General features: G+C 61.5%; 51 protein-coding genes, 1 tRNA gene and 3 pseudogenes (2 of these 55 only partly in view). 42 read left to right on the forward strand and 13 right to left on the reverse strand.

Translation table 11 applies throughout. The features are described 5' to 3' along the window. Both RX329_RS04120 and RX329_RS04125 read left to right on the forward strand, forming a co-directional pair. On the forward strand, positions 1-7 hold the 3' portion of the coding sequence (locus RX329_RS04120; protein WP_018453164.1) for an MFS transporter. The gene continues 1,301 nt to the left of window position 1, outside the view; the window shows 7 of its 1,308 coding nt (coding positions 1,302-1,308); the start codon falls outside the window, past its left edge; the stop codon is at positions 5-7. 77 nt (positions 8-84) lie between these two features. After that, on the forward strand, positions 85-882 hold the full coding sequence (locus RX329_RS04125) for a substrate-binding domain-containing protein (protein WP_018453165.1): 798 nt from the start codon (positions 85-87) through the stop codon (positions 880-882). Between the two features lie 120 nt (positions 883-1,002). Here RX329_RS04125 and RX329_RS04130 read toward each other — a convergent pair whose 3' ends face one another. After that, positions 1,003-1,182: a hypothetical protein gene (locus RX329_RS04130; RefSeq protein WP_143273402.1), complete on the reverse strand. Its 180-nt coding sequence runs from the start codon at positions 1,180-1,182 to the stop codon at positions 1,003-1,005. A gap of 36 nt (positions 1,183-1,218) precedes the next feature. On the opposite strand from RX329_RS04130, the gene RX329_RS04135 reads away from it, so the two are divergent. The 14 genes and pseudogenes from RX329_RS04135 (at position 1,219) to RX329_RS04200 (ending at position 17,722) form a co-directional block, all read left to right on the forward strand. Beyond that, positions 1,219-2,538, forward strand: a complete 1,320-nt coding sequence (locus RX329_RS04135) for an MFS transporter (protein ID WP_026232474.1) — start codon at positions 1,219-1,221, stop codon at positions 2,536-2,538. Positions 2,539-2,600: 62 nt separating this feature from the next. Beyond that, positions 2,601-3,638, forward strand: a complete 1,038-nt coding sequence (locus RX329_RS04140; protein WP_018453168.1) for an isocitrate/isopropylmalate dehydrogenase family protein — start codon at positions 2,601-2,603, stop codon at positions 3,636-3,638. Positions 3,639-3,642: 4 nt separating this feature from the next. Further along, positions 3,643-4,965, forward strand: a complete 1,323-nt coding sequence (locus RX329_RS04145) for an MFS family transporter (protein WP_018453169.1) — start codon at positions 3,643-3,645, stop codon at positions 4,963-4,965. A gap of 75 nt (positions 4,966-5,040) precedes the next feature. After that, a complete protein-coding gene (locus RX329_RS04150; RefSeq protein WP_018453170.1) occupies positions 5,041-6,699 on the forward strand; it encodes an acetolactate synthase large subunit in 1,659 nt (552 codons plus the stop codon). 73 nt (positions 6,700-6,772) lie between these two features. After that, positions 6,773-7,141: a phasin family protein gene (locus RX329_RS04155; protein ID WP_143273907.1), complete on the forward strand. Its 369-nt coding sequence runs from the start codon at positions 6,773-6,775 to the stop codon at positions 7,139-7,141. Positions 7,142-7,181: 40 nt separating this feature from the next. Then, positions 7,182-9,236 carry an acetate--CoA ligase gene (acs, locus tag RX329_RS04160; protein ID WP_240543312.1) on the forward strand — a complete coding sequence of 685 codons (2,055 nt, stop codon included), beginning with the start codon at positions 7,182-7,184 and terminating at the stop codon, positions 9,234-9,236. Continuing rightward, positions 9,233-9,760 (forward strand): inorganic diphosphatase, encoded by a 528-nt coding sequence (ppa, locus tag RX329_RS04165; RefSeq protein WP_018453173.1) that lies wholly within the window; start codon positions 9,233-9,235, stop codon positions 9,758-9,760. Before acs ends, ppa begins: the two co-directional genes overlap by 4 nt. Before the next feature lie 21 nt (positions 9,761-9,781). Next, positions 9,782-10,396 (forward strand): adenylate kinase, encoded by a 615-nt coding sequence (locus RX329_RS04170; protein ID WP_085361182.1) that lies wholly within the window; start codon positions 9,782-9,784, stop codon positions 10,394-10,396. Further along, positions 10,393-11,565, forward strand: a complete 1,173-nt coding sequence (locus RX329_RS04175; RefSeq protein ID WP_018453175.1) for an iron-containing alcohol dehydrogenase — start codon at positions 10,393-10,395, stop codon at positions 11,563-11,565. The genes RX329_RS04170 and RX329_RS04175 overlap by 4 nt, the downstream gene beginning before the upstream one ends. A 21-nt stretch (positions 11,566-11,586) precedes the next feature. Continuing rightward, complete coding sequence (locus RX329_RS04180) at positions 11,587-12,261, forward strand: poly(R)-hydroxyalkanoic acid synthase subunit PhaE (RefSeq protein WP_039798611.1); 675 nt, start codon at positions 11,587-11,589, stop codon at positions 12,259-12,261. Beyond that, positions 12,258-13,379, forward strand: coding sequence for a class III poly(R)-hydroxyalkanoic acid synthase subunit PhaC (gene phaC, locus RX329_RS04185; protein ID WP_018453177.1), 1,122 nt, complete (start codon positions 12,258-12,260; stop codon positions 13,377-13,379). Before RX329_RS04180 ends, phaC begins: the two co-directional genes overlap by 4 nt. Then, the gene (locus tag RX329_RS04190) at positions 13,379-15,301 is read left to right on the forward strand and encodes an acyl CoA:acetate/3-ketoacid CoA transferase (protein ID WP_085361112.1); all 1,923 of its coding nucleotides are present in this window, start codon (positions 13,379-13,381) and stop codon (positions 15,299-15,301) included. The genes phaC and RX329_RS04190 overlap by 1 nt, the downstream gene beginning before the upstream one ends. A gap of 4 nt (positions 15,302-15,305) precedes the next feature. After that, a complete protein-coding gene (locus tag RX329_RS04195; RefSeq protein WP_085361111.1) occupies positions 15,306-16,232 on the forward strand; it encodes an alpha/beta fold hydrolase in 927 nt (308 codons plus the stop codon). A gap of 62 nt (positions 16,233-16,294) precedes the next feature. Then, positions 16,295-17,722: pseudogene (locus tag RX329_RS04200) on the forward strand (NAD-dependent succinate-semialdehyde dehydrogenase). Between the two features lie 240 nt (positions 17,723-17,962). Here RX329_RS04200 and RX329_RS04205 read toward each other — a convergent pair. Continuing rightward, positions 17,963-18,841, reverse strand: coding sequence for a GNAT family N-acetyltransferase (locus RX329_RS04205; protein WP_085361110.1), 879 nt, complete (start codon positions 18,839-18,841; stop codon positions 17,963-17,965). A 278-nt stretch (positions 18,842-19,119) separates the two neighbouring features. Here RX329_RS04205 and RX329_RS04210 point away from each other — a divergent pair, with 278 nt between their 5' ends. From RX329_RS04210 to RX329_RS04220, 3 genes are all read left to right on the forward strand, one after another. Further along, a complete protein-coding gene (locus RX329_RS04210; RefSeq protein ID WP_085361109.1) occupies positions 19,120-20,043 on the forward strand; it encodes a 2-hydroxyacid dehydrogenase in 924 nt (307 codons plus the stop codon). Between the two features lie 14 nt (positions 20,044-20,057). Beyond that, complete coding sequence (locus RX329_RS04215; protein WP_085361108.1) at positions 20,058-20,414, forward strand: cupin domain-containing protein; 357 nt, start codon at positions 20,058-20,060, stop codon at positions 20,412-20,414. Positions 20,415-20,656: 242 nt separating this feature from the next. Continuing rightward, positions 20,657-22,114 carry an NAD-dependent succinate-semialdehyde dehydrogenase gene (locus RX329_RS04220; RefSeq protein WP_085361107.1) on the forward strand — a complete coding sequence of 486 codons (1,458 nt, stop codon included), beginning with the start codon at positions 20,657-20,659 and terminating at the stop codon, positions 22,112-22,114. A gap of 238 nt (positions 22,115-22,352) precedes the next feature. On the opposite strand, the gene RX329_RS04225 is transcribed toward RX329_RS04220, so the two are convergent. Continuing rightward, the gene (locus tag RX329_RS04225; RefSeq protein ID WP_085361106.1) at positions 22,353-23,042 is read right to left on the reverse strand and encodes a haloacid dehalogenase type II; all 690 of its coding nucleotides are present in this window, start codon (positions 23,040-23,042) and stop codon (positions 22,353-22,355) included. A 316-nt stretch (positions 23,043-23,358) separates the two neighbouring features. On the opposite strand from RX329_RS04225, the gene RX329_RS04230 reads away from it, so the two are divergent. After that, the gene (locus RX329_RS04230; protein ID WP_026232478.1) at positions 23,359-24,735 is read left to right on the forward strand and encodes an aspartate aminotransferase family protein; all 1,377 of its coding nucleotides are present in this window, start codon (positions 23,359-23,361) and stop codon (positions 24,733-24,735) included. A 93-nt stretch (positions 24,736-24,828) separates the two neighbouring features. Here RX329_RS04230 and RX329_RS04235 read toward each other — a convergent pair whose 3' ends face one another. Together RX329_RS04235 and RX329_RS04240 are read right to left on the reverse strand one after the other, a co-directional pair. Next, positions 24,829-25,305, reverse strand: a complete 477-nt coding sequence (locus RX329_RS04235; protein ID WP_018453188.1) for an Lrp/AsnC family transcriptional regulator — start codon at positions 25,303-25,305, stop codon at positions 24,829-24,831. 115 nt (positions 25,306-25,420) lie between these two features. Further along, positions 25,421-26,746 carry an NAD(P)/FAD-dependent oxidoreductase gene (locus RX329_RS04240; protein WP_085361181.1) on the reverse strand — a complete coding sequence of 442 codons (1,326 nt, stop codon included), beginning with the start codon at positions 26,744-26,746 and terminating at the stop codon, positions 25,421-25,423. Positions 26,747-27,132: 386 nt separating this feature from the next. On the opposite strand from RX329_RS04240, the gene RX329_RS04245 reads away from it, so the two are divergent. The 10 genes from RX329_RS04245 to RX329_RS04290 all read left to right on the forward strand — a co-directional run bounded on the left by RX329_RS04245 (position 27,133) and on the right by RX329_RS04290 (position 39,689). Continuing rightward, on the forward strand, positions 27,133-27,321 hold the full coding sequence (locus RX329_RS04245; protein ID WP_018453189.1) for a hypothetical protein: 189 nt from the start codon (positions 27,133-27,135) through the stop codon (positions 27,319-27,321). A gap of 103 nt (positions 27,322-27,424) precedes the next feature. Then, on the forward strand, positions 27,425-29,128 hold the full coding sequence (locus tag RX329_RS04250) for an ABC transporter ATP-binding protein (RefSeq protein WP_085361105.1): 1,704 nt from the start codon (positions 27,425-27,427) through the stop codon (positions 29,126-29,128). Then, positions 29,125-30,789, forward strand: coding sequence for a peptide ABC transporter substrate-binding protein (locus tag RX329_RS04255; RefSeq protein WP_085361104.1), 1,665 nt, complete (start codon positions 29,125-29,127; stop codon positions 30,787-30,789). The genes RX329_RS04250 and RX329_RS04255 overlap by 4 nt, the downstream gene beginning before the upstream one ends. A 72-nt stretch (positions 30,790-30,861) precedes the next feature. Further along, positions 30,862-31,812 carry an ABC transporter permease gene (locus tag RX329_RS04260; RefSeq protein ID WP_018453192.1) on the forward strand — a complete coding sequence of 317 codons (951 nt, stop codon included), beginning with the start codon at positions 30,862-30,864 and terminating at the stop codon, positions 31,810-31,812. Between the two features lie 37 nt (positions 31,813-31,849). Beyond that, positions 31,850-32,728: an ABC transporter permease gene (locus tag RX329_RS04265; protein WP_026232479.1), complete on the forward strand. Its 879-nt coding sequence runs from the start codon at positions 31,850-31,852 to the stop codon at positions 32,726-32,728. Between the two features lie 153 nt (positions 32,729-32,881). Further along, the gene (locus tag RX329_RS04270) at positions 32,882-34,192 is read left to right on the forward strand and encodes an NAD(P)/FAD-dependent oxidoreductase (protein WP_085350773.1); all 1,311 of its coding nucleotides are present in this window, start codon (positions 32,882-32,884) and stop codon (positions 34,190-34,192) included. Between the two features lie 87 nt (positions 34,193-34,279). Beyond that, positions 34,280-35,707 (forward strand): threonine synthase, encoded by a 1,428-nt coding sequence (gene thrC / locus RX329_RS04275; RefSeq protein ID WP_085350828.1) that lies wholly within the window; start codon positions 34,280-34,282, stop codon positions 35,705-35,707. A gap of 450 nt (positions 35,708-36,157) precedes the next feature. After that, a complete protein-coding gene (locus tag RX329_RS04280; RefSeq protein WP_018453197.1) occupies positions 36,158-36,943 on the forward strand; it encodes a GNAT family N-acetyltransferase in 786 nt (261 codons plus the stop codon). Positions 36,944-36,954: 11 nt separating this feature from the next. Next, on the forward strand, positions 36,955-38,148 hold the full coding sequence (locus RX329_RS04285; protein ID WP_198293338.1) for an alanine racemase: 1,194 nt from the start codon (positions 36,955-36,957) through the stop codon (positions 38,146-38,148). Between the two features lie 83 nt (positions 38,149-38,231). Continuing rightward, entirely contained in the window at positions 38,232-39,689 is a 1,458-nt protein-coding gene (locus tag RX329_RS04290; RefSeq protein ID WP_085361103.1) for an aldehyde dehydrogenase family protein, read from the forward strand. Positions 39,690-39,835: 146 nt separating this feature from the next. Here the strand turns inward: RX329_RS04290 and RX329_RS04295 are convergent, their stop codons facing one another. Next, positions 39,836-40,708, reverse strand: a complete 873-nt coding sequence (locus RX329_RS04295; RefSeq protein ID WP_026232483.1) for a LysR family transcriptional regulator — start codon at positions 40,706-40,708, stop codon at positions 39,836-39,838. A 74-nt stretch (positions 40,709-40,782) separates the two neighbouring features. Between RX329_RS04295 and RX329_RS04300 the strand changes: the two genes are divergently transcribed. The 5 genes and pseudogenes from RX329_RS04300 (at position 40,783) to RX329_RS04320 (ending at position 45,866) form a co-directional block, all read left to right on the forward strand. Continuing rightward, a complete protein-coding gene (locus RX329_RS04300) occupies positions 40,783-41,850 on the forward strand; it encodes a four-carbon acid sugar kinase family protein (protein WP_085350770.1) in 1,068 nt (355 codons plus the stop codon). Continuing rightward, complete coding sequence (pdxA, locus tag RX329_RS04305; RefSeq protein WP_026232485.1) at positions 41,847-42,851, forward strand: 4-hydroxythreonine-4-phosphate dehydrogenase PdxA; 1,005 nt, start codon at positions 41,847-41,849, stop codon at positions 42,849-42,851. Before RX329_RS04300 ends, pdxA begins: the two co-directional genes overlap by 4 nt. Then, the gene (locus tag RX329_RS04310) at positions 42,851-43,885 is read left to right on the forward strand and encodes a cupin domain-containing protein (RefSeq protein WP_085350769.1); all 1,035 of its coding nucleotides are present in this window, start codon (positions 42,851-42,853) and stop codon (positions 43,883-43,885) included. Before pdxA ends, RX329_RS04310 begins: the two co-directional genes overlap by 1 nt. Continuing rightward, positions 43,854-44,198, forward strand: a pseudogene (locus RX329_RS04315) (cupin domain-containing protein); the annotation flags it as partial. The gene RX329_RS04310 and the pseudogene RX329_RS04315, both read left to right, overlap by 32 nt. A gap of 345 nt (positions 44,199-44,543) precedes the next feature. Further along, complete coding sequence (locus tag RX329_RS04320; protein ID WP_085350768.1) at positions 44,544-45,866, forward strand: NAD(P)/FAD-dependent oxidoreductase; 1,323 nt, start codon at positions 44,544-44,546, stop codon at positions 45,864-45,866. A gap of 101 nt (positions 45,867-45,967) precedes the next feature. On the opposite strand, the gene RX329_RS04325 is transcribed toward RX329_RS04320, so the two are convergent. Continuing rightward, positions 45,968-46,052, reverse strand: a tRNA-Leu gene (locus RX329_RS04325). Positions 46,053-46,206: 154 nt separating this feature from the next. On the opposite strand from RX329_RS04325, the gene RX329_RS04330 reads away from it, so the two are divergent. Beyond that, complete coding sequence (locus tag RX329_RS04330; RefSeq protein WP_018453208.1) at positions 46,207-46,746, forward strand: disulfide bond formation protein B; 540 nt, start codon at positions 46,207-46,209, stop codon at positions 46,744-46,746. Between the two features lie 3 nt (positions 46,747-46,749). On the opposite strand, the gene RX329_RS04335 is transcribed toward RX329_RS04330, so the two are convergent. Together RX329_RS04335 and RX329_RS04340 are read right to left on the reverse strand one after the other, a co-directional pair. Continuing rightward, on the reverse strand, positions 46,750-47,835 hold the full coding sequence (locus tag RX329_RS04335; protein ID WP_085361102.1) for an AbrB family transcriptional regulator: 1,086 nt from the start codon (positions 47,833-47,835) through the stop codon (positions 46,750-46,752). Between the two features lie 97 nt (positions 47,836-47,932). After that, complete coding sequence (locus RX329_RS04340) at positions 47,933-48,217, reverse strand: PsiF family protein (protein WP_018453210.1); 285 nt, start codon at positions 48,215-48,217, stop codon at positions 47,933-47,935. A gap of 202 nt (positions 48,218-48,419) precedes the next feature. On the opposite strand from RX329_RS04340, the gene RX329_RS04345 reads away from it, so the two are divergent. Continuing rightward, the gene (locus tag RX329_RS04345) at positions 48,420-48,908 is read left to right on the forward strand and encodes a hypothetical protein (RefSeq protein WP_317245513.1); all 489 of its coding nucleotides are present in this window, start codon (positions 48,420-48,422) and stop codon (positions 48,906-48,908) included. A 47-nt stretch (positions 48,909-48,955) separates the two neighbouring features. Here the strand turns inward: RX329_RS04345 and RX329_RS04350 are convergent, their stop codons facing one another. After that, positions 48,956-49,504 (reverse strand): TetR/AcrR family transcriptional regulator, encoded by a 549-nt coding sequence (locus RX329_RS04350; protein WP_085361100.1) that lies wholly within the window; start codon positions 49,502-49,504, stop codon positions 48,956-48,958. Positions 49,505-49,613: 109 nt separating this feature from the next. On the opposite strand from RX329_RS04350, the gene RX329_RS04355 reads away from it, so the two are divergent. The 3 genes from RX329_RS04355 to RX329_RS04365 all read left to right on the forward strand — a co-directional run bounded on the left by RX329_RS04355 (position 49,614) and on the right by RX329_RS04365 (position 51,280). Then, positions 49,614-50,042 (forward strand): acyl-CoA thioesterase, encoded by a 429-nt coding sequence (locus RX329_RS04355; RefSeq protein WP_018453213.1) that lies wholly within the window; start codon positions 49,614-49,616, stop codon positions 50,040-50,042. Between the two features lie 3 nt (positions 50,043-50,045). Next, complete coding sequence (locus RX329_RS04360; RefSeq protein ID WP_085361099.1) at positions 50,046-50,522, forward strand: PaaI family thioesterase; 477 nt, start codon at positions 50,046-50,048, stop codon at positions 50,520-50,522. Positions 50,523-50,620: 98 nt separating this feature from the next. After that, positions 50,621-51,280 carry a DsbA family protein gene (locus RX329_RS04365; protein ID WP_085385482.1) on the forward strand — a complete coding sequence of 220 codons (660 nt, stop codon included), beginning with the start codon at positions 50,621-50,623 and terminating at the stop codon, positions 51,278-51,280. Between the two features lie 77 nt (positions 51,281-51,357). Here RX329_RS04365 and RX329_RS04370 read toward each other — a convergent pair whose 3' ends face one another. From RX329_RS04370 to RX329_RS04380, 3 genes and pseudogenes are all read right to left on the reverse strand, one after another. Next, a complete protein-coding gene (locus RX329_RS04370; protein WP_085361097.1) occupies positions 51,358-51,564 on the reverse strand; it encodes a hypothetical protein in 207 nt (68 codons plus the stop codon). A gap of 82 nt (positions 51,565-51,646) precedes the next feature. After that, positions 51,647-52,719, reverse strand: a pseudogene (locus tag RX329_RS04375) (phospholipase). 28 nt (positions 52,720-52,747) lie between these two features. After that, complete coding sequence (locus RX329_RS04380; RefSeq protein WP_085361095.1) at positions 52,748-53,719, reverse strand: S1C family serine protease; 972 nt, start codon at positions 53,717-53,719, stop codon at positions 52,748-52,750. Between the two features lie 283 nt (positions 53,720-54,002). Between RX329_RS04380 and RX329_RS04385 the strand changes: the two genes are divergently transcribed. After that, positions 54,003-55,421, forward strand: a complete 1,419-nt coding sequence (locus tag RX329_RS04385) for a M20 family metallopeptidase (RefSeq protein WP_085361094.1) — start codon at positions 54,003-54,005, stop codon at positions 55,419-55,421. Between the two features lie 261 nt (positions 55,422-55,682). After that, a protein-coding gene (locus tag RX329_RS04390; RefSeq protein ID WP_085350827.1) for a peptide ABC transporter substrate-binding protein crosses the window boundary here: on the forward strand, positions 55,683-56,993 show its 5' portion. It continues 480 nt past the right edge of the window; the window shows 1,311 of its 1,791 coding nt (coding positions 1-1,311); it begins with the start codon at positions 55,683-55,685; the stop codon falls past the right edge of the window.

Genomic DNA, 56,993 nt, shown 5'->3' on the forward strand with positions numbered 1-56,993 from the left:
GACGTGACCACCAAAGTGCTCGATGACGTCGACCGTCATCGAGCAAGCACAGTCCTCGAATAATTGCATCGAAGGAAATTGCCGATGAGCGTGACGATCGTCGTGCGCAGGCGAGTTGCGCTAAGCTTGCTGATTGTCTTGGCGGCCGCGGCTGGAATCGCCAAGGCGTCCGAAGTCAGGGTCATGATCTCGGGAGGCTTGGCGACGCCTTATAAGGAGCTCGTACCGCAATTTGAACGCGCGACGGGAAATACGGTCGTCACGGCCTATGGCCCCTCGATGGGAACGACGGAGAACGCCATCCCCGTGCGACTGGCACGCGGCGAGGCGGCGGACGTGCTCATCATGGTCGGCGACGCGCTTGGCGAGATGATCGAGCAGGGCAGGGCGGTCAGAACCAGCCGCGTCGACCTGGTACGCTCGCCGATCGGGATCGCGGTACGCGCCGGAACGCCAAAGCCTGATATCGGTACTCCTGACGCATTGAAGCAGGCACTGTTGAACGCGAAGTCAGTTGCATACTCCGACAGCGCCAGCGGCGTCTATGTGGGCACCGAGCTGTTCAAGCGTCTCGGGATCGCCGCCGAGATGAAGGACAAGGCCAAAATGATTCCGGCGGAGCCGGTCGCGAGTGTTGTTGCACGCGGTGACGCCGAACTCGGCTTTCAACAGATCAGTGAACTTCTGCCGATCGCTGGAGCCGACCTTGTCGGGCCGCTCCCGCCAGACGTCCAGAAAATCACGATCTTTTCTGCAGGCATAACCTCCGGTGCCAGTCAGCCGGAAGCCGGACGGGCTCTGATTGCCTTCCTCGCTTCCGCTGCTGCTGCTCCGGCCCTGAAAAAAGCGGGTCTCGATCCCTTTGCAGCATCGGAGAAATAGACCGCTTCAGATCTGCGCGAGGCGGACGATTCCAGCGAAGGGGGACTTGATAATGAAGCAGTATCTCAACAGCTTCGGCGCACGCCAGACACTTGTCGTCGGTGCAAAGAGCTACGCCTACTATTCGCTTGCCGCAGCGGAAAAGAATGGCCTTCCCAGCATCTCCAGAAGCTCGCGATCGAGATCCGCGAGTCCGATGGTGCGAATAAGGCCATCATACCCTTGACCTGCCGCATCGATACGCTCGACGAGCTCGAATATTTCCGCAACGGCGGAATTTTTCAATACGTCCTGCGCCAACTCGCTGCCTGACCGTCAACCCGAAACGAGGACGCCATGCCAACGAATTCCGCGCCGCTACCGAGGATCGAAGCGGAAACCATGCGCCGCATTACATGGCGCCTGCTTCCGTTTTTCATGGTGTGCTATTTCATTTCATACGTTGACCGCGTCAATGCCGGGTTTGCGGCCCTGCAAATGAACAAGGATCTGGGCCTGACGCAGGCTGCCTTCGGGGCGGGCGGGGCGCTGTTCTATATCGCCTACATTCTTTTCGAGGTCCCCAGTAATCTGGCGATGCAGAAAGTTGGCGCGCGGATCTGGATCGCGCGCATTATGATCACATGGGGGATAGTCGGTATTCTCTCCGCTTTTGCGGTAGGGCCGATTACTTTTTATCTGAGCCGCTTCTTGTTGGGTGCAGCGGAGGCCGGGTTCTTTCCTGGTGTGATCCTGTATCTGACCTTCTGGTTTCCGGCGGCCTATCGCGCACGGATCGTTGCGGTTTTCATGGTGGCGATACCGCTATCGAGCTTTTTGGGATCGCCAATATCCGGCGCTTTGCTGGCGATGGATGGCGTGCTCGGCCTTCGTGGTTGGCAATGGCTTTTCATCGTTGAAGCCATTCCGGCCGTCCTGCTCGGCCTGGTCTCGTTCTTCGGGCTTCCGAACAAACCCGCTGATGCAAAATGGCTCGAGCCGGAGGCGCGCAATTGGCTCGACGCGCGCCTGCAGTCGGAACGATCGATGGCGAAGCAGGTCGGCCACATGTCGCTGTGGCAAATTCTGACCAACAAATATGTGCTCATCCTCGGTTTGATCTATGCGGGAAGCTCGGCCACGAGCAACGCGTTGTCGCTGTGGCAGCCTCAGATCGTGAAATCGTTCGGGATGTCCAACATGGAGACCGGCTTCCTGAATGCCATCCCATTTGGCATCGCCTCCGTTGCGATGATCTTTTGGGGAAGATATTCGGACAGGTCGAACGCCCATGCCCAAAACACCGCAATACCACTTGCGTTATGCGCAACGGCGCTGCTTGCGACCATGCTCACGAGCTCATTACCCGTGACGCTTGCTATTCTGAGCGTGGTCTTGATCGGTAATTATTCGATCAAGGGACCATTCTGGGCCCTGGCGACTGGGACACTCTCTCCGGCAACTGCTGCGGCCGGAATTGCCGGCATCAATACCCTGTCGCACATCGGCACTTCTGGCGCGGTGTGGCTGCTCGGCGTCATTAAGGAGGCGACGGGTAGCTTCCCCATGGCCTTGATACCGCTGGCTTTGCTTCAAATCGCCGGGATCATCGCGGTGCTTTGGATCAGCAAGCAGGAAACGCTACCCGCCACCTCCGCCGCAAGCCCCGTACATTGAGTGCAAGGCAGCATGTCTGACATTCACAAAACCCCGCGGCTCTCATCTTCGAGGACACAGTAATGCCTGCTCAATCCAAAACGAAGCGGCCCGCTACGCTCATTCCAGGCGATGGTATCGGCCCCGAGATCGTGAAATCGGCCGTCGACATTCTCGAAGCGCTCGGCTCTCCATTCGAATGGGACATCCAGCAGGGTGGCCTGGCCGCGATCGAGGAAAGCCGTGATCCGCTGCCGCAGGCGACGCTGGACAGCATCCGACGTACGCGGCTCGCCCTGAAGGGCCCGCTAACGACGCCGGTGGGGGGAGGATTCCGCTCGATCAATGTTCGTCTGCGCGAAGAATTCGGCCTTTACGCCAATTTGCGGCCGGTTCGAAGCATGGTTCCCGGAGGACGATTCGACGAAATCGATATCGTGCTGGTGCGCGAGAACCTCGGCGGGCTCTATGTCGCTTTCGAACACTATATTCCAATTGGGGAAGATCCGCACGCGGTCGCCATTTCGACCGGGGTCAATACGCGTGAAGGATCGCGCAAGATCATCGAATTCGCATTCGACTACGCGCTCAAGAACGGTCGCAAGAAGGTGACCGTCGTGCACAAGGCCAACGTGCTGAAGGCGCTGACCGGCATCTTTCTCGAGGTCGGTCACGAGGTTGCAAAGAAGTACGAGGGCAGGGTCAAGATGGACGATCGCATCGTCGATGCCACGGCGATGCAGCTCGTCATGAATCCCTGGCAGTTCGACGTCATCGTCACTACCAATTTGTTCGGTGACATCCTGTCGGATCAGCTCGCCGGTCTGGTCGGCGGCCTCGGCATGGCGCCCGGCGCCAACATCGGTCCGGATGCGGCGATCTTCGAGGCCGTGCACGGCTCGGCACCGGATATTGCCGGCAAGGGAATCGCCAATCCGCTCGCTTTATTGCTGGCGGTCGGGCTGATGCTGGAGCACATTGATCAGCCTGATCTCGCAAACCGTCTTAGAACGGCAATTGATCAGGTCTTGCGCGAGGACGGCGTTCGCACGCCCGATCTGGGCGGCAAAGCGTCCACTGGCGACTTCACTCAAAGCATCATCCGTCGATTGGGAGGGTAAGCAAATGACCGCTGTTGCTGCATCGCACCCGGCAATCCCCGCTGACAGCACGGCGCAAAAGCTGTCGCGTATCAAGGCGATTGTGGCTGCGTCGTCCGGAAATCTGGTCGAGTGGTACGACTTCTATGCTTACGCATTTACCTCGATCTATTTCGCGGCGGCGTTCTTCCCGTCTGGCGACCAGACCAGCCAGTTGCTGGCGACGGCCGGCATTTTCGCCGTAGGGTTCTTCATGCGGCCGCTCGGTGGCTGGCTGTTCGGCTGGATCGCCGATGCGCATGGCCGCAAGAATTCGATGGTGCTGTCGGTGCTGCTGATGTGCGCGGGATCGCTGATGATCGGAATGCTCCCCACGTACCAAACAATCGGCGCCGCGGCGCCGGCGCTCCTACTGTTTGCGCGCATGGCACAAGGCCTGTCGGTCGGCGGGGAATATGGAACGGCGGCAACTTATATGAGCGAGATTGCCGGCAAGGGCAACCGCGGGTTCTATTCGTCATTCCAGTATGTCACGCTCATCGGCGGGCAACTTCTCGCACTCCTCGTTGTCGTGGTTCTGCAGCAAACCTTGTCGCTCGACGAGCTGAAGGAATGGGGATGGCGGGTGCCTTTCCTGTTCGGCGCCGTCGCGGCCGTTGTGGCGTTGTATCTCCGCCGCTCGTTGCAGGAGACGGCCTCGGCGGAGACCATGCACCGCAAGGAGGCAGGTTCTCTCTCCGGCCTCTGGCATCATAAGCGCGCGCTGCTGATCGTTCTCGCATTCACGATCGGCGGATCGCTATTTTTCTATACGTTTACGACCTACATGCAGAAATTCCTGGTCAACAGCGTGAAGCTGGATGCCAAGACGGTCAGCTCGATCATGACCGCTGCCCTGATCGCCTTCATGCTGCTGCAACCGGTGTTCGGGGCGCTATCGGACAGGATCGGCCGGCGCAACAACATGATCCTGTTCAGCGCATGCGCTACCCTCGCTGCGGTGCCGCTATTGATGGCATTGTCCAGCACCACCAACGTCTACGCCGTTTTTGGCCTGATCATGATCGGTCTTGTGATTGCGTGCTTCTATACCTCGATCAGTGGCGTCGTGAAGGCCGAACTGTTTCCGCCCGAGGTGCGCGCCCTAGGCGTCGGACTTCCCTACGCGATTGCCAATGCGATGTTCGGCGGAACGGCGGAATATGTTGCATTGTCGCTGAAATCGTCCGGATACGAAACCCTGTTCTTCTGGTACGTCGCGGCGATGGCGCTGGTCGCCCTGGTCGCGTCGCTCTGGATGCCGGATACGCGGACGCGAGGCTATCTCGACGGCGATGGCCGGATCTGAACTGAAACACGACGGCCCCGTCATGCCTGCGACGGCGTCCGGAGAGCATTGAATTCGAATGGGAGAGACGCGCTGATGGCCAAGGGATCAGATTTGTTGGTTGCCGCACTCGAGAACGAGGGCGTCGACCGAATTTTCGGCGTTCCCGGCGAGGAGAACCTCGATGTCGTGGAAAGCTTGCGCAACTCGTCGATCAAGCTGATCCTGACACGCCACGAGCAGGGCGCGGCCTTCATGGCCGCGACTTATGGACGGCTGACCGGCAAGCCCGGCGTGTGCATCACCACGCTTGGCCCTGGCGCATTGAACCTGACGACTGGCGCCGCCTACGCGCTGCTCGGCGCCATGCCCATGATCATGCTCACGGGCCAGAAGGGCATCATGAGCAGCCGACAGGCCAAATTCCAGATCGTCGATGTGGTTAGCGCTTTCAAACCGTTGACCAAGCTGTCGCTCCAGATCGTCAGCACAAGCGGCATTCCGACAATCGTTCGCGATGCCTTCCGGATCGCCATGGAAGAGCGTCCGGGTCCGGTTCTTCTGGAACTGCCCGAGGACATCGCGGGCGAGGAATCCGAAGACGTCGCGATGGTGGCGCCGCATCCGATCGAGATCCCGGTCGCCCATCGTGCCTCGCTGGATCGCGCTGCCGACATGATCCTCAAGGCCAAGCGGCCCTTGATCATGCTCGGCGCCGCCGCGTCCCGGCCGCGCAGCACGGCCGGCATCGGCGGCTTCGTCCGCCGCACGAAAATTCCGTTCTTCACCACACAAATGGGCAAGGGAACGGTACCCGGCGGCAGCAACCTCTACATGGGGACGGCTGCACTCAGCGAGCGCGATTACGTTCATGAAGCGGTCGACCGAGCCGATCTGATTATTGCCATAGGTCACGACACCATCGAAAAGCCGCCCTTCATCATGGGCCCCAAAGGTCCTCAAGTCATCCACGTCAGCTACACGCCGGCCAACGTGGAGCGGGTCTACTTTCCGCAGTGCGAAGTGGTCGGCGATGTTGGACCGAGCCTGGAGTTGCTGGCCGATCGTCTCGAGGGGCGGCTGCATCATGCCGGCGCGCTGTTAAGCCTTCGCGAAAGTATCCTGGCCCGGATCGGCGATCGCGCGACCGAGGACCGTTGGCCCCCGACGCCGCAACGCATCGTGCACGATGTGCGAAAGGTCATCCCTGAAGACGGCGTCGTCGCGCTGGATAACGGGATGTACAAGATCTGGTTCGCCCGCAACTACCGCACCTATGTGGCGAACACGCTGCTGCTGGACAATGCCCTCGCGACAATGGGCGCCGGGCTGCCATCCGCCATGATGGCGGCGATGCTGCATCCGGAACGCCGCGTGCTCGCGGTCTGCGGCGACGGCGGCTTCATGATGAATTCGCAGGAGATGGAAACCGCGGTTCGCCTTAAATTGAATCTCGTCGTGCTGATCCTGGAAGATTCGGCCTATGGCATGATCCGCTGGAAACAGGCGGTCGATAGTTTCCCGGACTTTGGCCTCACGTTCGGGAATCCGGATTTCGTCAAATACGCCGAGAGCTACGGCGCGAAAGGCTCGCGGGTCGAAAGCACGGATTCGTTGATTCCGACGCTCGAAAACGCTTTCAAAGGTGGCGGTGTGCACCTCGTCGTCGTGCCGATCGACTACAGCGAAAATACCCGCGTGCTCGTGGATGAACTTCGCGAGAAGCTGAAGCAGGTTATTGAGCCGACCGTGTGAGCCGTCGGCGAGGGCCGATTGATGAGCTGAGCTGAAATTGGCGTGGTCGCAAGCGCCGGCAATGGAGAGTGCAATGAGTGAGCAGATCAACGAGCAGGCTGAGAAGATGCGGGAAATGGCGCAGACCACGCTGGACAAGGCGAAAGAGGCTGTGTCGAAATACATAACCGAATCCCAGAAGTTGAGAGAGAAGGCCGATTCCAGCGTTCGCTCAACCTATTCGGCGGCGAAGGAGATGAACGAAAGAGCCGTCGCGTTCGCCGAGGAAAATGTGGCTTCGGGCTTCGAGCTTGCGCAACGGCTGTTGCATGCCAAGGACCCGCAGGAAATGGGTGCAGTTTATCAGAGCCATCTCAAGGAGCAGATGGAAAAAATGAACGCGCAGTTTCGCGAGCTTGCAAGTGCAATGAACCAGCCGTCGACTGTTGACCTGAATAAGTAGCGCCGGTCGCCTCAGAGCGAAATCAATCGCTGATCACAGGATGTTGCCTGCACGCGTTCCGAGCGCGGACGATGCATCATCCGATCAAGACAATCGCATCGCAGTGCGTCGGGGAGGCTCCAAGGTGGGCACGGAAAAGTCAGATACGCTGATCCATGACGTGCCGGCCGGCTGGGCACGGCGGGCTCATGCTGACGCTGCGAAATACAGCAGCATGTATGCTTCGTCGGTGTCGACGCCGGATGCTTTCTGGGCGGAGCATGGCAAGCGGATCGACTGGATCAAGCCGTTCACGAAGGTGAAGAATACCTCCTTTGCGCCCGGCAAGGTCTCGATCAAGTGGTTCGAGGACGGCACCACGAATGTGGCGATGAACTGCATCGACCGGCATCTTGCCCGGCGTGCCGGTCAGGTCGCGATCATCTGGGAGGGCGACGATCCCGCCGAATCCAGGCACATCACCTACGCGGAGTTGCACGATCAGGTCTGTCGTTTCGCGAATGTCCTGAAAAGTCACGGTGTGAAGAAAGGCGACACCGTCACGATCTACCTGCCCATGATTCCGGAAGCCGCCTATGCCATGCTCGCCTGCGCGCGAATCGGGGCGGTCCATTCCATCGTGTTCGGCGGGTTCTCGCCGGATGCCCTGGCCGGACGTATCGAGGGCTGCCAGTCCAAAGTCCTGGTCACCGCCGATGAGGGGCTGCGCGGCGGGCGCAAGGTACCGCTGAAGGTCAATGCCGACGATGCGCTGAAGAAGGTGGCCGGCATCGTGAAGACGATGATCGTGGTCAAGCGCACCGGCGGTGGCATCGACTGGGTCGACGGCCGCGACGTCTGGTACGCGGACGAGGTGGCAAAGGCCTCGGCCGACTGCGCGCCGGTCGAAATGAACGCGGAGGATCCGCTATTCCTTCTTTACACGTCGGGTTCAACCGGTGCTCCAAAGGGCGTCGTTCACAGCACGGGTGGCTATCTCGTTTTTGCGTCGATGACGCACCAGTATGTGTTCGACTATCACGACGGCGACATCTACTGGTGCACCGCCGATGTCGGCTGGGTCACCGGCCACAGCTACATCGTCTATGGGCCGCTGGCCAACGGCGCGACCACGCTGATGTTCGAGGGGATCCCGAACTATCCCTCAACATCGCGCTTTTGGCAGGTCGTCGACAAACACAAGGTCAACATCTTCTACACCGCGCCGACCGCCATCCGTTCGTTGATGGGTGCGGGGGAAGAGCCGGTCAAACAGACCAGCCGTGCGTCGCTGCGCTTGCTCGGCTCGGTGGGCGAGCCGATCAATCCGGAAGCGTGGGATTGGTATCACCGCGTGGTCGGCGATGGACGTTGTCCGATCGTCGATACCTGGTGGCAGACCGAGACAGGCGGCATCTTGATCTCGCCGCTTCCCGGCGCGACGGCTTTGAAGCCCGGTTCGGCAACCCTGCCGTTTTTCGGAGTGATGCCGGAAGTGGTGGACGCAAGTGGTGCCGTGCTGACCGGCGCATGCGAAGGCAATCTCGTCATTGCCGATTCCTGGCCAGGCCAGATGCGCACGGTCTACGGCGACCACGAGCGCTTCATGCAGACCTACTTCGCGACCTATCCGGGCAAGTATTTCACCGGCGATGGCTGCCGGCGCGACGCCGACGGCTACTACTGGATCACCGGCCGCGTCGACGACGTCATCAACGTATCCGGTCATCGCATGGGGACAGCCGAAGTCGAAAGCGCGCTCGTCGCACATCAGAAGGTTTCCGAAGCCGCTGTTGTCGGTTTTCCGCACGACATCAAGGGGCAGGGCATCTACGCCTACGTCACCTTGATGTCGGATGCGGAGCCCTCCGGAGAGTTGCGCAAGGAACTAGTGGCCTGGGTCCGCAAGGAGATCGGACCGATCGCCGCACCCGATGTCATTCAGTTTGCGCCGGGCCTGCCCAAGACCCGCTCTGGAAAGATCATGCGTCGTATTCTGCGCAAAATCGCCGAGGACGAAGTCGGCGCGCTCGGGGACACCTCAACCCTGGCGGATCCGGCGGTGGTCGATGATCTCATCAAAAACCGCCATAGCCAAAAGGCGGCGCGGAAATGAATATCGACGCGATTTCGATCGGCGACAATCCCCCGGAGGACGTCAATGTCATCATCGAGGTTCCGATCGGCGGTGAACCGATCAAATACGAAATGAACAAGGCGGCGGGCGCGCTGTTCGTCGACCGCTTCCTGTATACGCCGATGCGCTATCCCGGAAATTACGGCTTCGTTCCGCACACGCTTTCGGACGATGGGGATCCGATCGACGTGCTCGTGGCCAATTCGCGGCCGATCGCTCCTGGCGCCATAATCAATGTGCGGCCGATCGGCGTGCTCAAGATGGATGACGAGGGCGGCGGCGACGAGAAGATCATCGCCGTGCCGATGCCGAAACTGACGATGCGCTACGCACACGTCAACGGGATCGCCGACATGCCGCAGATCGCGATCGAGCAGATCCAGCACTTCTTTGAACACTACAAGGATCTGGAGCCGGGGAAGTGGGTGAAGGTGATCGGATGGGGCGACAGTGCCGAAGCGCGCCGGCTGATCGTCGAGGCCATCGCGCGGGCAAAGAGCTGAAACCGAGATATGGGCAATGATATGAGACTGGTTCTGTTGGGGCCGCCAGGCGCAGGTAAGGGCACGCAGGCGACGAGGATCGTCACTCGATTTGCGATCCCGCAATTGTCGACCGGCGACATGCTGCGCCAGGCGGTTGCGGAAGGCACGGCTGCGGGATTGCGCGTCAAGCACATCATGGATCGGGGTGAACTTGTGCCCGACGACGTCGTGGTATCGGTGATCGCTAATCGTATCGACCATTCCGATGCGGTAAGCGGCTTTATCCTTGACGGCTTCCCGCGCACGGTCGCGCAGGCCGAAGCGCTCGATCAGGAACTCGCCACCCGGGGCATCAAGCTCGATGCGGTGCTTGAGCTCGAGGTCGACGAAGATGCGCTGCTCGACCGCATCAAAGGGCGCGCCGACGATGCGGCAAGCCGAGGCGAGCCGGTGCGCCGCGACGATAATCCCGAGGTCTTCAAGACCCGGCTCAGCGTTTATCGCGAGCAAACCGCGCCGGTCACGGAATACTACCGGTCGCAGGGACTGCTCAACGTCGTCGACGGTTTGCAGCCGATTGACGCCGTGACCGAACAGCTCGCCGCGGCGCTTGCGGCAGTAACGTCCGATCAGATCAGGAGTGATGTCAGATGAAAGCGTTTACCTTCCAGGCACCCCCCAACATCCTGTTCGAGGCAGGCGCATCGAAAAAGCTGGCGGAGTTGGTCGCTGGATACGGGGCAAAACGTGTTCTGCTGGTCACGGATAAGGGCGTACGCAATGCAGGCCTGACCAGAAACGCCGAGGCTGGCCTGGTTGCCGGCGGCTGCGAACTGACGATATTCGAAGATGTGGAGGCGGATCCGCCGTCGCATATCATCGAGCGGGCGGTCGCACTGTGTCGTGACAAGGACATCGAGCTGGTTGCCTCAATCGGCGGCGGCAGCGCGCTCGATACCGCGAAGTTGGTGGCCTATCTGGCCAAAACGCCTGATCGCCTCGAAGATATCTACGGCGTCGGCCTTGCCAAGGGCGAACGCCTTCCGCTGCTGCTGGTGCCGACAACGGCCGGAACGGGCTCGGAGGTGACCCCGATTGCGATCGTCACCACGCCGACGACCGAGAAAAAGGGCGTCGTTGCGCCCCGCCTGCTCCCGGACTGGGCGATCCTCGATCCGGAGCTGACGCTCGGCCTGCCGCCGCATGTCACCGCGGCGACCGGCATCGACGCCATGGTCCATGCGATCGAAGCCTATACCAGCAAGCACCGGAAGAATCCGATGTCGGACCAGTTGGCACGGCAGGCTCTCGCCCTGCTGTCGGCGAATGTCCGGACGGTCTGTGCGGACGGATCTAATCTCGAAGCGCGGTCGCAAATGCTGCTGGGTTCGATGCTGGCCGGCATGGCGTTCGCCAATTCCCCGGTCGCCGCCGTGCACGCGCTGGCCTATCCGATCGGCGCGCTGTTCCACGTGCCGCATGGCCTGTCGAATGCCTTGGTGCTGACCCAGGTGCTGCGGTTCAATTTGCCGGAGGCGGAAGGCCTCTACGCCGAACTGGCGCCGATCGTCGATCCCAAATCGGAAGGAATGAGCGTCAGCCAGCGGGCACGGCTGTTCGTCGATGCGATCGCGGCGATCTGCCGGGATTGCAACGTGCCGGCCTCGCTGGCCGATGTCGGCATTGCGAGGGGTGACCTGAAGAAGCTCGCCGAGGATGCGATGAAGCAGACGCGGCTTCTCGTGAACAATCCGCGGGAATTGAGCTTCGACGATGCGCTGGCGATCTACACCGAGGCGTTCGGCAACCGCGCGGCGGCCTGAGCGGCACAAAGAGTGAGCAGCATGAGCGAGAACGACAAATCGGCTTCCGCTGATTCCGATCCCGGCCTCGAATGGGCGAAGCTGTGGCAGACGATGGCCGAATCCTCGAACCGCATGGTCGAGGCGTGGTCGGGGTCGATGGCACCGTTCATGCTGGCGCGTCTGTCGGAAAAGCCGGGTGGTTTTGGCGACGGCAACGAACTGTCGGCAGCGATCGAGCGGATGGCGCAGGGGCCGCGGCTGGCCGACGTCTGGGACATCGACCGGAAAATGGCGTTGGCCTTTGGGGCCTGGATCGAGATGCGCCAGCGGCTTGCGAGCTACAATGCGGTTGCTGCCGCTCCATGGCCTGAAGCGTCGAAGCGGTTTTACGAGACGATGTCCGCCACCGGTAGCGATGGCTCCCCGCATCCGGAGTGGCGCGAGGCGTTCGCCAAATGGAGCGAAATCTCCAACGAGGAACTGATCCGGAATCAGCGCACCGACGGCTTCTTGCAAGCTCAGAAGGAACTGCTGCAGGCGGGATTGAAGTTACGGAGCCGGCAGGATGATGTCGCTGAGGCCGCGTCAGCCATGTTGGGGCTGCCGACCCGCAAGGATTTCGACGACGTGACGCAGCAATTGACCGAACTCCGCCGAGAAGTCCGTACGCTCGCCCGCCAGATCCGCGACCAGAAGAGCGAAGCCGCACGATGAGCGATCAGGAGAACCAAACCTCGCGCTTCGCCCGGGACATGGCGGCCAACGCCGAGAAGATGTTCAAGGCGACACAGTTGATCGCCAATACGCGGGATGAAGACGTCGCCATCGGCACGACACCGAAGCATCTCATGATGCGCCGCGACAAGGTCGAGCTGTTCCATTATGAGCCGATGGCGGAAGCGACGGCGAAGACGCCCGTCCTTTTGGCCTACGGCCTGATCGGGCGGTATACCATGGCTGATTTACAGCCTGACCGCTCGCTGGTGCGCAGCCTTCTCTCAAAAGGGCTCGATCTCTGGCTGATCGACTGGGGCCAGCCGGGCCGAACCGAGCGATGGCTGAAAATTGATGATTACGTCGATGACTACATCGATGCCGCAGTCGACCGCATCGCGCAGGAAACCGGCCATGACAAGATCACGCTGCTCGGCATCTGCGAAGGCGGCGTCTTTACGACGTGCTACACCGCTCTGCATCCGGAAAAGGTCAAAAATCTCGTCATCACCATTACCCCAATCGACTTCCATGCCGATGTCAAGGACAAGGCCGCGCACCACGGCTTCCTCAACCTTTGGACCCGCAGCCTCGATCCTGATGACATCGACAAGCTGGTCGATACTTACGGCGTGCTGCCGGGCGAGTTCATGAGCTCGGTGTTCTCGATGATGACGCCGATGCGCTCACTGACGAAATACAATGTCGATCTCATCGACGTCGTCGATGACGAGGCCAAGTTCATGAATTTCCTCCGCATGGAAAAGTGGCTCGCGGACCGTCCGCATCATCCTGGCGGAGCGGCGAAGCAGTGGCTGAAGGATCTCTACCAGGAGAACCGCCTGGTCGATGGCAGCTTTGAACTGTCCGGCCGTCGGGTCGATCTGAAGTCTATCACGGCTCCCGTGCTGAATGTTTTTGCGTTGGATGACCATATCATTCCGCCGGACTGCTCGCGCGCGCTCGGAGCGAAGATAGGCAGCACGGATTACACCGAAATTCCGCTGCCCGGCGGCCATGTCGGCCTGTTCGTCTCCAGCAAATCGCAGGGCAAGCTGAGCCAGAGCATTGCCGACTGGCTGGTCGCCCGCGACGCCAATCCCGGAAGTGAAGCCTGATGCGCAACAAGATCGTCGACGCCGCCGAGGCGGTTGCCATCATCCGTTCCGGTGACACCGTCGCCTCGTCCGGCTTCGTCGGCGTGGGAACGCCCGATGAAATCATCAAGGCGCTGGAGCGGCGTTTCGTGCAGACCGGAGAGCCGCGGGACCTTTCGCTGGTGTTCGCGGCGGCGCCGGGAGACGGCGCCGATCGCGGCCTCAACCGCCTGGCGCATCCCGGCCTGATCAAACGCCTGGTCGGCGGACATTTCGGCCTGGTTCCGAAGCTCGCCCGGATGGCGGTCGACAATCACGTCGAGGCCTATAACTTGCCGCTCGGATGCGTATCGCATCTGTTTCGTGAAATTGCGGGGCGCAAGGCCGGGCTTCTCTCCAAGGTCGGGCTCGGCACCTTCGTCGATCCGGCCAATGGTGGCGGAAAGCTGAATGCGCGCACCACCGAAGAGCTGGTGCGGATGATCGAAATCGACGGCGAACAATGGCTGTTCTACAAGGCATTTCCCATCAACGTTGCGATCATCAGAGGTACCACCGCCGACCACAACGGCAACATCTCGATGGAAAAAGAGGCGTTGACCCTCGACAATCTGGCGCTGGCAACGGCCGCCAAGAACTGCAAGGGATTCGTCATCGCGCAGGTGGAGCGCATCGCCGCCTCCGGCTCGCTCAATCCGCGTCACGTCAAAATTCCGAGCGTCTTGATCGACTGCGTCGTCGTTGCGCAGCCCGAAAACCATGTCCAGACCTATGCCACGGGTTACAACGGAGCATTTTCGGGCGAATTGCGCGCGCCGGCCGATCGCAATGTTCCGATGGCGCTGGATAACCGCAAGATCATTGCGCGCCGCTGCGCCCTGGAATTGCCGATGGGCGGCGTGGTCAATCTCGGCATCGGCATGCCGGAGGGAGTCGCCTCGGTTGCCGCCGAAGAAAAGCTGTTCGACTTTGTGACGCTGACTGCCGAGCCCGGCATCATCGGCGGTATTCCGCAAGGCGGTCTCGATTTCGGTGCTTCGATCAATGCAGAATCGATCATCGACCAGAACCAGATGTTCGATTTCTACGACGGCGGCGGGCTCGATCTGGCCTGTCTCGGCATGGCTCAGGTCAATGGCCGCGGCGACGTCAACGTCAGCCTGTTCAATGGCCGTCTGGCCGGCGCCGGCGGCTTCATCAACATATCCCAGAATGCGCGCCGGCTGATCTTCGCAGGCACCTTCACCACCGGTGGGCTCAAGACGTCGGTCGTGGATGGTCAGCTCAAGATCCTCAGCGAAGGCAAGTCCTCGAAATTCATCGACAAGGTGGATCAGATCACGTTTTCGGGCCAGCTTGCCGCAACCAACAGGCAGCCCGTTCTCTATGTGACGGAGCGATGCGTGTTCCGCCTCACTCCCGAGGGTCTCGAACTGATCGAGATCGCGCCGGGTATCGATATGGAGCGCGACATTCTCGCGCTCATGGGCTTTCGGCCCATCATCCGCGCGCCGAAATCCATGGATGTTTCGCTGTTCAGCGAGGCCCTGATGCAGCTCGACGACCGGCTGCTCAATCGGCCGCTGGCGGAGCGGCTGTCGTACGATGCCGATCGCAACACGCTTTTTCTCGGACTTGACGGCTATCGGGTCCATAGAGATGCCGACGTCGAGGTAATCCGGGCGTCGATCCTCGAACTCTTCCATCGTGTCGGACGCCGGTTTTCCGCAGTCGTCAACTACGATTCGTCTTACATCGCTCCCGACATGACGGAGAAATGGTTTTCAATGGCCGCCGAGGTCGAGCGGACCTGCTACGATCATGCCTCGCGCTACACCACCAGCGCATTCATGCGCCTGAAGCTCGGCGACGCGCTGGCCCGCCGCGACGTCGCGCCGCATATCTTCGAAACCTCGGCCGACGCCCACCGGTTTGTCGAATAGACCGATGGGGCTGAAATCCACCGAGTTGCGCCCCACGGACTGGCCTGAAGGACGGCAGAGGGCGCCCGACCGCACCGGATCGGTGCGCGGGCTGACCCGGCGCAGCTTCCATCGTATCGCATTCACGGATTGGGGCCCAGCACCCGCGGTGCGGCCGGTGCTCTGCGTCCATGGGTTGACCAGAAACGGCCGCGACTTCGATCACCTCGCCGCAGTTCTCGCAATGGCAGGGCGGCAGGTCGTCTGCCCGGACTTGCCGGGCCGCGGACAAAGCGAACGGCTGCACGACAGCAGCGACTATGCCTTGCCGCAATATTGCAGCGACATGACCGTGTTGATGGCAGCTCTTGGTGCAACGGAGATCGATTGGGTTGGAACGTCGCTGGGCGGCTTGATCGGGATGGTGCTGGCTGCCCTTCCGGGCAGTCCGATCCGTCGCATCGTCATCAACGACATCGGACCCTATCTGCCCTGGACCGGATTGCTTCGTCTCGGTGCCAATCTCAACGAGGCGCCCAAATCGTTTGAGACGATCGAACAGGCCGAAGGCTACTACCGGCGGGTTCTGGCGCCTTTCGGGCGATTGGAGGATGTGCACTGGCGGCATCTGACAACGCATAGCGTGGCCTGGAGCGTGGAGGGGCGCTGCTTCAAGCCGCTGTGCGATGCGAACATCGCTCAGGCCTTTCGAAACCCTTGGCACTACAGCGTCGATCTCTGGAAATACTGGGATGCGATCGATGTCCCCATTCTGGTCATACGCGGGCAGCAATCGGATTTGCTTTCCGAAGGCGTCCTCAAGGACATGATGCGGCGCAATCGCAATGTCCGCGTTCACACCGTCGCGGACTGCGGGCATGCGCCGGCCCTGATCGCTGACGAACAGATCGAGGTCGTGACGCAGTTTCTGAGCGGCCACGACTCCACTTAGCGCTGAATGCTTCATGCCGAACTGCATCATAACGTGTTAATTCCAACCTGGCTGTCTTCATCATGGCTTCGAAACTCACGCTCAAAGATCCGACCCTGTTGCGCGATGCCTGTCCGGTGGCAGGTGCGTGGGTAGCCGCCGATAACGGCGCCACCATCACGGTCGATAATCCCTCGACCGGCGCCGTGGTCGGACATGGTCCCCAACATGGGGATGGCCGAGACCCGGCGGGCGATTGAATTCGCCAACGCTGCGCTACCGGCGTGGCGAGCCCGTACCGCGAAAGAGCGCGCCGTGATCCTGCGACGCTGGTTCGATCTGATGATGGCGAACCAGGACGATCTCGGTGCGATCATGACGGCGGAGCAGGGCAAGCCGCTCGCTGAAGCCAAGGGCGAGATCGCCTATGCCGCAAGCTTCGTCGAGTGGTTCGGCGAGGAAGCAAAACGCGTCTATGGCGATACGATCCCGGGGTTCACGGCCGACCGACGCATCATCGTGCTAAAGCAGCCGATCGGCGTTTGTGCCGCAATCACCCCGTGGAATTTTCCGGCGGCGATGATCACGCGCAAGGCGGGCCCGGCCCTGGCGGCGGGTTGCACCATGGTCGTCAAGCCGGCAAGCCAGACACCACTGTCCGCGCTGGCGCTTGCGCTGCTGGCGGAGCGGGCAGGCGTCCCTCAAGGTGTGCTGTCCGTCATCACAGGTTCGGCGTCGGCGATCGGCGGCGAAATGACCTCCAATCCGATCGTACGCAAGGTGACATTCGCGGGTTCGACCGAAATCGGCAAGAAGCTGATGGCGCAGAGCGCGTCGACGGTGATGCGGACATCGATGCCGCGGTCAAGGGCGCGATGGCTTCGAAATACCGCAATGCCGGCCAGACCTGTGTTTGCGTCAATCGCTTCCTTGCGCAGGACAAGATCTACGATTTGTTTGTCTCGCGTCTGGCTGAGGCGGTTAGTGCGTTCAAGATCGGTGACGGGTTCGAGCCCGGCGTCGCGATTGGTCCGCTGATCGACATCGCCGCCGTGGAGAAAGTCGAAGAGCATGTTTCCGATGCGGTTTCCAAGGGAGCGCGCGTCGCCATCGGTGGGAAGCGCCATGCGCTTGGCCGCACGTTCTTTGAACCGACGGTATTGGCGGACGCCACGCCGGACATGTTGATCTTCCGGGAGGAAGCTTTTGGCCCGGTCGCGCCCGTATTCCGCTTCAAGACTGAAGAGGAAGCGATCCGCCTTGCGAACGATACCGAGTTCGGACTTGCGGCCTATTTCTACGGCCGCGATATCGGACGGGTCTGGCGCGTTGCCGAAGCGCTCGAGTACGGCATCGTCGGTATCAACGAAGGCCTGATCTCGACCGAGGTTGCACCGTTCGGCGGCGTCAAGGAGAGCGGCAACGGCCGTGAGGGTTCGAAATACGGCATCGAGGACTATCTGGAAATCAAATACCTCTGCATGGGTAGCATCCAGAGTTCTGCCACTTGAGCGGCTGCCGGCATCGCGGAACAACGCATGGGCGGAAACCGTTTCGGGCCGTAGCTTGAATGGGGAGGGAGCGGCCACGTAGGGAATAGTCGCAACATTCAGCGGTTTAGTTTTGTTGCTCGGAATATCGAAATTCGCCGCGAAAATTTTTCCGACACTCCGGAATCGAAGTTGCCGAATAAGTGGTCGTTATCATTTATATTCGTGGGACAGGCGCCACTAACAATTCGCTTCACAGGCTCAGCTCAACGCGTGAGCGGCCAATCCGTAGACCCACGGCTCGTTTTCCTTTCGGTTGAGGAATCGCCGCCCCTTGGACATGGTTGTGACCGTCTCGCTGATCGCGAGGCGGCTCTGCTGAAGATAGTCAGCAAACAGGCCCGTCTGCTCCCGGGTATCGACGCGGGCGAAACGGCCGGTGAGATCCTTAAGATGCACGGCCGTGAGATGGATCGCGTCATAATCATTGCTGGCGACAATGGGACCGATCACGTGACCACGCCCGAATTCGCGCTTCATGGAGTAGCCGACGGTCTTGCCGTCGCGGCGCAGTACACAGATTGACGCACCTTCCGAAAGCAGAGCAAGCAGCTCCCGGCGGCTCGTGCCGAACGCGCGCTCATCCAGCGCCGCAATCTCATTGAGAGTTTCGGCTGACGCCGACCTCAATTCGCCATCCAGAACTGATGTCGGTGGAAGGGGTGATACGATCTCTCCCTGCCACTGATACACGACCGCTTCCTTGGTGAAGCCCAGCGACAGATAAAGATGATAGGCAGCATCGGTCGAGTTCAGGGCAAGATTCCGATCCTCGCACCGTTCGAACACCTGTTCCATCAGCCATCGGCCGGTACCTTGTGCTTGGGTGCGCGGCGATGTGAGTACCAGGCCGATGGTGGCGAATTCGCGTCCGTGGGGGAACCACATCGCACTTCCGAAAACGCGCCCGATGCCGTCAACAGCGACGATGCCCTGACCGGCGCGGCGCAGGAAATCCCAGTCCTTTGGCCGATGCGGCCAGCCGACGGCAATCGAGAGCGCGTGGAGCAGCTTCACATCAACGTCTCGAATGTCGCGCGCGACCAATTCGAAGGACTTCAGGCGTACGGATCGTCCCATCTCAGTTCATTCCTTCGCGGAATGCCAACGTCTATGGCTTGTCGTGCTTTATGAACCTGCTGCCCAGTTGCGACAGCAGACGTGTTTGCCGCAGCATTGCACGGAAAGCCAGCAGGTTTCACCTGTTTTGGTGCAAGTGTTCGAAATGTTCGGCATATAGCGCACCGATATTCGGCAGAGAAAGCTTCTGCTTGCCGCTAGGCTGTAGATGTCCGGCGAGCTCGCTGCGCGCCAACAAGTCATCGAGCATCTCGCCGCGTGACACGAAGGGTCCCTAGATGGGGTTTCTTTTCAATTCCGATGCCGCTCGGGGCGCAATTTTCCGCCAGATATTTGCGCGCGAGCTCCCCGATCTGGAATTCTACCAGGGTAGGAAAAGCATCGACCCGGAAAAGGTGCGGTATCTGCTGACCTGGAACGTGCCGGACGACGTCTCGCGTTATCGCAATTTGGAGGTGCTCTTTTCGATCGGTGCCGGAGTCGACCAGTTCGTGCCCGAGATCATACCCGATCATGTGATGCTGGTGCGTATGGTCGAGGATGGCATCATACGCATGATGCAGGAATACGTCGTGCTTGGCGTGCTGGCGCTCCATCGCGAGATGCTCGCATATCGGGAGCAGCAGAGAAGGGGCGAGTGGCAAGATATTGTCACTCCACAGGCGACCGAACGCCGCGTGGGTTTCCTGGGCGTTGGGATGCTGGCGCAAGCGGCAATCGATCGCCTCAAGCCCTTTGGATTTTCCCTTGCCGCATGGAGCCGCAGCAAAAAGGTAGTCGAGGGCGTCACCTGCTTTCATGGCGACGATCGGCTGGGCAGTTTCCTGAGAGGAACGGATATTCTCGTCTGTCTTCTGCCCCTGACGGAGCAAACCCGCGGCCTCCTGAACGCAAAACTCTTCTCGCTTTTGCCGATGGGAGCGCGACTGCTGCATGTCGGCCGCGGCCCGCAGCTCGATCAGGCCGCACTCATCGAGGCGCTCGACAGCGGCCGCCTCGCGGCAGCTATGCTCGATGTCACTGACCCCGAGCCGCTGCCGGAAGGCCATGCGCTCTGGGCACATCCGAAGGTCATGATAACGCCGCACATCGCATCCGTGACGCAACCGCATACGGCGGCACAATCCGTCGTAGAAAACATCAGGCGCCACCGCGCGGGAAAAAATCCGATCGGGCTTGTTGATCGAACACTCGGCTATTAACCAGGGATAATGCCATGTCACTTCTGATTACTATCGATACCGATCCGGACTTCGCACCAAAGAACACCTTGCCTGCTCCGGAACGACTCATTTCGGGCAATCCATCCTTCAAGACCTGGGCGCAGGACGCCTCCAAAGCCGAGAAGGTGCTGACCGGCGTCTGGGAAGCAACGCCCGGCGAGACCCATTCCATCAAAGGCACCACTTACGAGTTCTGCCACATCATCTCGGGTCTCATCGAAATTGAGGAAAAGGGTGGTGAGACCAGGACTTACCGCGGCGGCGACAGCTTCGTGATGAAACCGGGCTTTGTCGGCGTCTGGCGCACGATCGAGACCGTGCGAAAGATCTACGTCAGCGCTTATGACTGAGCGCAATGCTCAGAGCGGTCGAAATCTGGCTTGGCAGAACAATCGACTTTCAAAGTCGCGCCTGACCGGCTTCAGCGCCGTCAGGCAATTCTCGATGAAAAAATGCGGTGTGCGGCCTTTATTGCTCAAATGAGCCGGCTTTGCTCGCCAGTCGCAAATCCAAGAGCGTTCTCGTCGTGCAGACCTGCTCGGTTGGCAAGCAGGAATGGCGGAGTTGGGCCCGAAGGCAAAGGAACATGTAGATGATTGCATTGAAGGACAAGGATCTGTTTCGCCAGCAAGGGCTGATCGGCGGCAATTGGCGAGATGCGAGCGCGAAAGCCACTGTCAATGTCATTGATCCTGCCAGCCAGAACGTCCTTGGTACCATCCCCGATATGGGGCGTAACGAGACTGCGGCTGCAATCAACGCTGCGGCTGATGCGTTCAAAGCTTGGAAGAAGACTACTCATGCAAAACGCGCGGCACTTTTGGAGCGTTGGTATGAGCTGATGCGGCAGCATGAGCAGGATCTGGCGCTCTTGTTGACTCTGGAACAGGGCAAGCCGCTTGCTGAATCGCTCGGAGAAATCCGCTATGGGGCATCCTTCGTAAAATGGTTTGCGGAAGAGACACGCCGGATCAACGGATCGACCATCCCTTCACCCACTGCCGATCGCCGCATTCTGGTGCTGAAAGAGCCGGTAGGCCTCTGCGGGATCATCACCCCCTGGAACTTTCCTAACGCCATGATCACGCGCAAGGTGGCACCTGCGCTTGCTGCGGGCTGCACCGTGGTCATTAAGCCATCTGAATTTACGCCGTTTTCGGCGCTCGCGATCGGCGTTCTTGCGCAGCGGGCAGGGATCCCGGCGGGCGTGATTAATATCGTGACGGGCATGCCCGCGGAAATCGGCCAGGAACTGATGGACAATGAAACTGTCCGCAAGATCTCGTTTACCGGGTCGACTCGCGTCGGCGCATTGCTGATGAAAGGCGCCGCCGCCAACATCAAGAAGCTCAGCCTCGAGCTCGGCGGCAACGCGCCGTTCATCGTCTTTGATGATGCCGATGTTGACCGGGCCGTCGAGGGCGCGATTGCGTCGAAGTTTCGTAATGGCGGACAGACCTGCGTTTGCTGCAATCGCATTCTGGTGCAATCCGGCGTTTACGGTGCCTTTGCGAAAAGGCTCGCCAGCCGGGTCGCAAAAATGAAGGTCGGTGCCGGCACCGAAGAAGGTGTCGAAATCGGACCAATGATCAATGGCGCGGCGATAGAAAAGATCAAGCGGCACGTCACAGACGCCCTGGACAAAGGCGCGAAGATCATCTCGCAGAGCGAACGTATGCCGGAAGGTCGGCAGTATGCGCGCCCCGTCGTGCTCGGTGAGGCAACGACTGACATGCTCTTGGCCTCAGAAGAGACGTTCGGACCAGTCGCGCCGCTTTTCCGCTTCGAGACGGAGGACGAAGCGATCGCGATCGCGAACGGCACGCCCTTCGGCCTTGCCGCCTACTTCTACACTGAAAACCTCAAGCGCTCGTGGCGCGTTGCCGAGGCGCTGGAATTCGGCATGGTGGGCCTGAACACCGGCCTGATCTCGACCGAGGTCGCGCCGTTCGGCGGTGTAAAGCAGTCCGGGCTGGGGCGCGAAGGATCCCAGCTCGGGATAGATGAATATCTTGAGATCAAAACGCTTCATGTCGGCGGATTGGAATAAGGGGGCGATTCCTGGTTTCAGGAGAGGAATCGAAGGGTTCTCCGATTTTGCGGCGGACCGCATCCGCGCGACAACACCATGATGCCTCGACAGCGAAGTAACACAATTCTGTCGGATGAGTAGTTCGAACACAGAAAAAGGGAGCGGTTGAACCGCCCCCTTTATTCATCACGCAACAGTCTCTACTGAAATTTTCGAAGGTCTACGTGCCGCGAAAGAGCCCGAAAAGGATACGCCTTCACGCACTTCTTCGAAGGGGCTCCAAGCCGACTGCGGCGGCGAGCCCGCCGATGTCAGCGACCTCACTGTATTCATAGAAGGGATTCGCGGGCTCATGACCGCGGTTCACCCACACCTTGCTCTTGATGCCCAGGTCGTAGGCTGTCATCAGGTCGTAGCGGAAGGAGGATGAGACGTGGGTGATATCTTCCGGACCGCAGCCAAGCTTGTCCAGCATGTATTCAAAGCCTTTCATGTGCGGCTTGTAGGCGCCGGTTTCCTCGGCCGTGATGACCGTGTGGAAGGGCGCGCCGAGCTTCTCGACGTTCGACATGATGAGGTTCTTCATGGAATTCGACAGGATGACCAGCGGAATCTCCCTGGCAACTTTGGCCAGACCCGCCGGGACGTCGGGGTGTGGACCCCATGTGTGGATCTCTTCATTGATGCGCTGGGCATCCTCCGGCCGAAATACGACACCGTTGCGCTTGCACGCGCGCTCTACCGAATTATGCACGACCTCGAAGTATGGCTTCCACGCGCCAAGAACTTCGTCCAGGCGATAGGCGGCGAAATCCTTGATGAAACTTGCCATCGTCGTGGCAGAAAGCTGGGAGGCGTAGACTCGCCTTGCCGCACCGGCCATGTCGAAATTCGTCAGCGTGCCGTAGCAATCGAAAGTGATATATTTCGGTCGGAACTCGGTCATGTCGTGGTATCCTCCAATCCTCTCGGCACCGCGTGCCAGTACGACAAGCATCATAATGAGCATCGCGTAAGATAAAGCGCCGCTTTCGCTGGAGCCGGAAGCAGATTGTGTCGTATCGGCTCGAAGCCTTGGCAGAGAGTTGCGCCAAGCAACCTTTCGAGTTGAACAGCACCGCCACGCGGCGGACGCCGCCGCGGTATAAGATGCGGCGTCGATCAAAAACGAAAGTCAAAACTCCTTTGGCTCAGGCGCAGCTTGGGAGGAACTGCTGTCGTCGATATCCTACTTTGCGTTTCGGGTTGATATGGAGGCCGAAATGTTGAGCAATTCGCTGATCGAGCTGGACCGCGCACATCTGGTTCACCCGGTCTCATCCTATCGCGGTCACGAGGCCTTGGGTGTGCGGGTGTTAAGATCAGCGAAGGGCGCGACCCTGACCGATGCATCGGGACATCAATTGCTCGACGGGTTTGCTGGTCTGTGGTGTGTCAACGTCGGGTACGGACAAGAGAGCATCGTTGAAGCTGCCACGAAGCAGTTGCGCGAGCTGCCTTACGCGACGGGCTATTTCGGGTTGGGCTCCGATCCGGCCATCCGGCTGGCCGCCAGGTTGGCCGAATTGGCGCCTGGCGATCTGAACCATGTTTACTTCACGCTAGGTGGCTCCGATGCCGTCGACAGCACAATCCGATTTATTCGGTACTATTATCATGCCAAGGGTACGCCGCAGAAGGATCAGTTCATTTCCGTCGAGCATGGCTACCACGGATCGTCGACGGCAGGGTCCGGCTTGACCGCGATCCCCGCCTTTCATGCGGGCTTTGGGGTACCTTATAGCTGGCAGCACAAAATTCCGTCGCACTATACCTATCGTAATCCTGTCGGTTCCCATCCTCAGGCTATCATTGCTGCGTCGGTCGCGGCCCTGCGAGCCAAGATCGCCGAACTTGGCGCAGATCGCATTGCGGCTTTTTACGTCGAGCCAATTCAGGGATCAGGGGGTGTCCTCGTGCCACCGCCATCTTGGTTGAAAGCCATGCACGCCGTTTGCAAGGAGAACGATATTTTGTTCGTAGTCGATGAGGTCATCACTGGCTTTGGTCGTGTCGGCCCATTTTTCGCCTGCGAAGAAGACGACGTCGTGCCGGATTTCATGACCACCGCAAAGGGTCTGACGTCGGGCTATGTGCCGATGGGAGCCGTTTTCATGTCCGACCGCGTCTACAACACGATTGCGGACGGAGCCGGCAAGACGGCCGTCGGCCACGGCTACACCTATTCCGCGCATCCCGTCAGTGCAGCGGTCGGGCTCGCGTGCCTGGATCTTTACGAAAATGGCTTGTTGGCAAACGGCCGAAAGGCGGGGCACCGCCTGATGGAAGGCCTTCGCGCGCTTGCCGATCATCCACTTGTCGGCGATGTCCGTGGTCGCGGCATGCTGGCCGCAATCGAGCTCGTCACGGACAAGGAGCGCAAGACGCCCCTGCCGGCGGAAGCTGACGCCGCGCGCCGCATATTCGACCGCGCATGGGACAACGGTCTCGTCATCCGCGCCTTTGCCCAAGGCGTGCTGGGTCTTGCGCCCCCGCTCTGCTGCACGGATGCGGACATCGACGGCATCATCGAACGAACTCGCATGACGCTCGACCAAACCCTCGAAGACAGGGACGTCCGCGCGGCGATGAAAGGATAATCACTGCGCCTGTCATTCCGAGGCCAGAAAAAGCCTGAGCCGTAGCGCCGGCCCGGCGATCTGCCCATGCTCCCCGGGGTGGAGGATTGTTCTTCAGCTATTGAATATGCTTTCGAGAGGCAGATGGGATTTCACGATCGGGGACTTCAGCACGACAAAACTGAAGTATTTGTCGATTCCGATATCCATCTCGACGAGACGTTCCATCAGCGCTTGATATTCGCTGATTCCCGCTGTGATAAACTTCACCAGGTAGTCATATCCGCCCGAAACCAGATGACATTCGACGACCGAATCTATCTTTTCGATGGTCGTGAGAAAGCGCGCGAAATCGATCTGGCGATGATTTTTGAGCGTGATCTCGGCGAACACAGTCAGAGTTTGTCCGAGCTTGGAGACGTCGATCTGGGCGGAATAGCCGGTGATGAAGCCCTCCGTCTGGAGCCTCTTGACGCGCATCAGGCACGGGCTCGGGGAAAGGTTTATCAGCTCTGCGAGCTCGACGTTGGAAGTCCGCCCGTTCTTCTGCAGTTCGCATAAAATCCTGATGTCGATCTTATCGAGCTTCATAGGCAATGCCATGAGATGGGAGCCATAGCGGCGTCAAGGCTTTGAGGCTTCAGCGTCATACGCACTGTCATAGCACCAACCAGCATCCTTTCCCACCGGGCGGAGAGATTGCTTTTCAGAACTCGGCGACCTTGCCCCAGGCACCCGTTTTCAGCCGCTCCGGCCTGTATGGACGCGGGTCGACGATCGGTGCAGTACCAGTAATGATGTCCGCGATCAGGTGCCCTGCGCCGGGACCAATCCCGAAACCGTGTCCGCTGAACCCGGCCGCAAGGATAAAGCCCGGAATCGCCCCCACCTCACCGATGGCGGGAACGCCATCCGGTGTGCTGTCAATATAGCCGGCCCAGACATTGGAGATTGCGACGCGACGGAGTTCAGGCAGCAATTCGCAAGCTCTTTTATGTGTCAGCCGAATCTGCCGCATGTCGGGACGGGGATTAAGTGTCCGGTTCAGCTCCATCGGGGTCGTCTCATCGAGCGCCCACTTCGCCAAGGATTCATGACCTTGGCGCATGCCCTCGAATGCTCCAGGGGCGAGACTGCGCCAGCGGCGAGCAAACATCGGCACGAATTCGCGGGCGAACCTGAATTGCTGCGGCGTTGGATCGACTCGCGCGCGCCCGCTTATCGCCAGCGTGTACCCGCCGCTGCTACGCCGCGTGAGCGACACGACTGCAGTGTGCAGGGCGTCGGGCAGACCCGCCGCGCCAGGAGCCACGGCGAGAATGGACTGGCGCATGGACGCCTGTGGGAAGCGAATGCCGAGCTGGTTGCAGAACGAAGAGGCCCAGGCCCCTCCTGCCATGACCACCGTGTTGGTCCGGATTGTGCCCATTTCGGTCACTACGCCGTTCACCCGGCCGGCACGGAGCTCTATGCCGCGAGCGGCGCAGTGCTGGTGCACCGTGCCGCCAGCCGTCATCATCGCACGCGCGACCACGGGCACAGCCTTCGAAGGGTCTGCCGTTCCGTCGGTTGGAGAGGAGACGCCGCCTTTCCATTTGCGGCCCGTCGCTTTGCCTCTCTCGCTCGCTTCGTTCGTGCTCAACATGTGTGTCGTAACGCCGACCGTCTTTGCAAAATCGCGCCATTTCGCCCAGCCGGTCAGCTCATTCTCGTCATTCGACAGATAGAGAAGCCCGCAGCGGCGGAAGCCCGTGTCTTCCCCGGTCTCCTGTGCTACTCTCTCCCAAAGATCGAGACTCTTGGTGGCGATCGGTAGCTCGCGTGCGTCGCGATTCTGTTGACGGCACCATCCCCAATTGCGACTGGACTGCTCGGCGGCGACACGCCCCTTCTCTAGCAAGGCGACCTTAACGCCGCGGCGGGCGAGATAGTAAGCCGTGAACACGCCCACCACGCCGCCGCCAATGACGACGACGTCAGCCTCTTGAGGCAGAGACGGGCTTGATTCAATATGGATGAGCGGCGCACTCATGAAGCGAGGACTCCCGGCGTTTGACCTATCGTAGCTGAGCATTCGCGGCAGGTGCTCTGCGGGAATTTGTGATTAGACGGAATATTCTGCGGTTTGCCGACTACTGTTCAAGCTATTATTGCGAGAACACGTTGCTCGCGCCCACCTCATTCGCCAAAGCACCAGGGCATCAGGCGTTGAGCGCGTGCAGCCGTGCCGTGCACAAGGCAGGCCGCCTGAGAGTTCTCTCGTCGCGGCGCAGACTGAAATGCCAGATGGCACTTCGTTTTCAGAACTTCCTGCTGCCCATACGGCGCGTTTCGGCGACTCTGGGGTGATTGAAGCAGTCAAACTCGCGAATGCCGGGTCAATGTCGATCAGTGGCAGAAGTTCTAAAGGGACGCTGGATGAGCCTTGTCCAGGAACAGACCTCCACAAGAGCAATCAAGCTGGATGGGACTGTTAGCTCCACGAACTTCGATTCAGTGATCGAGTTGGCCGCTCGTCCGATGTTTTGGCTTGAGCGACAGCTTTTTCCTGTCGAGCACCAAGCTTTGAATCATGTCGCACTCTCCGAACAGGGAATGGCAAAATGAGCGGCGAATTTTCGACCTGTCCGATCGTCGCGGCGGCAACAATGGCCGAAGAGCCAATCCGCAGCAGAATGACCCAACGCCGTTGAAAGGGGAGACTGTTCAAATGGCCTCTGCCTCTCAGGCTGTAGCTTCGGAAGATGTGGCACTCTCGGTGCGCGACCTGACCGTGAGCCTGCCGGCCGGGATGGAGCGGGCTCACGCCGTCGAGAACGTCTCCTTTGATCTGAAGCGCGGTCAGATACTGTGCATCATTGGAGAGTCCGGATCGGGCAAGTCGGTCACAGCCAATGCGATCATGGGGCTTCTGCCCAAGGCGATACGTGTTACCTCGGGTTCGATCGACCTGAATGGGACCGACATCGTAGCCATTTCGCCCGATAAGCTCCGCAACCTTCGCGGCCGCGTCGTCTCGATGATCTTTCAAGATCCGCTCTCAGCGCTCAATCCGCTGATGACCGTGGGCGCGCAGATCGAGGAAGTGATGGCAGCGCACGACGTTGGGACCGCGAAATCCCGTCGCAGCCGCGCCATAGACTTGTTGGTTGAGGTCGGCCTTCCCGATCCGCAACTCATGTATCACCAGTATCCATTCCGGCTTTCGGGCGGGCAACGGCAGCGGGTGATGATCGCCATGGCTCTGGCTCTTGAGCCCGCGATCCTGATTGCGGACGAGCCGACGACCGCCCTCGACGTGACGACGCAGGCGCAGATCCTCAAACTGATCCGCGACATTCAGCGCCGCAAGGGAATGAGCGTGATGTTCATCACCCATGACTTTGGAGTCGTGGCGGAGATTGCCGATTCCGTTGTGGTGATGGAGAAGGGTCATTGCGTGGAGCAAGGCAGTGCCGAGCAGGTGCTCAAGTCGCCCAGTCACCTCTATACGCGCCGCCTGATCGCGGCCGTGCCGCACCTGACCGGCAAGGACCGCAATCCCTTGGAAGCCGCCGACAGGGCGTCAATCCTGAAGGTCGAGTGTCTGGTCAAGACCTATCGTAGCGGCAGTGCGCTTTTCCGTACGCAGCGCATCGTGCCTGCGGTCAATGGTGTCTCGTTCGATCTCACGCAGGGCCGCACGCTAGGCGTTGTCGGAGAAAGCGGTTCGGGCAAATCGTCGCTCGGGCGGCTGCTGATCAAGCTCATGGAGAGCGACGGTGGCTCGATTTTCTTCGAAGGCCGCGACGTCGCCCGGCTTACCGAGGCCGAGTTTAGGCCGCTAAGGCCAAAAATCCAGATGATCTTCCAGGATCCTTTTGCGTCGCTCAACCCGCGCTCGACGGTCGGGCAAATTCTCACAGTCGGGCCGGTCGCGCATGGCGTGCCGCACAGAGAGGCTGGTGAGCGGGCGCGGGAGCTTCTGTCCCATGTCGGCCTGGATTCAGGCGCCTTCGACCGCTATCCGCACGAATTTTCCGGCGGTCAGCGCCAGCGCGTCGGCATCGCCCGTGCGCTGATGTTCAAACCACAACTGCTGATCGCCGACGAAGCCGTCTCCGCGCTTGATGTCTCGATCCAGGCCCAAATCCTGAAGCTGCTGGATCAGATTCAGCGGGAGACCGGCGTCTCGATGATCTTCATCACGCATGATTTGCGCGTTGCCAGCCAGATTTGCGATGAGATCGCCGTCATGCATCGAGGACAGATCATCGAACGCGGACCGCCGTCGCAGATCTTCCTGGACCCGAAATCCGCCTACACGCGCGAGCTCGTCGCTGCCATCCCCGGCGAGCAGCCAAGGGGCGCTCGCGCGCTCGCGGGAGTCAATGAATACCGGCGGGACACAGCCAAGAACGAGGAGAGGTCATGACGGAAGCCTATTTTGACTCGAGCTATTCACGGCGCAATGCACTTCGATTGATGGTGGCCGGGGCTGCCGGCCTCGCTGCACCAGGCCTGTTGGGTACGCCCGCCTTCGCTCAGAAGGCCCCCGCCAAACCGAGCGGTCGCATCGTCGTCGGACTTGGACAAGAGCCGACCGTCTTCAATCCGCTGATGGCGCACATTGAAGTCGATGATGGTGTGCATTTCTCGGTTTTCGACGCGCTCTTCCGGATCGACCCAAAGGGTGAGATTGAGCCCAACCTTGCCGTCGAAGTACCGAACCAGAAGAACGGCGGCATTTCGGAGGACGGCCTCAAATGGCGCATCCGTCTGCGTGACGGTGTGCGCTGGCACGACGGCAAACCCTTCACGGCCGAGGATGTGAAATTCACCCTCGAACTGATCACCAATCCCGCCTTCCGGAGTTGGCGCACAGCTGGCCATGCCCTCGTGCGCGACATCACGGTGATCTCGCCCACGGAGATCTCGTGGCGAATGGAACAGGTTTTTGCGCCTTATCTTTCGTTCCTGACCGAAACCTTCATCGTGCCCAAGCACATCCTCGAGAAGGAGGCCAATCCAAACAACGCCGCCTTCAACCAGGCGCCGGTCGGCACCGGCGCATTCAAATGGGGTAAGCGGGTTGCAGGCGATCATCTCGAACTCGTGGCTAACCCCGAATATTTCGGAGAAGGCCCACACATCGAGAAGCTGATCTTCAAATACATTCCCGATCTCACCGTCCTCTACACTCAGTTCAAGAGCGGTGATGTGGACCTGATGGGGCAGCCGTACATCACAGCTGATCATTACGAGGAAGCCAAGGCGCTGGCGAACCGAGTGGTGACACTGGTCCCAAAGGCTTCATTCGAGTCCTTTTACCTGAATTTGGAGCGTCCACAGTTCAAGGAACTTGCAGTCCGTGAGGCGCTCTACGCAGCCATCGACAAGGAATCGATCATCCAGGGGCTCTATTACGGCGTGCCGACTCCGACGGAGACCTTCATGCCGAGGCAGTCCACCTACTATAACCCCAATCTTCCGGCACACGCATACAATCTGGACCGCGCGCGCCAGATCCTCGACCAAGCCGGCTGGGCGCCCGGGCGGGATGGCGTTCGTGCCAAAAGCGGCGTCCGTCTGTCCTTTGCCAGCTCGACCACGTCAGGCGATCCGCTTCGCGAGCAGGTGCAGCAGTTCTTGCAGCAGACATTTGCTCAGTTGGGCGTCGAGATGAAGATATCGAACTTGCCCGCCGCGGTGATGTGGGGCGAGTTCTGGCAGCAATCGCAATTCGATTCCGTGATCGTCGGCAGCACGTATCTGATCGGCGCCGACCCGGACGTGACCAATCGCTTGCACTCGCGTGCGATTGCAGCGAAGGGCGGGCGTGGTTCGAATAATGCGCAGTATTCAAATCCAGAGGTCGATGCCTTGCTCGACCAAGGCGCTCGCAGCTTCGATCCGGACGCGCGGCGCTCGATCTACCGTCGCGTACAAGAGCTCGTTCGCCGCGACCTGCCCTTCTTGCCGCTGTACCAGACCAATTCGGTCCAGGGTAACAAGAAGGGCATTTCCGGCGTCGTGCCGAACGTCAACACGCGCACCGAATCCTGGAACGCGCTGGCTTGGTCTTGGGCGAGTTGACGTATCGCCGCCCGAGGCCCGTATAGGCGCAGGGCGGCGCCTAGGCGCTGTCAAGCTAACATGGAGACTCGAATGCCCGGGTTCCTGCTTAATCGCTTTTCGCAGAGCATCGTGCTGTTGGTGATCGTCTCGATCATTGGCTTCACGGTGCTCAACTTCATGCCGGGCGGTCCTCTCGCGCAGTTCGGGCTGGATCCCGGCATGACCCAGAAGGACATTGAGCGACTGGCAGAGCAGCTCGGGCTGAACCGGCCGTTGTGGATTCAGTATTTTGATTGGGCCTGGCGGTTGGTTCAGGGCGACTGGGGTCACTCTTTCCGCGACGGAACGCCGGTGCTGGCGGTGATTGGGCGTCACCTCTTCGCTACGCTGCTGCTGATGGGGACGTCCACGGCACTGGCCATCGCCCTTGGTTCCTGGATCGGGATCCGCGGTGCCACCCACCGCTATTCCCTGTTCGATTATTGCGCGACGATTGGCGCCATGGTCGCGCTGTCGGTCCCGACCTTCTGGTTCGGCCTCGTCGGCATCTATATCTTCACGTTGAAGCTCGGTTGGGTGCCTGCAGGGAACATGTACACGATCGGCGACGGATCGGTGCTGGACTACTTGCATCACCTGATCTTGCCAAGCTTGGTGCTGTCGCTGGTCCATGTCGCGGTCTGGAGCCGCTACATGCGCACCGCGACCCTTGATGCGCTGAGCCAGGATTTCGTCAAGACGGCTCGTGCCAAGGGCCTAAGTGAGCGCCGCATCCTGCTGAAGCATGTCGTCGGCAATGCGCTGTTGCCGATGATCACCCTGGCTGGGGTGCAGTTGCCGAGCATTCTGACCGGCGCGTTGGTCACTGAGACCATCTTTACCTGGCCGGGAATGGGGCGGCTGTTTCTCGACAGCCTCGGCTACAGTGACTATCCGATGGTCATGGGGCTGTTGATATTCTCAGCCATCCTTGTCGTGCTGGGCAATCTCGTCGCAGACATCCTTGTCGCACTCGTCGATCCGCGCATTCGTCTCAGCTGAAGACGCAGGTTCGTGCCGTCAACAGGAGTCCCCCGTTATGACTGATATCTCCGCCCACCTCCCTCCAATTCGCTGGTGGCACAGCCGCGGGGTGCGCCGGTTCATGCGACACCATCTGGCGCTGCTCGGGTTCGCGATGATCGCCCTGCTCGTGTTGGCGTGCGTCGTGGGCCCCTACGCCTTGCCTTACGATTCGCTCTATATAGATCTGCGCGCCCGCTTTGCTCCTCCCTTGAGCGGTCATCATTATTTCGGCACCGACCCGTTGGGGCGAGACTTGGCCGTGCGACTCTTGATGGCCGGGCGTGTCTCGCTACTGGTGGGATTCTCCGCGATGTTGTTGTCAACGCTGATCGGAACGCTCGTCGGCGTGACCGCAGGCTATCGCGGGGGCTGGATCGGAGCCGCGCTGATGCGCACGGTGGATGGCTTTCTTTCCTTCCCCTCGATTTTCCTCGTGCTGGCGTTGGCCGCGACGCTCCGGCCCAGCCCGATGATGATCACTGTCATCATTGCTGTCACGAGCTGGATGGAGGTTGCCAGGATCGTCGAAGCCGAGGTCCGTTCGCTGCGCGAGCGCGAGTTTGTCCAGGCCGCGCGCATGGTCGGTCTGAGCGGCAGGCACATCATGCTTCGCGAAATTCTGCCCAATGCCACGGGTCCGATCATCGTGGCCGCAAGCCTCACCGTCGCCCGTGCGATTCTTCTGGAGGCCTATATCAGTTTCCTTGGTTACGGCATCCAACCACCGCTGCCCAGCTGGGGCAATCTGCTGAACGGCGCCCAGCAATATCTGGCCAGCGCTCCCTGGCTTGCCATCATTCCAGGCGCTGCGATTACGATCGCAGTGACCAGCTTCAACTTCATCGGCGACGGGCTGCGCGATGCGCTTGACGTTAGAGATGACCACATTTGACGGCTTGAGCCCAGGTGGCAGGCAGCGGACAGCGTTGAAGGCTATCCAGCAGAACCTCTTGATAGCGTAGACGTCGCAAGCATCGCGTTGGCTGATCAGAATCCGTCTTGTCAGTAATCCAAGGCCACTTTTAACACACGAGAAGTCAGCGACATGCATGAGCCCAGAGCCGCAGAGAAGGACACGCCCTATTGGTGGGAAGCCGCACCACTTAGGTCGCTGCCTCAACAGACTCTTCCCAAGAAACTTGACGTGCTGATCGTGGGCGCTGGCTATGCCTCTCTTTCGGCCGGGCTGGTGCTGGCGCGCGAGGGACGCTCGGTTGCGGCCTTTGACGCGATGAGTCCGGGCGAGGGAGCCTCGACGCGCAACGGTGGAATAACCAGCGCGAGCATACGGCCGGATTACGCCGCGATCTCCCGACGCTTCGGCGCAGACAAGGCGCTGGCAATCGAGGCGGAAGGCAAGATCGCCCGCGAGTTCCTTTACGATTTCATCAAGACCGAGGGGCTTGCCTGCGATTTCCAGCTGGTCGGGCAGTTCAAGGGCGCGTTCGGATATGAGCAGTACGACACGATGGCGCGTAGCGCGGAAGTATTAGCGAAGAGGCTGCGGATCGAGTCTCACGCCGTACCTTATGCCGAGCAGCACAGCTACATCGGCACCGATGTCTACCGGGGTGGAACAGTCCGGATGGATATCGGAGGGCTACAACCGGCGAAGTTTCACGCTGAACTGCTTCGCGTGGCGCTCGCTTCGGGCGTCGCGGTTCATGCGGATACGCCCGTCATCTCCATCGAGAGAGATGGTTCCGGATTCCGTATCGTGACCTCGGCCGGTTCGGTGCAGGCGCGTCAGGTGCTGGTTTGCACGAATGGCTATACTGATAGCGCCGTTCCCTTCCTGCGCCGCAGGCTGGTCCCGGTTCGCAGCCGGATCATTGCAACCGAGGAGCTCGCACCTGACGTCATGGAGCGGCTGATGCCCAAACGCATGATGATGACCGAGAACCGCCAGGTCGGGTTCTATTACCGCCCATCGCCCGACGGCAAACGTATCCTGTTAGGGGGGCGCGACAGCTCTCGTGTCGGTAACCCGGTGGCTCCAAAGCTCCTGCTGCGCAAGGGGTTGGTGAACCTTTTCCCCGAACTCGAGAATGTTCGCCTTTCGCACAGCTGGTTCGGCAATGTGGCGATGAATCGCGACATGCTCCCGCGCATCTTCGAAGAGGACGGTGTGGTTTATGCCACTGGCTTCTGCGGTTCAGGCGTCGTCTGGGCGCCTTGGATCGGGATGCACGCGGCCCACAAGCTGATCGGAAACCACGAACGGGCGCGCACCGCCTTTGACTTCCGTCCGCCGGACTCCATCCCGCTCTATCGTGGCGATCCCTGGTTCATGCCCGCCATGATCTGGGGATATCGGATGCAGGATCGTTTTGCACTGTGGCGCGACCGCCGCTGACGGCTGGAAACTCCATCGGGCATTCCCAAAGGTACAACTCAGGTCATGGAGCTGGCGGCACTGCCGCCTCTCGAAAGAAGAGCATCGATGCACTACGTATCCACGCGCGGACATTCAGGTCGCAGACAGTTCTGCGAAACATTGCTTGAAGGCCTCGCCGAGGATGGCGGGCTGTACGTACCTGAGACCTACCCGCGTGTGGACGCCGCTACATTGGATGCGTGGCGTGCCTTGTCCTATCCCAGCCTGGCCTTCGAGGTCCTGTCGCTCTACGTCAGCGATATTCCGCCCGCTGACCTGAAGGCAATCTGCGAAAAGACCTACACGCCCGAGATCTTTGGAACCTCGAACATCGTTCCGCTTCGAAAGCTGGAGACGCGGCTTTACCTCCAGGAATTGTCGAACGGTCCTACGCTGGCGTTCAAGGACGTGGCCATGCAGTTGCTCGGCAATCTGCTCGAGTACGAACTGGCACGGCGGCACGACGAATTGAACATTCTTGGGGCGACCAGTGGCGACACCGGGAGCGCTGCGGAATACGCAATGCGCGGCAAGAAAGGGGTGCGGGTCTTCATGATGTCGCCCCTCGGACGGATGAGCTCCTTTCAGCAAGCTCAGATGTTCAGCCTGCAGGACGACAACATCCACAACATCGCCATAGATGGCGTGTTCGACGACTGCCAAGACATCGTCAAATGTGTGTCCAGCGATCTGGAATTCAAACGACGATATAAGATAGGTGCGGTGAATTCGATCAACTGGGCCCGACTGGTCGCGCAGGTCGTCTATTACTTCTCCGGCTATTTTCAAGTCTCCGAAGGGAGGTCAGCAGGCGTTGACTTTTCCGTGCCTTCAGGAAACTTCGGAAACATCTGCGCTGGTCATGTTGCGCGCATGATGGGACTTCCAATATCCCGTCTCGTCCTTGCGACCAACGAAAACGACGTGCTCGACGAGTTTTTCCGCAGCGGCATTTATCGCGTCAGAAGCCGAGCTGACACGCTTGAAACATCGAGTCCTTCCATGGACATCTCCAAGGCGTCAAATCTCGAGCGTTTCGTGTTCGACTTGCTCGGTCGCGACGCCCGTCGGACGAAATCGCTGTTTGAGAACCAACTTCGGGAATGCGGTTCGTTTGACCTCAGCGGTGATCCCAGCTTCGTAACGGCGGCGGCGCGTTTTGGATTCCGCAGCGGCAGGAGCACCCATGCCGATCGACTGGCGACGATCCGTGACACGTGGGATCGCTACCACACAATGATCGATCCTCACACTGCGGATGGTGTGACGGTCGGGCGCATGCATGCGAGCCCCGAGGCGCCGATGCTTGTGCTCGAAACTGCACAGCCAATCAAATTCGCTACGACGATCAAGGAAGCGTTAGGCCGGCAGCCAGATCGTCCGCTACGGTTCGATGGACTAGAAGGGTTGCCGAGGCGAGTCAAAGTCCTTCCCCCGGATACACAAGCTGTAAAGAACTACATTGCGGACATCATGCAGGGTGCAACCTGCTGAAGGGCCGATTCCGGATCGAGGAGTGTTTCAGCCGTGGCTGTATTTACGGTGCTGTCACCCGACGAGGTCGCAGCGTTCGTTCGAGCGCGCTATCGGAGCAATCCGCGGTTGATGTCCGGTATCGTTCCGGGCCATGGGATGCCGGAACGGGATCGCGCTGCGGCGTGGCGAGACACTGACAGCACATCGTCCCTTCTACCGTATCATCAATGCAATTCCCTGCCGAACTCTGCGTCAGTCTGATCGCGTAATGCTGTCGCAGCCAAGATACGCTGCAATTCGCGGGAAGATCGTCAGATGGACCTCGCCGTGTCAGGCACTGACGATTAGTCCGCTAACCCAAGCATGAGACGTCGACGCATCATGGCAACCGAAGCTACCCAAGCCGGAGAACGCGAGATTGAAGACGTGGCCCTAGTCCCTTTCGCGAGAGCGCATCTGAAAGGTGCCTTGAAGCTCTCGCAGGAGATGTCTTGGCCGTATCTGCTCAAGGATTGGGAATTTGCGCTGCAGCTTGGCCGCGGTTTCGTGGTGACGAGTGCGGGTGCTGTGGTGGGGACCGCGCTGTGGTGGCCTTACGGCGACACCCATGCTTCCGCCGGAATGGTCATCGTCTCGAAAGCCGTTCAGGGACGGGGGTACGGGGCCCGGCTGATGGACGCGCTGCTCGCGGCGGCACGACCACGAATCGTCACGCTGAATTCGACCGCCGAAGGCCTTGCGCTTTACGCACGCCGCGGCTTCGCCAGCATCGGCATGCTGCACCAGCATCATGGCGTTCCTGGCCAGGGCCGCGACATGCCGCCGGTCGGAAACGTCAGAGCGATGGTTCCGTCGGACTTCGAGGCCATAGTCGGTCTCGATCACGAGGCCACCGGCTGGATGAGGCGCGAGATGCTGAACCGGCTGATCGAGGTCGGTTGCGGCTATGTCCTGCTGCGTGACGGCATACCCCGCGGCTACGCCATTTCCCGTCTCTTCGGCCGCGGGCATGTCATCGGCCCTGTGATCGCCGAAAGCCCGACCGATGCGCGCGCATTGATCGAGGCCGCGCTCGCGCCCCTCGGGAGTGTTTTCGTCCGGATCGACACCTCGGCCTCCTCGCAACTCGGTGACTGGCTTGGAAACATCGGCCTGCAGAAGGTCAGCGACGCCACCACCATGGTCTTGGGGACGCAGATGCCATGGACCGGGCCGGCGCGCACGTTCGCGGTCGCCAACCAGTCGTTCGGCTAGGAGACCTTGAGATGCAACGCCCCGATATGCGCCGGACGGATAGCCAGAACGCCGCGCCACGCGAGATAACCGCGACGGTCGGCGCACTGGCGACGCCGGCCCTCCTGCTCGACAAAGACCGGCTGGATCGCAATCTCGCCCGTCTGTCCTCTCGTATGGCCGCGGCTGGCGTCGTGCTGCGCCCCCATATGAAAACCGCGAAATCCATCGAGGTTGCCCAGCGCGCCTATCCCTCCGGGCCGGGGCCGATCACGGTCTCCACCTTGGCGGAGGCTGAGTACTTCGCGCAGTACGGTTTCCGTGACGTGACATATGCCGTCGGCGTGGCACCGCACACCGCTGAAAGGGCGATGCGTCTCCGCAAAGCCGGCGTTGACCTTAAGGTGCTGCTCGATTCGCCTGAACAGGCGGCGATGTTGGGCACGGCAGCGCGTGCCGCCGGCGTGACGCCCTCCGCCTTCATCGAGATCGACTGCGACGGCCATCGCGGCGGGCTGACCGCCACCGATCCCAAGCTCATCGCCGTCGCGGCGGCCCTGGCCGAGGCCGGCGTCACGCTCGCCGGCATTCTCACCCATGCCGGCGAATCCTACAGCCTTTGCTCGTCCGATGCCCTCGTCGCGGCCGCAGAGAACGAAAGGGCCGTGGCCGTGGCGGCCGCGGAGACATTGCGGGCGGCGGGGCATGAATGCCCGGTCGTAAGTGTCGGTTCGACGCCGACCGCCCATTTCGCCGAAGGCCTGACCGGCGTCACGGAGATGCGGGCCGGCGTCTACATGTTCTTCGATCTGGTGATGCACGGCGTCGGTGTCTGCACGACCGACGACATCGCGATCTCGGTTCTCGCCACCGTCATCGGCACGAAGCCGGAGAAGGGATGGATTTTGGTCGATGCGGGCTGGATGGCACTGTCACGTGATCGCGGCACCGCGGCGCAGCGGGTCGACCAAGGTTACGGTCTCGTCTGCGATCTGTCCGGCCAACTCTATCCGAATCTGATCGTCGCGCAGGCGAGCCAGGAGCACGGCATCCTCGCCATAAGGTCCAGATCGGCTGCAGCCCTCCCGCATATCCCGATCGGCGCGAAGGTCAGGATTCTGCCCAATCATGCCTGCGCGACGGCGTCACAGCACGAACTTTACAATGTCATCTCGGCGGGAAGTGACGCAATCGAAGCTCAGTGGCCGCGGATGCGCGGCTGGTAGATCTGAAACAGAATCGGGCGGCGATTTGCGCATGCCCAGCTTCCGCTGGTCGGCGTCTATTACCGGATCAAGGATCGCTTCCAATGACCTCGGCCGTTCGACACCTGACGGAAGCCGGCTTCCTCGGCAAATTTTACATCGACGGAGAATGGCGGAAGCCGACAGGGTTGGCGACGGCGATCGTCGTCAATCCGGCGATCGAGCAGCCGGTCGCAGAAATCGCGCTCGGCGATGACGAGGATGTAGACTGCGCGGTCGTAGCCGCGAGAAAAGCCTTTACCGGCTGGTCCCGTAAGCCGGCTGCCGAGCGGGCGGCGCTGCTCGACCGGGTTCACGGTTTGCTTCTCGATAGGCTGGAGCTGTTTGCGCAGGCCATCACGTGCGAGATGGGGGCCGCCATCACTTACGCGCGCCGCGCCCAGGTGCCGCTCGCTGCCGAACATATCCGCGTCGCGCGTGACAATCTCGCGACCTATCCGTTCATCGCCACGCGCGGCAGCACCGCGATTATGCGCGAGGCAATCGGCGTCTGTGGTCTTATCACCCCCTGGAATTGGCCCCTCTACCAGATTACGGCCAAGGTCGCTCCGGCGCTGGCAGCTGGCTGCACGGTGGTGTTGAAGCCGAGCGAACTTTCGCCGCTGAGTGCCCTGTTGTTCGCCAAGGTGATGGACGATGCCGGCTGTCCGCCCGGCGTCTTCAACCTCGTCAACGGGACAGGTCCAGTCGTGGGGACCGGTCTGGCGTCGCATCCGCAAGTCGACATGATCTCGATCACCGGCTCGACGCGGGCAGGCGTTCTCGTCGCGCAAGCAGCGGCGCCCACCGTCAAGCGCGTCGCACAGGAGCTCGGCGGCAAGTCACCGAACATCATCTTGCCGGATGCGGATTTGAGCCGGGCTGTTCCGCTCGGTGTCGCCGCCGCCTTCCGCAATCTCGGCCAATCCTGCAGCGCACCGACGCGTATGCTTGTGTCCCGCTCACAGATGGCAAAGGTCGAGATCCTGGCGGCGGCGGCCGCTTCTGAATTGGTGGTCGGCGATCCGCTTGCGGAAAGCACGACCCATGGTCCGATCGCCAACCCGCCGCAGTTCGAGCGTATCCAGGCCATGATCGGCATCGGCCTGGAGGAAGGCGCCAAGCTTGTCATTGGCGGGCCGGGGCGGCCCAACGACCTTCAGGTCGGCTTCTATGCGCGGCCGACCATCTTCTCGAACGTCAATCGCGACATGAGAATTGCGCAGGAGGAGATCTTCGGCCCGGTGCTGTCGATCATTCCCTACGATACGGTCGACGGGGCGGTCGAGATTGCCAACGACACGGTCTACGGCCTCGGCGCGCATGTGCAGGGCACGGATATTGAAACGATGCAGGCGGTCGCCGGGCAGATCCGGTCTGGTCAGGTTCATCTCAACTATCCCGACTGGGACCCGAACGCACCTTTTGGCGGATACAAGCGTTCCGGAAACGGCAGGGAATACGGCCGCGAGGGCATGGAAGAATATCTCGAGACCAAGGCCGTTCTCGGATTCTATCGATGAAATTCATCTCGGAAAGCGAATCGGCTTCCGCTGACGCGAAAGTGTTTCCGGCGGTGATCGCACACGCGTCGAATCGCAGAACACCTTCTCAAGTCGGGTTCAACGCCTGATAGCGCCGAGCCCTTGAGGAGCGCGAAGTTGAATCATTAGATCAGATTGCACTGTTCCTGCAGCCATGAAGCAAGATAGTTCGCTTTCCCAGACAGTTCAGTTTCTCCCGCCCAGATGAGGCCATAGTGGCTTTCGTCCGGATCGAAACCGGCAGGCGCGATGAGCCGCCCTCTATCTACGTCGTCCGTTGCAAGGACCCGCGGGCTGAGGGCAACGCCCAATCCCGCCAATGCTGCTTCGACGATGAGGAAGTGGTGATCGTAGAAGCGTATCTCCGCGGGGCGCCGCACCGACGGGTGGGTGGAAAGCCATCGCGACCAAGCGTCCGCCCGAGTCTTCGAACCTAGGGCGATGTAGTTTCCTGAGGCAAACACCGCTGCGAGCTGAGGGCTCATGACCGGTCCTACCCTTTCAGGAAAAAGGCGCCGGACGTGCCACGCCTCTGGGAGCGCAAAGTCGAGCCGACGTATAGCCAGATCGATCCGATCGCGGCGAAACTCGACGGGGCCGCCGGCGACTGACAGATGTAGAGCGATGTCGGGATGGACGGCCTGAAAGCTTGCAAGCCGTGGAATAAGCCAGCGCATAGCGACTGAAGGCTCGCATGAGAGAACGAGGGAGTTCTGCTGTGCGTTGGCAGCACGCAAGCTCTCAACGGTTGTCGCCAGCTCGGTGAAGAAACGGCCGAGTGTGAGGTTGAGCACTTCTCCAGAGGCAGTGAGACTCAAGCCACGTCCGCTTTTTTCGAAGAGTTTGAAGCCAAGGTCTTCCGACAGTTTGGTGATACGGCGACTCACAGCCCCATGGGTCAAGGCAAGGCTGTTCGCGGCAAGCCGAACCGACCCCAGCCGCGCAGCGGTCTCGAACGCACGCAAGTCGTCCAATGAAGGTATTTCTGATCGCCTCATTGGTGATCTCATATCACCAATGTAGCGCAAAAAATATCGCTTTTTATGTTGAATTTGCTTAGCATAATTGATCCATGCGAACCAATGGCGAATACACAATCGGTATCCTAGCCGACGACCTGACCAGCGCCGCCGATGGGGCCGGTCCGTTCGTCGAGCGCGGTTTGCGAGCCGTTGTCGGCCGACGCCGGCTGCCGCACCAGGAGGCCACGATTGTCGCCGTTGATAGCGGATCTAGATCAGTGCCGGTTTCGCAAGCGGCGCGGCGGCAGTCAGAACTTGCCGAGCAACTCGCTTCGCGGGTTGTCCTCTACAAGACCGTCGACTCGACTCTTCGCGGGCACGTGACGGCCGAGATGGAAGCGGCCTTCACCGTAAGCGGCCGCAAGATGCTGGTCTTTGCACCTGCGTTCCCTGGCGCTGGGCGTACAACCGTCGACGGCGTTCAGCTTGTGGACGGCATTCCTGTAACGGAGACCGAATACGGTCGCGACCCCGTCCATCCGGCGCGACATTCTCGGCTGGCTGAGCTCGTTCCGGCCTCCATCGGAAGCGTCGTCATCCTTGATGCTGCGACACAGGCCGATCTCGACAAACAAGTTGCGGCCCTGCCGGATCCGGAGTCGATCCTATGGGTGGGCTCTCCGGGCATGGCCCTTGCCCTGGCGAAGCGTCTTGCGCCGCTTGCGGTTGCGTCGGACGTGACCGCCGCGGTTAGTGGCGACATTCTTGTTGCGATCGGCAGCGCCAATCCGCGCAACCATCGTCAGGCCGACTGCATCGCAATGGAGCCTGGAATCGCTCTGCTGCAGGCTCCGATCGAACGGATGAATGATCCCGGATCCGTCCTGCGCGACATTGCTCAAAATGCGGCTCGACGGCTGGCCGACGAGCGTTTCGATATGGTGATCGCCACAGGCGGGGACACCATGGAGGCGATTCTGGACGGCCTGGACATTTATGAGTTCGAGATCCTGCAAGAGCTCGAGCCAGGCTTTCCGCTTGGCCGCACGTCCCTCGGAGATGGACGAGAGCTGCTGATCGCCATGAAGGCAGGCGGCTTTGGCGACGACGATACGCTGCGTCGTGCGATCACGCGGCTCCGCCTTGGCACCTCGGTATCAGAACTGGTTGTATCATGACCCAATCCGCTCCCCTCGCCGTCACAATGGGCGATGCCTCCGGCATCGGCCCGGAGATCGTGGCGAAGACATTGGCCAAAGCCGGCGAAGGCACGGTCGTATTCGGCAGCTACGTCGTGATGGAGAATATCGTCCATCGTCTGGGTCTCGAGCTGACGGTCAGGCGTATCGCCCGACCTGAAGAGGCGCGCTCTGAGCCGCGGTCCATCGAAGTTGTCGAGGCGACGCAAATCATCGCGCCGCCTCCGCTCGGGAGCGTCAGCGCCATGTCCGGCCAAGCTTCCTTCGATGCCATCGTCGCCGCCGTCGCGGCAGCCAAGGCCGGCAAGGTCAGCGGCATCGTCACCGCACCGATCAACAAGGAAGCGATGGCAAGCGCGGGCATTCGCTATCCCGGGCACACCGAAATCCTCGCCGACTATGGTGGTGCGGAGCGCGTTGCGATGATGCTGGCCAACGATGATATCCGCACGGTTCTCGTCACCATCCACATGTCGCTGCGCAAAGCCATCGACCAAGCGGATTTCGATGCCCAGATGTCGGCGATCCGGCTCGCAAATGAGGGCGGCAAGGCCCTCGGGATCGCGGCGCCGCGCATTGCAGTGGCAGGGCTCAACCCCCATGCCGGCGAAGGTGGTCTCTTCGGCGACGAAGAAATCCAGATCATCCGGCCTGCGATCGAAGCGGCCCGCGCCGAGGGCATCGACGCCAGTGGCCCCTGGCCCGGGGACACTGTCTACATGCAGGCCCGCAAGGGCCGCTTCGATGTGGTCGTGGCCCAATATCACGATCAGGGCCTGATTCCGGTGAAATATCTCGGCCTCGAAAAGGGTGTGAACATCACGCTCGGCCTGCCGTTCGTCCGTACAAGCCCTGATCACGGCACGGCATTCGACATTGCGGGCCGAGGCATCGCCGACACCGGCAGTCTCGAGACCGCGCTGGCTTACGCGCGAAGGCTCGTCGCCGCGCAAATTAAGACCAAAGAGGGGGTAGTCTAATGGGCCTTCGCTTTATCTTCATGCTCACGCGCAACGATCGCACCGTCGGGGACGCCTCTGAACAACTCAAGACCGCCCTGAGGCTTGGCGTTCGCCACATCGGTTTCAAGGACATCGGCCTGCCGATTGATCGACTCAAAGTTCTCAACCGGGTCATCAAGGCAGACGGCGCCACCTCCTATCTCGAAGTCGTCTCACTCGACCGGCAAAGTGAGATCGTTTCGGCGAAAGCGGCGGTTGAAATCGGCGTCGACGTCTTGCTCGGCGGCACACATGTTGACGACGTGTTGCCGATCCTTGCTGGCACCGGCATTCAATACTGCCCCTTCCCGGGTCGCATCACCGGTCATCCGAGCGTGCTCGAAGGGAGCATCGAGGAGATCGTTGAGAGCGCCCAGGCGCTCGCCGTGCGGGAGGGCGTGTATGGCCTCGACCTGCTCGCCTATCGCTCCAAGGAAGACGTCCCGGCCCTCATCAAGGCGGTGTGCGCGGCGGTGCCCAAGCCCGTCTACGTGGCCGGCTCGATTGATACGCCTGAGCGGATCGCCATCCTGAAGGACGCAGGAGCCGCCGGCTTCACTATCGGCACGGCCGCGTTGGACGGCAAGTATCCGGCCGACGACAAGGACGTCGCTCGCCAGCTTGGGGCCATCATCCGTGACGTGGCCGCTCTGAACCGGCATCTCTCGCCGCTCCACAAGAAGAACCTGGCCAGCTCGTTCGGGCAGCTCAAGGAGACTTGGTCTCCGAAGATCGCGGGTCAGATTAACGACATGCAGATCAAGCTCGCCAAGTTCGCGGGCGAGTTCGCCTGGCGCTTTCACAGGAGCGGTGACGAACTCTTCCTGGTGCACAAAGGCCGCCTGCTGATGAAGTTTCGTGATCGGGACGAGATCATCGAGCAAGGCGAGTTCATCGTGGTCCCGCATGGGGTAGAGCATTGCCCTGTCGCGCTGGACGACGTCTGCGAGGTCGTGCTGCTCGAACCCGGCACATCCATGGATGCCGGCACCGCTCACGACCTCGAAGGCTAGACCGTCTGCCTGCGATCGGAGCAAACGCTTGACGCCGTCGACCGGCCTTCGCCGGTCCGGCCTCGATGACCTCAGGAGCTGGGAGCAGGACTCCTCCCGCGCCGACTCGGTGAAGACCGGAGTCTGGGAAGCCACGCCTGGCAAGAACCGCTCGATCAAGGGCGAGACCTTCGAGTACTGCCACATCCTTTCCGGCGTGGTGGAGCTGACCGAGGAAGGCAAGGAGCCTCGCATTTTCCGCGCCGGCGACAGCTTTGTGATGAAACCCGGCTATGTCGGCGTCTGGAAGACGATCGAGACAGTGCGGAAGATGACTTCGGGCGCCGAAATGGGCTTTGCCGCCGCGCTGGTACCTGATCGACGCTCGTGGTTCAGGACATCACTCGTCCCGGTGTCGCCGAGCCAATCGCGACGGTCTGGGTCCATTTTGCTGGGGCATCGAAAAGCGGTCCAGTCTCCGTGGACAAGCAGGTCGCGCCGCCGTTGCGCCGAACTGGGACGATCGCGCTTGAGCAGCTCGTATCGCTCAAGCGCTCAAAAACCCGAACATCTTGCGAAGTCCTAGATGATTTCAGCACATTCTATCGGGCGCCTGATGCGATGAAGGGTTGATCGGAATTTTGCTTCCGCGTTCTTGGCAGCCGAGGTTCGTTGGAACATGTCGCCCCATGTCGAGCGCATTCACAGCGATGAGCGTCTCCCGGCCGAGGCCGATGTCGTTATAGTCGGCGGCGGTATCCTCGGCGCTACGGCCGCCTATTACCTGGCGAAGCGCGGCCTCTCTGTGGCGCTCCTCGAGAAGGGTCACGTCGCCTGTGAACAATCGAGCCGAAACTGGGGTTGGTGCCGGCAGCAGAACCGCGATCGCCGCGAACTGCCACTCTCGGTGATCTCTATGCGGCTGTGGGACGAGCTCACGCGCGATATCAATCGGGACCTCGGATTTCGGCGCTGCGGACTCGTCTATGCGACCCACGACGAGGCTGTGCTCGCCGGCTGGGAAAGGTGGCGCGAGGTCGCCAGGGAGTACGACGTCGACACCCGCGTGCTGAGCCGGGCGGAGGTGGCCGAGCGCGTCCCCGAAGCGCGCGACAAATGGGTCGGCGGGACCTATTCGGCTCGGGACGGCAAGGCCGAACCTGCGCTCGCCGCGCCGGCTATCGCCGAAGGGGCCAGAATTCTGGGCGCCACGATCCACCAGGGATGCGCCGCGCGGGCGCTCGACTTGGCCAATGGCAAGATTGCAGGCGTGCACACGGAGAAGGGCTATATCAGAACCAGCGCGGTGCTTTGCGCCGCCGGCGCCTGGTCCTCGCGCTTCCTTCGGCCGCTCGGGATCAGTTTTCCCCAAGCGAGCATCCGTCAGACCGCGCTGCGTTCCACCCCGACAACCAACATAGGCGAGGCGGTCTCCACACCCTACTGCACGATCACGCGTCGACTGGACGGCAGCTATACGCTTGCGATCAGCGGCAAGGCGAACCTCGAAATCACGCCCCAGGCTATCCGGTACAGCCGGGAATTCATGCCGCAGTTCTTGCGTCGCCTGAAGAACGTCAGGATTGGCGTCGGCCAATCGTTCGTTTCGGGGCCGGATTCAATGACGGCGCTGCTGACCAACGACGATCGGATCTTCGAACAGAATCGCGTGCTGGATCCTCCGCCCTTGAAATGGCTGGTGAGCCAAGTGGTGGCGAGTGTCCGGAAAACCTTCCCCCAACTCGGCGAAATAAAGATCGGTAGCGCTTGGGGCGGTTTCGTCGATTGCACGCCGGATGCAGTGCCTGTCGTGTCGAAGGTGGACCGGGTGGAAGGCCTCGTCCTCGCAGCGGGCTGCTCGGGTCACGGCTTCGGTTTGGGCCCGGGCCTCGGCTATCTGGCCGCACAGCTTCTCGTCAACGACACTCCTTGCGTCGATCCCGCACCGTTCCGGCTGTCGCGTCTGACCGATGGCTCGAAGCTGGACATCTCGGCCATCTGAAGATCGAGCCGGAAGTCGGGCCTGACGCGTACCGAGCAACGCCAGGTTTGGAGTACTGCGGATGGTTGCGGACGATTTAGAACGGGCTTGAACAGCCTAGTTGGTGCCCCTGGCCGGAATCGAACCAGCACTCCTTGCGGAACTCGATTTTGAGTCGAGCGCGTCTACCAGTTCCGCCACAGGGGCCCTCGGTCGGCCCTAGGCGGGCGTCGCGAAGCCGGCGGACTATAGCCATGGACCAAGCGGGGTCAACCCGCGCCAAAGTGATCCGGGCCGTTCTCGACAGCCGCATGAGCCGGGGTTACAGCCTTGGAAAGCGACCCATCGAAAGGAGGCTGCCGTGACAACCCAGAGTGCCGCAATACCTGCGTTCAAACCGGCGGCCACGACCCCTGCGCTGGCCGCTTCGCTCGCGGTCGCGCTGACGGCAGCCGCGACCATCGCGGGCGCCTGGTTCTTCCAGCTGGTGCTCGGGATTGTGCCCTGTCCGCTCTGCCTGGAGCAGCGCTACGCCTATTACCTCGTGATCCCGCTCGGCCTGCTCATCGCACTCGCGGCGCGGGGCGGTGCGCCGAGACCGCTGCTGCTCGCGGGCCTGGCGATCCTTGCGCTCGCGAGCATCGCCAATGCCGGGCTCGGCACCTATCATTCCGGCGTCGAATGGGGCTTTTGGAAGGGACCGACCGACTGCTCCGGTCCCGTCGTCAATCTCGGCAGCGCCACCGACCTGCTGTCGCGGCTCGACACCGTGAAGGTGGTCCGCTGCGACGAGGTGCAGTGGCGCTTCCTCGGCCTCTCGCTTGCCGGCTACAACGTGCTGATCTCGCTCTTGATGGCTGCGATCGCCGCGTGGGGATTCGTTGCGACGGTGAAGCGCTGAGGCTCAATCATCCACATCGTCCTGCGTCCGGCCGAACAGGTGCACAATGCCCGGCGTCGCGATCGTCACGAAGACGAAGCGCGAGAGGTGATGTGCGCCGACGAAGATCGGATCGATGTGCAGCGTCAGGGCCAGCGCCAGCATGGCGTCCATCGCGCCCGGTGCGTAGGCGACCACGACGTCGGAGAATTTCACCTGCGTGGTGAGCGCCACGATGCCGACGAAGATCGCGGAAACGGCGATGGCGATGGCAAACGAGCCCAGTGCCGCGTTGATGTGGCCGGCGAGCGTCTTGATCCTCATCCGCGCGAAGCGGCTGCCGATCAGGGCGCCGATGCCGACCAGCGCCACGCCGCGTACCCAGTCCGGCAGGCCGCCCTCGACCCAACCGGCGCCATGCAGCACGCTTGAGCCGATCATCGCACCGAACATCCAGCTCGCCGGAAACCTGATCAGCCGCAGGAGGAGTGCCGCGGCCAGCGAGGCCGCGACCAGCTCGACGAGGTCGAGCGGCGAGGCGATCGTCGTCGTCAGCGATGGCGCGACGGAGGGCGCGACGCCGGCGAACGCCAGCACCATCGGCAGGGCCGCGGTGAGGATGATGACGCGCATGGTCTGCACCACCGCGATGCCCGGCAGGTCGGCGCCGCGCTCGACCGCCAAAATCGTGATCTGCGACATCGCGCCGGGGCTGCCGGCGAGGAAGGCCGAGGTGCGGTCCCAGCCGTGAATGCGCTGGAGATAATAACTGGAGCCGAAGGTCGAGCAGAAGGTCGCGAGCGCGAGCAGCCCGATGGTGAGCGGATAGGCACTGACCTGTTGAAGCAGGTGGCGAGAGACGACTGATCCTAACGAAATGCCGAGCAGCACCAGCACCGTCTGGGTCAGGATCGGCGGCAGCGTCAGCTGGCGACCGGCGATCGCGGCGATCCCTACCGCGATCATGGAGCCCGAGATCAATCCCCCCGGAAGGCCCGCGAGCAGAAACACGAGGCCCCCGGCGGTGCCAATGACGAGCGTTTCCACCGTGCTCAACATCTTGGCACGGCTCGGCCATTCGAACGGCAGGGAGGCGGTGATTTGCTTCACACCACCTTATCGCAAATCAACAAGAGGCGCACAATTGCGGCCACGTCATACCGCAATGCGCGCGCCTCTCGCCGAAGCCGCGAGCAGGGGGAAGGATTTACTTCTTCTCCGCAGCCGGCGCGGCCATGCCGGCCTTGGCGGTCTTGATGCATTCGGAGCGGAATTTCTTGCGCTCCTTGCCGTGCAGGCCCTTGGCGTCGGCCTGCTTGGAGCATTCGAGCGACTCGGCCGAGTGCTCCTTCGGTGCCTTCTTGTCCATGGGGGCGGCGGTTGTGGTTTTGGTGTCGGTCTTTGCTGCCGGCGCGGCGGTCTGCGCGAAGGCGGTGCCGGTGGCGAGCAGGGAGGCGAGAGCGACGACGGCGAGGCGAGATGTGAGGGTCATGGTGCTGCACTCTTCTTGCGGGAATTGCGAAGGGCGCGAAAGTCGGCTGGCGTTGCTGAACGCGACATGAATAATTGGAACGTGGAGGATCACTATATTTTGGCGGCAGCAGCCATCGCTTCCTTGTCGCGGGCGGGCGGCACGCTAGGATAGCAATCCTCGGTTCACTTCCCTCGGGGGAAGATCAAGGAGGAGACCAAGGATGACCATTCAATCAAAGTTGCTATGTGCAGTTGCGCTGTCGGGCTTTGCCGCGCTGGTGGCAAGTGCGCCGGCGCAGGCGCTGACCTCGCAGGAGTGCAGCGCGAAATACCAGGCCGCCAAGAAGGACGGGTCGCTCGGCACCACGAAGTGGAATGACTTCCGCAAGGCCCAGTGCGGCGCGGACGCGACGCCAGCGGCTGCGCCGACCGCGGCCGCTCCTGCTGCGCCCGCCGCTCCCGCCGAGCCGAAGCAGGCGAAGGAGGCCGCCCCGGCTGCTGCCCCGACCCTGCCGGCCGGCCCCGCGATCTATCCGAACGCGGTCGATCCGAAATACGCCAAGGAGACCCCCGGCAAGGGGCGCCTGCACACCTGCGTCGACCAGTACAACGCCAACAAGGCCACCAACGGCAATGGCGGCATGAAGTGGATCGAGAAGGGCGGCGGCTATTACAGCGAATGCAACAAGAAGCTGAAGGGCGCCGCCTGACGCTTCAAGACGACGCAGAGGCCGGAGCCAAGCTCCGGCCTCTTGCTTTAATCCAGGAGCTTCTCGGCCGATTTTGCCACGAGCTGCGATCGCTTGCGCGGGCCGCGCTCGACGAACAGCAGGCTCTGGCCGAAGATGAAGCAGTAGAACAGGAAGGCCTGCGCTTCGGCTGCATCGGTATCGAGGCCGGTCGCGCGATAGAGTTCGGCGACGTGCTTCAGCCGCGCGGCGTCCACGTTCGCCACCGCTGCCGCGGCGCCCTCGTCCGAGCGAGCCCATTGCCGGATCGCAAGCTCGATTGCCATCCCGTCCGGATTGAGCCGCTCCGAATAGAGCTGGATCACCGCCCGCAGCCGTTCACGGGGCTCTTGGCCATCGAGACTCGTTTGCTGCGCGATCGCCGTTGAGCGCCCCTCGCGCCAGCGTTCCAGCATGGCACCGAGCAGTGCGGCACGGTCGGCGAAGCGGCGGTAGAAGCCGCCCTTGGTGACGCCCAGATTCTTGGCGAGCACCTCGACCCGAACCCCCTCGACTCCCGATCGGGCGAGCTCGGTGAGCCCTGCCTCGACCCAGACATCGCCTTTGCCGTCACTCATGCAGGCAGCCTCGCCGATTCTTGATACGGTGCCGTATTGCTAACGCGGGAGGAGGTTGATACGCTACCGTATCGACAATCAAAGGCAGAAAAGGCCAGGGAGAATTGCGATGGAGCAGGAGGCGACCTATCGCGGCACGGTCTATCCATGGCAGTGCGATCACGTCGGCCATATGAACATCATGTGGTATGTCGGCAAATTCGACGAGGCCAACTGGAATCTGTTCGCCCGCCTCGGGCTGACGCCGAGCTATCTGCGCGGCTCCGGCCGCGGCATGGCCGCCGTGCAGCAGAACATCACCTATAAGCGCGAGCTGCGCGCCGGCGACATCGTCGAGATCCGCAGCCATCTGCTTGAGATCCGCGACAAATCGATCCGCTTCCGGCACGACATGACCAATGCCGAGACCGGCGAGATCGCCGCGTTCTGCGAGATCACGGGCGTGCACATGGACCGGAGCCAGCGCAAATCGGTGCCGTTCACGGATGCCATCCGCGAGGTGGCCTTGAGGCACCTCGCCGAGAAGGCGGAGGCCTGAGCCATGGCTGCATATGAGCCGAAGAACCCGGGCTATCGCGCGGCTGCCATCGCCATGTTCGACGGCCAGCCGGCGATGCACACGCTCGGTATCGTGATCGTCCGCCTTGCGCCGGGCGAGGCTGAATTAGCCATGCTGCATTCGCCGGCCCTCACACAGCAGAACGGCTTTGTCCACGCCGGCATCATTACCGCAGGCCTCGACAATGCCTGTGGTGTCGCCGCCTTCACCCTGATGCCGCGCGAGGCCGATATCCTCACCGTCGAGTTCAAGACTACGCTGCTCGCGCCGGCACGGGGCGAGCGTTTCGTCTTCAAGGCAGAGGTGGTCAAGCCCGGCCGCACGCTGACCTTTTGCGAGGCCAGGGCGTTTGCCGAGCACGAGGGCAAGGTCACGTTGATCGCCACGATGACCGGCACGCTGATGGCAATGCTGCCCCGCGTTGCCGCTTCCCAAGCGCCGGCCCCGATACCGGCATAGCGTGGCGATGACATCGGCGCCGCGACACTCTATATGACCTGTAACAATTCCCAGTCTCGGACCGTATCCACGGAAATGGGACCGAAATGGAACGAGATATGGCTGGATTCAGGAATAAGAGCCTTGTGCCGACGCGGCGCGCGGCGCTGACGCTGATTGGAGCGGGCGCCCTTGTCGCCGGTGGGATCACCGCGGCGCGGGCGGCAACCGACGAAGACGAGGTGCTGACCGAAGCCAAGGTGCTGCGCGATCCCGACGTTCCCGTGGCCGGCAATCCCGACGGGAATATCAGCATCATCGAATGGTCCGACTATAACTGCCCCTATTGCCGCAAGCTCGAGCCCGAGTTGCGTCAGGTCATCCAGGACGACGGCAAGGTCCGGCTGGTGATGAAGGACTGGCCGATTCTCGGTCCGGTTTCGGTCACGGCGGCGCGGACCGCGCTGGCGGCGAAATTCCAGGACAGGTACCACCAGGCCCATGACGCCATGATGGGCGTCAGCTCGCGCCTGACGGAGCCGCGCATCAACGAACTGCTCGCGGCGGCCGGCGTCGACATGGATCGGTTGAAGCGCGATCTCGCCGATCACGCCAAGGACATCGACGCGGTGCTCAAGCGCAACAACGAGCAGGCCGAAGCCTTCGGTTTCCGCGGCACGCCGTCCTTCATCGTCGGCAAATACCGCGTGCCCGGCGTGCTCAGCATGAACGAGTTCGAGCAGGTCATCGCCGACGCCCGCAAGGCCAAGATGAACTGAGCCGAGCGATATTCACCGCGCAATACGAAGGCGCCGCCGCGGACCCGCGACGGCGCCTCATTCACGATACCACGTCGTTACTTGGAGGAGATGCGGACCCAGTCCTTGTGCGCGCGATCGCGCAGCGCGTCCCAATCGGCTTTGGCGACATCCCAGTTTACGATGGTGCGATTGGTCGTCGCGACCTCGCCATGAGCAACCGACGACGTCTGCATGGAGTCATAGACATACACGCCGCAGCCGAGCAGCAGCGCGCCCAAAACCATTCCAAGAAACATCCGCATGGCGAAACCTCCGATGACGGGCGATAACGTCGGCCCGGATCGATTGTTCCGCGGCAGTAGGGCGCAGGTAAGGAGAGGTTGTTCATTCTCCATTCAGCCACTGCACCAGCTCCGCGTTGATCTCGCGAGGATAGGTGTGGCTGAGGTCGTCGATCTCGCGATAGGTGACGTCGGCGCCGGCGGCGGCGAGGGCCGCCTGCGTCTGCCGCGCGGTCTGCACCGGAAACATCCAGTCGAGCTTGCCGTGCGCGATGAAGATCGGCAGGCGCTGCAGACGCGCAGCGTCAGCCATTTCGACCATCAGCGGATGGAAGGTCGCCGACACCGGCGCGAGATGCGTGAAGGGCGAGGCGCCGTCGAGGCCGGTGACGTAGCAGAAGGTGCCGCCGTCGCTCATGCCGGTGAGCAGCATGCGCGAGGCGTCGATGGTCCAGCGGCTGCGCACGGTTTCGAGAATGCGCATGAGGTTGGGCGTGTCGGAATCGTCACCCATCAGCGTCCAGGTTGGGCCGGTCGCGGTCGGCGCCACCAGGATCGCACCAAGACTGCGGGCATCGCGCAGCCAGCTCCACAGGAAACCGCGGCCGTTGCCGCTGCCGCCGTGCAATGCCATCACCAGCGGCATGGCGCGATCGGGCGTATAATATTCGGGCACGTAGACCGAAAAGCCACCGCGGCTGCCGGGCTCGTTGTGATCGTGGATGATGCCGGTGTGCGCGTCCGCGCCGGCTTCGAGCCGCGACAACAGGTCGGCATTCTCGCGATTCGCGGCGTTGAGGAAGAAACTGCTGACCGGCGGAAACCGCACGGCCAGCGGATAGAGTGCCTCCTGCGCGCGCGGCACATGACGTAGTGCGCGGAAGACCGCGACGAGGTCGCCATTGCCACGTTCGACCTCGCGCAGGCCGGCAAAGGCGGCGAGCGTCTCGTCGCAGGCACGATCGAGCCGCTCGCGCAGTCCGGTGAACTCCTCCGGCCATTCTCGGATTGCCGCGCGCGCCGTTTGCAACGCCTCGTCTCGGGAGCGCCAATCGCATTCATCACGGAGCCGAAGGCCGGCGGGTGCAGGTTGCGCTGAAAAAAGGCGAGCGCCTCCAGCGCATTGAGCAGCGGCGGCAGCACGGCCACGATATCGTCAACGACGGCCTCGCTCATCGTCGCTTCCTTGCGTCAGTTCTGATCGTCAGTGCAGCTTCGGCGCCTTCAAGAGCTTGTAGCGATCGGTCGAGGTCACCGTGACGTCGAAGGTGACGCCTTCATGATGTACCGTCAGCGGCACGTCGACGCCGGCAGCGCCGAGGCCCCACAGCTTCTTGTAGAAGCCGGTTTGGCTCGTGACCTTCTCGCCGTCGACCGCGAGGATGACGTCGCCGGTCTTGAGCTCGGCACGGGCGGCGGGACCATTGGCGGAGATCCCGATCACAACCACGCGGTTGTCGATCTCGGTCGAAAACAGTCCGAGCCACGGCCGTGCCGGCTTGTTGACGCGGCCGAATTTGCGCAGATCGTCCAGGATCGGTTTCAACAGGTCGATCGGCACGATCATGTTGACGTGCTCGGCCTTGGCCTCGCGCTCGCGTTCGAGCTGCAGTGAGCCGATGCCGATCAGCTCGCCGCCCTCGTTGAGGAGCGCCGTGCCGCCCCAATTCGGGTGCGCGGGATGGGTGAAGATGGCCTCGTCCAGCAGATATTCCCAGTAGCCGGCGAATTCCTGCTTGGCCACGATCTGGCTCGCGACCGAACGCGTGCGTCCGCCGGCGCCGCCGACCACGACGCGGTCGCCGAGCCGGGTCTCGGCCGAGATCCCGAGCGGCAAGGGGGCGACATCGAGCTGGCCGAGCGCCTGCACCAGGCCAAAGCCGGTGACGGCATCGAAGCCGAGCACATGTCCTTCCACCACGCGCCCGTCTCCGACATGCAGCCACACGGACTCTGCTTCGGTGATGAGGTAGCCGATGGTGAGTACCAGCCCGTCGTCGATCACGACGCCGTTGCCGGCGCGTTCGGTCCCCAGTGTCTCGGCGCTGAAGGCGTCCGGCGGGATGATGGCATGCAGGCCGACGACGGAGGCGAGCGCGCGGTCGAGATCGAAACCGTAATCGCTCGCACGCGGCTGATTGGCCGGTGGCACTCTCCATTCGGTCAGGGCGGGCATGGAGTTCTCCTGGCTGAGAGCATCGCTCCGCCGATTAGCGGAACGACGCGCGAAGCACGGATAATTTAGGCCGGAGGAGGCCGTCTTGAAAGCCTCGTTCCCCAACTATTCCCGAGGCACCGGATGAAATCTTTGAAAGGCGCGGGAAGGCTTGATGCACGGTCGGTCGAGCGGGCCTCCGGCATTGGCCGCATGGCTGCTGTCCGGCGAGGTGCTAGGCGCGGTACAATGAAGCTGCTAACCATTGCCGCTTCGTTTGACCGAGGGATCACGGGGCCGAAGCATGGACAACCGCAGCGACATCTGGCGTGGCATCGACACGATCAAGGCACGTTTCATCGACCTCAGCGACAAGGTCTGGGGCATGCCCGAAGTCTGCTACACCGAGGCGCGATCCGCCGCCGAGCATCTCGCCGAGTTGCGTCATCAGGGTTTCCGCATCACCGAGCAGGTCGCGGGCATTCCGACCGCGGTGATGGGCGAATGGGGCGAGGGCGGACCGGTCATTGCCTTCATGGGGGAATATGACGCGCTCCCGGGCCTGAGCCAGGAGGCCGGCGTCGCGGAGCATCGTCCGGTCGAGACTGGCGGCCACGGCCATGGCTGCGGTCACAATCTGCTGGGTTCCGCAGCTCTCCTCGCCGCGACGGCGGTGAAGGACTGGCTTGCCGAGAACAAGGTGCCGGGCCGCGTGCGCTATTACGGCTGCCCCGCGGAGGAGGGCGGCGCGGCAAAAGCCTTCATGGTGCGCTCCGGTGCATTCGAAGACGCCGACATCGCCATCACCTGGCATCCGCACAGCTTCTGGGAAGTCGCGGTGACGCCGTCACTCGCCAACACCCGCGCCGATTTCATCTTCACCGGCCGTACCTCGCATGCGGCGGCCTCGCCGCATCTCGGCCGCTCCGCGCTCGACGCCGTGGAGCTGATGAATGTCGGCGTGAACTATATGCGCGAGCACATGCCGAGCGACGCGCGCGTGCACTACGCGCTGCTCGACACCGGCGGCATCGCCCCGAACGTGGTGCAGGCGCATGCGCGCGTGCGCTATTCGATCCGCGCCCGTGATCTGCCCGGCATGAACGAGCTGGTCGGACGCGTGAGCAAGATCGCGGACGGCGCGGCGCTGATGACCGAGACCAAGGTCGAGATGAAGATCATCTCCGCGGTCTCCAACATCCTGCCGAACACGCCGCTGGAGCAGGCGCTGCATCGGGTCATGGAAGAGCTCGGACCGCCGCATTTCGACGACGTAGACAAGGGCTTTGCCACGGAGATCCGCGCAACGCTGAGCGACAAGGACATCGAGTCGGTCTATTACGCGATCGGCATGGAGCCGACCGACCGGCCGCTGGCTGACTTCCTGGTGCCACTGGATGCCAAGCGCAATCCGCTGGTCGGCTCGACCGACGTCGGCGACGTGAGCTGGGTGGTGCCGACCGTGCAGGTCCACGCACCCACGGTTGCAATCGGTACGCCCTTCCACACCTGGCAGGTGGTCGCGCAGGGCAAGAGCGCGCATGCGCACAAGGCCATGGTGCAGGCCGCCAAGGCGATGGCCGGCATCGGTATCAAGGCGCTGACGGACCCGGAGCTGATCAAGGCTGCCAAGGCTGACCTCCAGAAGCGGACAGCCAAGACGCCTTACGTCTGTCCGCTGCCAGACCACGTCGCGCCGCCGCTCGACATGTCCGTGGCGTAGAATTTCGCCTCGATACTTCGTCTGATGCGGCGATCAAATTTTCTGCAGTGCAGCGCGGAATTCAGCGTGTTTTGATGCTGGATTGCCGATCGGATGGGCTGCGGAATATGGTTTTGCCCAACAGACAGTCAGAAGACCGTTTGCATACACACGGTCGCAGTTGACGCGCACCCCATTCGGTGTGCCATCTACCGCCAGCCAAGCCCGGTGGTCGCCTCGCGCGACCGCCTGCATCCATACGGGAACCAGACGGGGACAACCATGCTGGATAAACAACTGCGTTCGATGATCGGTGACGTGAAGGACGGGCGGATGGATCGCCGCGGCTTCATTCAGCGTCTTGCCGCCGTGGGTCTCACCGCGCCTTTGGCCAACCAGATTCTCGCCCTTGGCGGCGTCGCCATGGCCGAGGGCGCCTCGACCTACAAGCCGACCAAGCGCGGCGGCGGTGGCGCGCTCAAGCTGCTGTGGTGGCAGGGGCCGACCCTGCTCAATCCGCATTTCGCCACCGGCACCAAGGACCAGGACGGCGCGCGTCTGTTCTACGAGCCGCTCGCCTGTTGGGATCCCGACGGCAACATGAAGCTGGTCCTGGCCGCCGAAATTCCCTCGATCCAGAACGGTGGCCTCGCCGCCGACGGCAAGTCGGTGACCTGGAAACTCAAGCCCGGCGTCAAATGGCATGACGGCACGCCGTTCACGGCCGACGACGTCGTCTTCAACTGGGAATATGCCAAGGATCCGGCGACCTCCGCACTGACCATCGCGACGCTCCGCGACATCACCGTCGAGAAGGTGGACGACCTCACGGTCCGCATCCTGTTCAACAAGCCGACGCCGTTCTGGGCCGACGCTTTTGTCGGGGCTCCCAATACCATCATCCCGAAACATCTGTTCAAGGACTATATGGGGTCCAAGTCGCGGGAGGCGCCGACCAACCTCTCGCCGGTCGGTACCGGCCCCTACAAGTTCGTCGAGTTCAAGCCGGGCGATCTTGTCCGCGGCGTGATCAATCCCGATTATCACATGGCCAACCGCCCCTATTTCGATTCGATCGAGATGAAGGGCGGCGGCGACGCCGTCTCTGCCGCGCGCGCGGTGATCCAGACTGGCGAATATGATTTCGGCTGGAACATTCAGGTCGAGGACGACGTGCTGCTGCGCCTGGAGAAGGGCGGCAAGGGAAAAACCGTCTACGCCGTCGGCGGCGACACCGAATTCATCGCGCTGAACTTCACCGATCCCAACACCGAGGTCGATGGCGAACGCTCCTCGATAAAGACCAAGCACCCGCTGTTTTCTGATCCAGCGGTGCGCAAGGCGCTCTCGCTGCTGATCGATCGCGAATCGGTCAAGAAGGCCATCTACGGCCGCGCCGGCCGCACCACCGCCAACTTCCTCAACGGGCCCGAAAAATTCGTGTCCAAGAACACCTCGTGGGAGTTCAGCGTCGAGAAGGCCTCGAAGATCCTCGACGACGCCGGCTGGAAGCCGGGCGCCGACGGCATCCGCGAGAAGGACGGCAAGAAGCTGAAGCTCCTCTACCAGACCGCGATCAACGGGCCGCGCCAG

Source organism: Bradyrhizobium sp. BWC-3-1 (genome assembly GCF_032917965.1).
Taxonomy (GTDB): Bacteria; Pseudomonadota; Alphaproteobacteria; order Rhizobiales; family Xanthobacteraceae; genus Bradyrhizobium; species Bradyrhizobium canariense_D.

Coding starts and splice junctions, on each gene's coding strand:
- RX329_RS04125 (WP_018453165.1), top strand. CDS start 85: ATGAGCGTGACGATCGTCGTGCGCAGGCGAGTTGCGCTAAGCTTGCTG.
- RX329_RS04135 (WP_026232474.1), top strand. CDS start 1,219: ATGCCAACGAATTCCGCGCCGCTACCGAGGATCGAAGCGGAAACCATG.
- RX329_RS04140 (WP_018453168.1), top strand. CDS start 2,601: ATGCCTGCTCAATCCAAAACGAAGCGGCCCGCTACGCTCATTCCAGGC.
- RX329_RS04145 (WP_018453169.1), top strand. CDS start 3,643: ATGACCGCTGTTGCTGCATCGCACCCGGCAATCCCCGCTGACAGCACG.
- RX329_RS04150 (WP_018453170.1), top strand. CDS start 5,041: ATGGCCAAGGGATCAGATTTGTTGGTTGCCGCACTCGAGAACGAGGGC.
- RX329_RS04155 (WP_143273907.1), top strand. CDS start 6,773: ATGAGTGAGCAGATCAACGAGCAGGCTGAGAAGATGCGGGAAATGGCG.
- acs (WP_240543312.1), top strand. CDS start 7,182: ATGTTGCCTGCACGCGTTCCGAGCGCGGACGATGCATCATCCGATCAA.
- ppa (WP_018453173.1), top strand. CDS start 9,233: ATGAATATCGACGCGATTTCGATCGGCGACAATCCCCCGGAGGACGTC.
- RX329_RS04170 (WP_085361182.1), top strand. CDS start 9,782: ATGAGACTGGTTCTGTTGGGGCCGCCAGGCGCAGGTAAGGGCACGCAG.
- RX329_RS04175 (WP_018453175.1), top strand. CDS start 10,393: ATGAAAGCGTTTACCTTCCAGGCACCCCCCAACATCCTGTTCGAGGCA.
- RX329_RS04180 (WP_039798611.1), top strand. CDS start 11,587: ATGAGCGAGAACGACAAATCGGCTTCCGCTGATTCCGATCCCGGCCTC.
- phaC (WP_018453177.1), top strand. CDS start 12,258: ATGAGCGATCAGGAGAACCAAACCTCGCGCTTCGCCCGGGACATGGCG.
- RX329_RS04190 (WP_085361112.1), top strand. CDS start 13,379: ATGCGCAACAAGATCGTCGACGCCGCCGAGGCGGTTGCCATCATCCGT.
- RX329_RS04195 (WP_085361111.1), top strand. CDS start 15,306: ATGGGGCTGAAATCCACCGAGTTGCGCCCCACGGACTGGCCTGAAGGA.
- RX329_RS04205 (WP_085361110.1), bottom strand. CDS start 18,841: ATGGGACGATCCGTACGCCTGAAGTCCTTCGAATTGGTCGCGCGCGAC.
- RX329_RS04210 (WP_085361109.1), top strand. CDS start 19,120: ATGGGGTTTCTTTTCAATTCCGATGCCGCTCGGGGCGCAATTTTCCGC.
- RX329_RS04215 (WP_085361108.1), top strand. CDS start 20,058: ATGTCACTTCTGATTACTATCGATACCGATCCGGACTTCGCACCAAAG.
- RX329_RS04220 (WP_085361107.1), top strand. CDS start 20,657: ATGATTGCATTGAAGGACAAGGATCTGTTTCGCCAGCAAGGGCTGATC.
- RX329_RS04225 (WP_085361106.1), bottom strand. CDS start 23,042: ATGACCGAGTTCCGACCGAAATATATCACTTTCGATTGCTACGGCACG.
- RX329_RS04230 (WP_026232478.1), top strand. CDS start 23,359: ATGTTGAGCAATTCGCTGATCGAGCTGGACCGCGCACATCTGGTTCAC.
- RX329_RS04235 (WP_018453188.1), bottom strand. CDS start 25,305: ATGAAGCTCGATAAGATCGACATCAGGATTTTATGCGAACTGCAGAAG.
- RX329_RS04240 (WP_085361181.1), bottom strand. CDS start 26,746: ATGAGTGCGCCGCTCATCCATATTGAATCAAGCCCGTCTCTGCCTCAA.
- RX329_RS04245 (WP_018453189.1), top strand. CDS start 27,133: ATGAGCCTTGTCCAGGAACAGACCTCCACAAGAGCAATCAAGCTGGAT.
- RX329_RS04250 (WP_085361105.1), top strand. CDS start 27,425: ATGGCCTCTGCCTCTCAGGCTGTAGCTTCGGAAGATGTGGCACTCTCG.
- RX329_RS04255 (WP_085361104.1), top strand. CDS start 29,125: ATGACGGAAGCCTATTTTGACTCGAGCTATTCACGGCGCAATGCACTT.
- RX329_RS04260 (WP_018453192.1), top strand. CDS start 30,862: ATGCCCGGGTTCCTGCTTAATCGCTTTTCGCAGAGCATCGTGCTGTTG.
- RX329_RS04265 (WP_026232479.1), top strand. CDS start 31,850: ATGACTGATATCTCCGCCCACCTCCCTCCAATTCGCTGGTGGCACAGC.
- RX329_RS04270 (WP_085350773.1), top strand. CDS start 32,882: ATGCATGAGCCCAGAGCCGCAGAGAAGGACACGCCCTATTGGTGGGAA.
- thrC (WP_085350828.1), top strand. CDS start 34,280: ATGCACTACGTATCCACGCGCGGACATTCAGGTCGCAGACAGTTCTGC.
- RX329_RS04285 (WP_198293338.1), top strand. CDS start 36,955: ATGCAACGCCCCGATATGCGCCGGACGGATAGCCAGAACGCCGCGCCA.
- RX329_RS04290 (WP_085361103.1), top strand. CDS start 38,232: ATGACCTCGGCCGTTCGACACCTGACGGAAGCCGGCTTCCTCGGCAAA.
- RX329_RS04295 (WP_026232483.1), bottom strand. CDS start 40,708: ATGAGGCGATCAGAAATACCTTCATTGGACGACTTGCGTGCGTTCGAG.
- RX329_RS04300 (WP_085350770.1), top strand. CDS start 40,783: ATGCGAACCAATGGCGAATACACAATCGGTATCCTAGCCGACGACCTG.
- pdxA (WP_026232485.1), top strand. CDS start 41,847: ATGACCCAATCCGCTCCCCTCGCCGTCACAATGGGCGATGCCTCCGGC.
- RX329_RS04310 (WP_085350769.1), top strand. CDS start 42,851: ATGGGCCTTCGCTTTATCTTCATGCTCACGCGCAACGATCGCACCGTC.
- RX329_RS04320 (WP_085350768.1), top strand. CDS start 44,544: ATGTCGCCCCATGTCGAGCGCATTCACAGCGATGAGCGTCTCCCGGCC.
- RX329_RS04340 (WP_018453210.1), bottom strand. CDS start 48,217: ATGACCCTCACATCTCGCCTCGCCGTCGTCGCTCTCGCCTCCCTGCTC.
- RX329_RS04345 (WP_317245513.1), top strand. CDS start 48,420: ATGACCATTCAATCAAAGTTGCTATGTGCAGTTGCGCTGTCGGGCTTT.
- RX329_RS04350 (WP_085361100.1), bottom strand. CDS start 49,504: ATGAGTGACGGCAAAGGCGATGTCTGGGTCGAGGCAGGGCTCACCGAG.
- RX329_RS04355 (WP_018453213.1), top strand. CDS start 49,614: ATGGAGCAGGAGGCGACCTATCGCGGCACGGTCTATCCATGGCAGTGC.
- RX329_RS04360 (WP_085361099.1), top strand. CDS start 50,046: ATGGCTGCATATGAGCCGAAGAACCCGGGCTATCGCGCGGCTGCCATC.
- RX329_RS04365 (WP_085385482.1), top strand. CDS start 50,621: ATGGCTGGATTCAGGAATAAGAGCCTTGTGCCGACGCGGCGCGCGGCG.
- RX329_RS04370 (WP_085361097.1), bottom strand. CDS start 51,564: ATGCGGATGTTTCTTGGAATGGTTTTGGGCGCGCTGCTGCTCGGCTGC.
- RX329_RS04380 (WP_085361095.1), bottom strand. CDS start 53,719: ATGCCCGCCCTGACCGAATGGAGAGTGCCACCGGCCAATCAGCCGCGT.
- RX329_RS04385 (WP_085361094.1), top strand. CDS start 54,003: ATGGACAACCGCAGCGACATCTGGCGTGGCATCGACACGATCAAGGCA.